This window comes from Micromonospora sp. NPDC018662 (assembly GCF_044391475.1).
GTDB lineage: Bacteria > Actinomycetota > Actinomycetes > Mycobacteriales > Micromonosporaceae > Micromonospora.
In genome coordinates this window covers 1-55,379 of sequence record NZ_JBISAC010000014.1, presented here as the reverse complement: position 1 = coordinate 55,379, position 55,379 = coordinate 1, and the positions used below count along the sequence as shown (strand labels likewise).

General features: G+C 73.6%; 56 protein-coding genes and 2 pseudogenes (1 of these 58 running past the window's edge). 31 read left to right on the top strand and 27 right to left on the bottom strand.

What is annotated here, in order from left to right:
* The 4 genes from ACH495_RS28685 to ACH495_RS28670 form a co-directional block, all read left to right on the top strand.
* Positions 1–174: the final stretch of a sensor histidine kinase gene (locus tag ACH495_RS28685; protein ID WP_396860831.1), read on the top strand. It extends 1,005 nt beyond the left edge of the window; only the last 174 of its 1,179 coding nucleotides appear in the window; its start codon lies beyond the left edge, outside the window; its stop codon occupies positions 172–174.
* A complete protein-coding gene (locus ACH495_RS28680) occupies positions 164–1,408 on the top strand; it encodes a hypothetical protein (protein ID WP_396860830.1) in 1,245 nt (414 codons plus the stop codon). Before ACH495_RS28685 ends, ACH495_RS28680 begins: the two co-directional genes overlap by 11 nt.
* On the top strand, positions 1,378–2,094 hold the full coding sequence (locus tag ACH495_RS28675) for a response regulator transcription factor (protein ID WP_396860829.1): 717 nt from the start codon (positions 1,378–1,380) through the stop codon (positions 2,092–2,094). Before ACH495_RS28680 ends, ACH495_RS28675 begins: the two co-directional genes overlap by 31 nt.
* A 73-nt stretch (positions 2,095–2,167) precedes the next feature.
* Positions 2,168–2,911, top strand: a complete 744-nt coding sequence (locus ACH495_RS28670; protein WP_396860828.1) for a hypothetical protein — start codon at positions 2,168–2,170, stop codon at positions 2,909–2,911.
* Positions 2,912–2,942: 31 nt separating this feature from the next.
* Here the strand turns inward: ACH495_RS28670 and ACH495_RS28665 are convergent, their stop codons facing one another.
* On the bottom strand, positions 2,943–3,695 hold the full coding sequence (locus ACH495_RS28665; protein WP_396860827.1) for a lysophospholipid acyltransferase family protein: 753 nt from the start codon (positions 3,693–3,695) through the stop codon (positions 2,943–2,945).
* A gap of 118 nt (positions 3,696–3,813) precedes the next feature.
* Here ACH495_RS28665 and ACH495_RS28660 point away from each other — a divergent pair, with 118 nt between their 5' ends.
* Positions 3,814–4,206: a VOC family protein gene (locus ACH495_RS28660; protein WP_396860826.1), complete on the top strand. Its 393-nt coding sequence runs from the start codon at positions 3,814–3,816 to the stop codon at positions 4,204–4,206.
* Between the two features lie 7 nt (positions 4,207–4,213).
* Here the strand turns inward: ACH495_RS28660 and ACH495_RS28655 are convergent, their stop codons facing one another.
* The 7 genes from ACH495_RS28655 to ACH495_RS28625 form a co-directional block, all read right to left on the bottom strand.
* Entirely contained in the window at positions 4,214–6,274 is a 2,061-nt protein-coding gene (locus tag ACH495_RS28655) for a glycogen debranching N-terminal domain-containing protein (RefSeq protein WP_396860825.1), read from the bottom strand.
* Positions 6,274–6,645, bottom strand: a complete 372-nt coding sequence (locus tag ACH495_RS28650; protein ID WP_396860824.1) for an SCP2 sterol-binding domain-containing protein — start codon at positions 6,643–6,645, stop codon at positions 6,274–6,276. The genes ACH495_RS28655 and ACH495_RS28650 overlap by 1 nt, the downstream gene beginning before the upstream one ends.
* A 160-nt stretch (positions 6,646–6,805) precedes the next feature.
* On the bottom strand, positions 6,806–7,222 hold the full coding sequence (locus ACH495_RS28645; RefSeq protein WP_396860823.1) for a CBS domain-containing protein: 417 nt from the start codon (positions 7,220–7,222) through the stop codon (positions 6,806–6,808).
* 83 nt (positions 7,223–7,305) lie between these two features.
* Positions 7,306–8,328, bottom strand: coding sequence for an aspartate-semialdehyde dehydrogenase (locus tag ACH495_RS28640; protein ID WP_396860822.1), 1,023 nt, complete (start codon positions 8,326–8,328; stop codon positions 7,306–7,308).
* 101 nt (positions 8,329–8,429) lie between these two features.
* On the bottom strand, positions 8,430–9,773 hold the full coding sequence (locus ACH495_RS28635; protein WP_396860821.1) for a M16 family metallopeptidase: 1,344 nt from the start codon (positions 9,771–9,773) through the stop codon (positions 8,430–8,432).
* Positions 9,770–11,062, bottom strand: coding sequence for a M16 family metallopeptidase (locus tag ACH495_RS28630; RefSeq protein WP_396860820.1), 1,293 nt, complete (start codon positions 11,060–11,062; stop codon positions 9,770–9,772). Before ACH495_RS28630 ends, ACH495_RS28635 begins: the two co-directional genes overlap by 4 nt.
* A gap of 171 nt (positions 11,063–11,233) precedes the next feature.
* Entirely contained in the window at positions 11,234–11,449 is a 216-nt protein-coding gene (locus ACH495_RS28625) for a hypothetical protein (RefSeq protein WP_396860819.1), read from the bottom strand.
* A 252-nt stretch (positions 11,450–11,701) separates the two neighbouring features.
* Between ACH495_RS28625 and ACH495_RS28620 the strand changes: the two genes are divergently transcribed.
* Genes ACH495_RS28620 through ACH495_RS28610 form a run of 3 tightly spaced genes read left to right on the top strand, consistent with a single transcriptional unit; the run spans position 11,702 to position 13,301 of the window.
* On the top strand, positions 11,702–12,799 hold the full coding sequence (locus ACH495_RS28620; RefSeq protein ID WP_396860910.1) for a 3-deoxy-7-phosphoheptulonate synthase: 1,098 nt from the start codon (positions 11,702–11,704) through the stop codon (positions 12,797–12,799).
* Between the two features lie 39 nt (positions 12,800–12,838).
* Entirely contained in the window at positions 12,839–13,072 is a 234-nt protein-coding gene (locus ACH495_RS28615) for a hypothetical protein (RefSeq protein ID WP_396860818.1), read from the top strand.
* 25 nt (positions 13,073–13,097) lie between these two features.
* Entirely contained in the window at positions 13,098–13,301 is a 204-nt protein-coding gene (locus ACH495_RS28610) for a hypothetical protein (RefSeq protein ID WP_396860817.1), read from the top strand.
* A 56-nt stretch (positions 13,302–13,357) separates the two neighbouring features.
* Here ACH495_RS28610 and ACH495_RS28605 read toward each other — a convergent pair whose 3' ends face one another.
* From ACH495_RS28605 to ACH495_RS28595, 3 genes are read right to left on the bottom strand one after another with little or no spacing between them, the layout of a single operon-like run.
* Positions 13,358–13,897 carry a DUF1360 domain-containing protein gene (locus ACH495_RS28605; protein ID WP_396860816.1) on the bottom strand — a complete coding sequence of 180 codons (540 nt, stop codon included), beginning with the start codon at positions 13,895–13,897 and terminating at the stop codon, positions 13,358–13,360.
* A gap of 32 nt (positions 13,898–13,929) precedes the next feature.
* The gene (locus ACH495_RS28600) at positions 13,930–14,247 is read right to left on the bottom strand and encodes an SRPBCC family protein (protein ID WP_396860815.1); all 318 of its coding nucleotides are present in this window, start codon (positions 14,245–14,247) and stop codon (positions 13,930–13,932) included.
* Positions 14,247–14,546: a DUF6158 family protein gene (locus ACH495_RS28595; protein WP_396860814.1), complete on the bottom strand. Its 300-nt coding sequence runs from the start codon at positions 14,544–14,546 to the stop codon at positions 14,247–14,249. Before ACH495_RS28595 ends, ACH495_RS28600 begins: the two co-directional genes overlap by 1 nt.
* Before the next feature lie 122 nt (positions 14,547–14,668).
* Between ACH495_RS28595 and ACH495_RS28590 the strand changes: the two genes are divergently transcribed.
* The 3 genes from ACH495_RS28590 to ACH495_RS28580 all read left to right on the top strand — a co-directional run bounded on the left by ACH495_RS28590 (position 14,669) and on the right by ACH495_RS28580 (position 16,586).
* Complete coding sequence (locus tag ACH495_RS28590) at positions 14,669–15,088, top strand: hypothetical protein (protein ID WP_396860813.1); 420 nt, start codon at positions 14,669–14,671, stop codon at positions 15,086–15,088.
* A 25-nt stretch (positions 15,089–15,113) separates the two neighbouring features.
* Positions 15,114–15,443 (top strand): DUF3817 domain-containing protein, encoded by a 330-nt coding sequence (locus tag ACH495_RS28585; protein WP_396860812.1) that lies wholly within the window; start codon positions 15,114–15,116, stop codon positions 15,441–15,443.
* Positions 15,444–15,620: 177 nt separating this feature from the next.
* Entirely contained in the window at positions 15,621–16,586 is a 966-nt protein-coding gene (locus ACH495_RS28580; RefSeq protein WP_396860811.1) for an NlpC/P60 family protein, read from the top strand.
* A 70-nt stretch (positions 16,587–16,656) separates the two neighbouring features.
* Here the strand turns inward: ACH495_RS28580 and ACH495_RS28575 are convergent, their stop codons facing one another.
* The 3 genes from ACH495_RS28575 to ACH495_RS28565 all read right to left on the bottom strand — a co-directional run bounded on the left by ACH495_RS28575 (position 16,657) and on the right by ACH495_RS28565 (position 19,958).
* Positions 16,657–17,646, bottom strand: a complete 990-nt coding sequence (locus ACH495_RS28575; RefSeq protein WP_396860909.1) for an RNA polymerase sigma factor RpoD/SigA — start codon at positions 17,644–17,646, stop codon at positions 16,657–16,659.
* Positions 17,647–18,099: 453 nt separating this feature from the next.
* The gene (gene murQ, locus ACH495_RS28570; protein WP_396860810.1) at positions 18,100–19,047 is read right to left on the bottom strand and encodes an N-acetylmuramic acid 6-phosphate etherase; all 948 of its coding nucleotides are present in this window, start codon (positions 19,045–19,047) and stop codon (positions 18,100–18,102) included.
* Positions 19,044–19,958 carry a MurR/RpiR family transcriptional regulator gene (locus ACH495_RS28565; RefSeq protein WP_396860809.1) on the bottom strand — a complete coding sequence of 305 codons (915 nt, stop codon included), beginning with the start codon at positions 19,956–19,958 and terminating at the stop codon, positions 19,044–19,046. The genes murQ and ACH495_RS28565 overlap by 4 nt, the downstream gene beginning before the upstream one ends.
* A gap of 574 nt (positions 19,959–20,532) precedes the next feature.
* Here ACH495_RS28565 and ACH495_RS28560 point away from each other — a divergent pair.
* Positions 20,533–21,219, top strand: a complete 687-nt coding sequence (locus ACH495_RS28560) for an SDR family NAD(P)-dependent oxidoreductase (protein WP_396860808.1) — start codon at positions 20,533–20,535, stop codon at positions 21,217–21,219.
* Here the strand turns inward: ACH495_RS28560 and ACH495_RS28555 are convergent.
* Complete coding sequence (locus ACH495_RS28555) at positions 21,204–21,932, bottom strand: dTMP kinase (RefSeq protein WP_396860807.1); 729 nt, start codon at positions 21,930–21,932, stop codon at positions 21,204–21,206. The genes ACH495_RS28560 and ACH495_RS28555 overlap by 16 nt on opposite strands.
* 135 nt (positions 21,933–22,067) lie before the next feature.
* On the opposite strand from ACH495_RS28555, the pseudogene ACH495_RS28550 reads away from it, so the two are divergent.
* From ACH495_RS28550 to ACH495_RS28530, 5 genes and pseudogenes are all read left to right on the top strand, one after another.
* Positions 22,068–22,652, top strand: a pseudogene (locus ACH495_RS28550) (nucleotidyltransferase); the annotation flags it as partial.
* A 56-nt stretch (positions 22,653–22,708) separates the two neighbouring features.
* A complete protein-coding gene (locus ACH495_RS28545) occupies positions 22,709–22,918 on the top strand; it encodes a hypothetical protein (RefSeq protein WP_396860908.1) in 210 nt (69 codons plus the stop codon).
* A gap of 10 nt (positions 22,919–22,928) precedes the next feature.
* Positions 22,929–23,706: pseudogene (locus ACH495_RS28540) on the top strand (metallophosphoesterase).
* Entirely contained in the window at positions 23,697–23,843 is a 147-nt protein-coding gene (locus tag ACH495_RS28535) for a GPGG-motif small membrane protein (RefSeq protein ID WP_013288160.1), read from the top strand. Before ACH495_RS28540 ends, ACH495_RS28535 begins: the two are co-directional and overlap by 10 nt.
* Positions 23,844–23,987: 144 nt before the next feature.
* Entirely contained in the window at positions 23,988–24,485 is a 498-nt protein-coding gene (locus ACH495_RS28530) for a TspO/MBR family protein (RefSeq protein ID WP_396860806.1), read from the top strand.
* A 42-nt stretch (positions 24,486–24,527) separates the two neighbouring features.
* Here the strand turns inward: ACH495_RS28530 and ACH495_RS28525 are convergent, their stop codons facing one another.
* Positions 24,528–25,304 (bottom strand): peptidoglycan DD-metalloendopeptidase family protein, encoded by a 777-nt coding sequence (locus ACH495_RS28525; protein WP_396860805.1) that lies wholly within the window; start codon positions 25,302–25,304, stop codon positions 24,528–24,530.
* A 239-nt stretch (positions 25,305–25,543) separates the two neighbouring features.
* Here ACH495_RS28525 and ACH495_RS28520 point away from each other — a divergent pair, with 239 nt between their 5' ends.
* The 5 genes from ACH495_RS28520 (at position 25,544) to ACH495_RS28500 (ending at position 31,788) form a co-directional block, all read left to right on the top strand.
* Complete coding sequence (locus ACH495_RS28520; RefSeq protein ID WP_396860804.1) at positions 25,544–26,884, top strand: ABC transporter substrate-binding protein; 1,341 nt, start codon at positions 25,544–25,546, stop codon at positions 26,882–26,884.
* 73 nt (positions 26,885–26,957) lie between these two features.
* Positions 26,958–28,007, top strand: a complete 1,050-nt coding sequence (locus tag ACH495_RS28515) for a carbohydrate ABC transporter permease (RefSeq protein WP_396860803.1) — start codon at positions 26,958–26,960, stop codon at positions 28,005–28,007.
* A gap of 1 nt (position 28,008) precedes the next feature.
* Positions 28,009–28,968: a carbohydrate ABC transporter permease gene (locus ACH495_RS28510; protein WP_396860802.1), complete on the top strand. Its 960-nt coding sequence runs from the start codon at positions 28,009–28,011 to the stop codon at positions 28,966–28,968.
* A 65-nt stretch (positions 28,969–29,033) separates the two neighbouring features.
* Positions 29,034–30,104: a LacI family DNA-binding transcriptional regulator gene (locus ACH495_RS28505; protein WP_396860801.1), complete on the top strand. Its 1,071-nt coding sequence runs from the start codon at positions 29,034–29,036 to the stop codon at positions 30,102–30,104.
* Between the two features lie 40 nt (positions 30,105–30,144).
* The gene (locus ACH495_RS28500; protein WP_396860907.1) at positions 30,145–31,788 is read left to right on the top strand and encodes an alpha-amylase family glycosyl hydrolase; all 1,644 of its coding nucleotides are present in this window, start codon (positions 30,145–30,147) and stop codon (positions 31,786–31,788) included.
* 59 nt (positions 31,789–31,847) lie between these two features.
* Here ACH495_RS28500 and ACH495_RS28495 read toward each other — a convergent pair whose 3' ends face one another.
* The 3 genes from ACH495_RS28495 to xylA form a co-directional block, all read right to left on the bottom strand.
* A complete protein-coding gene (locus tag ACH495_RS28495) occupies positions 31,848–33,278 on the bottom strand; it encodes an MFS transporter (protein WP_396860800.1) in 1,431 nt (476 codons plus the stop codon).
* Between the two features lie 108 nt (positions 33,279–33,386).
* Complete coding sequence (gene xylB / locus ACH495_RS28490) at positions 33,387–34,853, bottom strand: xylulokinase (protein WP_396860799.1); 1,467 nt, start codon at positions 34,851–34,853, stop codon at positions 33,387–33,389.
* An 11-nt stretch (positions 34,854–34,864) separates the two neighbouring features.
* Complete coding sequence (gene xylA / locus ACH495_RS28485; RefSeq protein ID WP_396860798.1) at positions 34,865–36,052, bottom strand: xylose isomerase; 1,188 nt, start codon at positions 36,050–36,052, stop codon at positions 34,865–34,867.
* A 52-nt stretch (positions 36,053–36,104) separates the two neighbouring features.
* Between xylA and ACH495_RS28480 the strand changes: the two genes are divergently transcribed.
* The 3 genes from ACH495_RS28480 (at position 36,105) to ACH495_RS28470 (ending at position 40,203) form a co-directional block, all read left to right on the top strand.
* Positions 36,105–37,370: an ROK family protein gene (locus ACH495_RS28480; RefSeq protein WP_396860797.1), complete on the top strand. Its 1,266-nt coding sequence runs from the start codon at positions 36,105–36,107 to the stop codon at positions 37,368–37,370.
* Between the two features lie 251 nt (positions 37,371–37,621).
* The gene (locus ACH495_RS28475; RefSeq protein WP_396860796.1) at positions 37,622–39,211 is read left to right on the top strand and encodes a SpoIIE family protein phosphatase; all 1,590 of its coding nucleotides are present in this window, start codon (positions 37,622–37,624) and stop codon (positions 39,209–39,211) included.
* Complete coding sequence (locus tag ACH495_RS28470) at positions 39,208–40,203, top strand: B12-binding domain-containing protein (RefSeq protein ID WP_396860795.1); 996 nt, start codon at positions 39,208–39,210, stop codon at positions 40,201–40,203. Before ACH495_RS28475 ends, ACH495_RS28470 begins: the two co-directional genes overlap by 4 nt.
* Positions 40,204–40,225: 22 nt before the next feature.
* Here ACH495_RS28470 and ACH495_RS28465 read toward each other — a convergent pair whose 3' ends face one another.
* Entirely contained in the window at positions 40,226–40,804 is a 579-nt protein-coding gene (locus ACH495_RS28465; RefSeq protein WP_396860794.1) for a MarR family winged helix-turn-helix transcriptional regulator, read from the bottom strand.
* 95 nt (positions 40,805–40,899) lie between these two features.
* On the opposite strand from ACH495_RS28465, the gene ACH495_RS28460 reads away from it, so the two are divergent.
* Entirely contained in the window at positions 40,900–42,033 is a 1,134-nt protein-coding gene (locus tag ACH495_RS28460) for a PP2C family protein-serine/threonine phosphatase (protein WP_396860793.1), read from the top strand.
* On the opposite strand, the gene ACH495_RS28455 is transcribed toward ACH495_RS28460, so the two are convergent.
* From ACH495_RS28455 to ACH495_RS28425, 7 genes are all read right to left on the bottom strand, one after another.
* Positions 42,027–43,508, bottom strand: a complete 1,482-nt coding sequence (locus ACH495_RS28455; protein WP_396860792.1) for a sugar transferase — start codon at positions 43,506–43,508, stop codon at positions 42,027–42,029. The genes ACH495_RS28460 and ACH495_RS28455 overlap by 7 nt on opposite strands.
* A gap of 211 nt (positions 43,509–43,719) precedes the next feature.
* Positions 43,720–45,474: a VWA domain-containing protein gene (locus ACH495_RS28450; RefSeq protein WP_396860791.1), complete on the bottom strand. Its 1,755-nt coding sequence runs from the start codon at positions 45,472–45,474 to the stop codon at positions 43,720–43,722.
* 177 nt (positions 45,475–45,651) lie between these two features.
* A complete protein-coding gene (locus ACH495_RS28445; RefSeq protein WP_396860790.1) occupies positions 45,652–46,686 on the bottom strand; it encodes a lactonase family protein in 1,035 nt (344 codons plus the stop codon).
* A gap of 96 nt (positions 46,687–46,782) precedes the next feature.
* Entirely contained in the window at positions 46,783–47,385 is a 603-nt protein-coding gene (locus tag ACH495_RS28440; RefSeq protein ID WP_396860789.1) for a GTP-binding protein, read from the bottom strand.
* Entirely contained in the window at positions 47,366–47,755 is a 390-nt protein-coding gene (locus ACH495_RS28435) for a DUF742 domain-containing protein (protein WP_396860788.1), read from the bottom strand. The genes ACH495_RS28440 and ACH495_RS28435 overlap by 20 nt, the downstream gene beginning before the upstream one ends.
* On the bottom strand, positions 47,745–48,167 hold the full coding sequence (locus ACH495_RS28430) for a roadblock/LC7 domain-containing protein (RefSeq protein ID WP_396860787.1): 423 nt from the start codon (positions 48,165–48,167) through the stop codon (positions 47,745–47,747). The genes ACH495_RS28435 and ACH495_RS28430 overlap by 11 nt, the downstream gene beginning before the upstream one ends.
* Positions 48,167–50,533, bottom strand: a complete 2,367-nt coding sequence (locus ACH495_RS28425) for a nitrate- and nitrite sensing domain-containing protein (protein ID WP_396860786.1) — start codon at positions 50,531–50,533, stop codon at positions 48,167–48,169. The genes ACH495_RS28430 and ACH495_RS28425 overlap by 1 nt, the downstream gene beginning before the upstream one ends.
* Before the next feature lie 306 nt (positions 50,534–50,839).
* On the opposite strand from ACH495_RS28425, the gene ACH495_RS28420 reads away from it, so the two are divergent.
* The 5 genes from ACH495_RS28420 (at position 50,840) to ACH495_RS28400 (ending at position 55,180) form a co-directional block, all read left to right on the top strand.
* Complete coding sequence (locus ACH495_RS28420) at positions 50,840–51,433, top strand: hypothetical protein (protein WP_396860785.1); 594 nt, start codon at positions 50,840–50,842, stop codon at positions 51,431–51,433.
* An 11-nt stretch (positions 51,434–51,444) separates the two neighbouring features.
* Positions 51,445–52,569, top strand: a complete 1,125-nt coding sequence (locus tag ACH495_RS28415; RefSeq protein WP_396860784.1) for a hypothetical protein — start codon at positions 51,445–51,447, stop codon at positions 52,567–52,569.
* A 141-nt stretch (positions 52,570–52,710) separates the two neighbouring features.
* Positions 52,711–54,366 (top strand): sodium:solute symporter family protein, encoded by a 1,656-nt coding sequence (locus ACH495_RS28410; protein WP_396860783.1) that lies wholly within the window; start codon positions 52,711–52,713, stop codon positions 54,364–54,366.
* Positions 54,367–54,382: 16 nt separating this feature from the next.
* Positions 54,383–54,703, top strand: coding sequence for a hypothetical protein (locus ACH495_RS28405; protein ID WP_396860782.1), 321 nt, complete (start codon positions 54,383–54,385; stop codon positions 54,701–54,703).
* 93 nt (positions 54,704–54,796) lie between these two features.
* Positions 54,797–55,180, top strand: a complete 384-nt coding sequence (locus ACH495_RS28400) for a hypothetical protein (RefSeq protein WP_396860781.1) — start codon at positions 54,797–54,799, stop codon at positions 55,178–55,180.
* The last annotated feature ends 199 nt before the right edge of the window (positions 55,181–55,379 follow it).

Sequence of the window (55,379 nt, the reverse complement as noted above, 5' to 3'; positions counted from 1 at the left end):
GTCGAGGTGGTCGACGACGGTCCCGGCTTCGACCCGGCCACGGTCCCGGCCCACCGGTACGGGCTGCGCGAGTCGATCCATGGGCGGATGGCCACTGTGGACGGCCGGGCGGTGGTGACTTCCGCCCCTGGCGCCGGCACGCAGGTACGGCTGGAGTGGTCCGATGGCGACTGATTCGGGTACGACGCTGACGAGCGCGACCGCGGTACCGGCCGGCCCGGCGGCGCCCACCGGCACGACCGTGGGCACCGGCACGGCGGCCCGGGCCCGGCCGGTGGCGCGCGCCGGGTCGGCCGGGGCGCCGCCCCACGCGCACGCCGTGGCGGACGCGTCGGACCGGGGTGCCCGGCTCGTGGCGGTCGGCATCGCGTTGGCCTGGCACCTGGCGATCGGCCTGCCTGCGGTGCTGGCGGCGGGGCCCGGCATGGCCGCCCCGGCGGTGGTCGCCATCGGTTGGCTGGTCACCGCGTTGGTCGGCGTCGCCACCGGCGTACGCCTGCTGGGTGGCGGGCTGCCCCCGGCCCGGCGGTTGGCCGCGGCGCTGCTGGTGGTCGACGCGGCGGTCTTCGCGGCGGCCGGCGAACGGTTCCTGTTCACCACCGCGAACTGGGTGTGGGGCGGGCTGGCCTGGTTCTTCCTGCTGGTGCTCTGGCAGCGGCCGGTGCGCTGGCTGCTGGCGCTGCTCGCCGCGCACGCGACGATCGCGCTGGTGGCGGTGGTGCTGCACGGCGCGACCACGCCGGCCGACCTGAGCCGCTTCGCGATGTACGTCTATGGCACCTCCACGCTGCCGGTGGCGGTCTTCGCCGGCGCGGCGGCCCTCACCGCGCTGGCCCGGGCCCGGGCCGGTGCCGCGGCGGCGGCGTCGGCCGTGGCCGCCGAACGGGAGGCCGCCGAACGGGCGCAGGGCGAGCGGCAGGCCCGGCTCGCCCTGGTCAGCGGCACGGCCGAGGAGGTGCTGGCGGCGCTGGCGGCCGGCGACGCCGACCCGGCCGACCCGGCGGTACGCCGCCGCGCGGTGCTGGCCGCGGCCCGGCTGCGCCGGCTGATCGCCGAGTCCGACGACGTGCCCGACCCGCTGCTGCACGAGCTGCGGGCCGCCGCCGACCTGGCCGAGCGGAACGGTCTGCCGATCGAGCTGGTGGCGGTCGGTACGCCGCCGGAACTGCCGGTCGACGTGCGCCGGGGCCTGGCCGAGCCGCTCACGGCGGCGCTCACCGGGACCCGCGGCTGGGCCCGGCTGACGGTGGTCGCCGGCCCCGACGAGGTGGTGGTCAGCCTGGTGACCCCGGATCACGACGGCCCGGACGATCCGGTGCCACCGCAGGACGGGCACCGGTCGGTGGAGCACCTGCACGAGCGGGACGGGGAGATCAGATGGACGCAGACCCGCTGGCGGCAGGCGTGAACGCCGGGCGGCCGGTCGGGGTGGCGATCGTCGACGACCATCCCGTGGTGATCGACGGCGTACGCGCCTGGCTGTCCACCGAGCCGCGGTTGCGGGTGCTGGCGACCGGCGACGACCCCGACACGGTGCTGCGGGCCGCGCCGGAGGCCGAGGTGGTGCTGCTCGACCTGCGGCTGCACGGGCGGATGGTGCTCGACAAGCTGGCCGAGCTGAGCGCCGCCGGGCGGCGGGTGGTGGTCTACTCCGAGCACACCGACCCGCAGACCATGCTGGCCGCGCTGGACGCGGGCGCGGCCGCGTTCCTGGCCAAGCACGAGGGGCGGGAACACTGCGTGGCCACCGTGCTGGCGGCGGCGAGCGACCGCCCGTACGTGCCGCCGGCGCTGGCCGGCGCGATGGTCGGCGACGCCCGTCCGGACCGGCCGTCCCTGTCGGACAAGGAGCGTGAGGCGCTGCTGCTGTGGTTCCAGTCGATGTCGAAGGCGTCGGTGGCCCGCCGGATGCAGATCAGCGAGCACACCGTGAAGCAGTACGTGGACCGGGCGCGGATCAAGTACACCCGGGCGGGGCGTCCGGCGGCCACCAAGGCGGCCCTACTCGCCCGCGCGATCGAGGACGGCCTCGTCCGACCGGAAGAGATCGGCATCTACCGGTCGCAGGCGTCGGCCGACCGGCCGACCCCCTAACGGGCGTCATGACAGTGGACCGGGGATCGGTCAGGCTCACCGGTACCGCCAACCGTCACCGGGAGGTCGTACCGTGCCGGAGGACGCCGCACCCTTCTTCATCGGGCCACACCGGTTCGACGCCGACGACGACCCCACCCGCCCCCTGCTCGACCGGCGCTACGCGCTGGTGCTCGAACCGGGTGAGCGGCTGCTCGCCCAGCACCGCCTGCCGGTCACCGGCCACCTGCTCGGCCCCACCGAGGACGTCCGCTGCTGGGCGCTGCCCGACCCGGCGTCGGTCACCGTGACCGACCGGCGGCTGGCGTACCTCTCCACCGGCTCCGAGCTGTCCCTGGTTCCCGGGCGGGACGGCCCGACCGGCGCCCGGCACCGGCGCCCGGTCCGGCTGTCCCGCCTGGTCAGCGGTCAGATTCGCTGGCAGTGGCCGTCCCGGCTGGAGGTGGCCGAGACCGACCGTGACACGGCGGAGCTACGGGTGGTCTGCGACGCGCTGCGCACCATCCGGCAACCGGCGCTGGGGCTGAGCGGTCCGGTCGACCTGGTCACCGCGCTGGCCCGGCAGGTCCGCCGCGCGGTCGCCGGGTTCCGGCTGGCCCACCCCGACCTGGTCGACCTGTCCCCACCGGAGCGGGACGCGCTCGCCACCCGGGTCGCCGCGTCCCCCGGCCCGACGGTCGGGGTGGTGACGCTGCCCGGCTCGCTTCCGGTGGAGTTCCTGACCCGGGACGACTACTACCGCCAGCCGGTGGCGGAGGAGTCGTCGTGGCCGTTGTTCGACTTCCCGGCCCGGGACCGGCCCGGCTCCGCCTGCTGACCGCTCCGCCCACCGGCGGCGGGTGGGGCGGTCAGGAGGTGCTGCGGGAGCGGCGCTCGGACCGGTCCAGCTCGACGGCCTGCTCCGGGGTGGGCGCGGCACCGCCCAGGTGGGCCGGCTGCCACCAGGCGTCGTCCGGGCCGGCCGGCTGGTCCGGGTAGTCCCGCTGGGCGCGGTCGACCAGCGCCGACAGCCGGGTCCGCAGGTCGGCGGTCATGGCGGTGGCGTCCGGGTAGGCGGCCGGGTCCATCGGCTCGCCGACCAGGATGGTGATCGGGGTGTGCCGGCGGGTCAGGGTGCGCGGGCGACCCTTGGTCCAGAGCCGCTGGGTGCCCCAGAGCGCGACCGGCAGCAGCGGCACGCCGGCCTCCTGCGCCATCCGGGCCGCACCGTTCTTGAGGTCCTTGACGGTGAAGGACCGGCTGATCGTCGCCTCCGGGAAGACGCCTACCACCTCGCCCCGGCGCAGCGCGCCGACCGCGGCGGCGTACGACCCGGCGCCGGCGGCGCGGTTGACCGGGATGTGCTTCATGCCGCGCATCAGCGGGCCGGAGACGCGGTGCCGGAAGACGCTCTCCTTGGCCATGAACCGAACCAGCCGACGGGACTCGTGCGCGCCGTAGCCGCAGAAGATGAAGTCGAGGTAGCTCACGTGGTTGGACGCGAGCACCGCCCCGCCGGCTTGCGGCACGTGCTCGCTGCCGGTCACGTCCAGGCGCAGGTCGAGAGCGCGGAACATCGTCTTGGCGGCGGTGATCACGGGCGGGTACACGAGTTCCGGCATCCGATAACTTTACCCCGCGTAGGTTACCGGACCGTAGTGCCGCTCTGCCCTGCGCGCGGTCGCCGCCGCGTTCCTGGACAACGTCCTGCCGGCCGGCCCGGCCGGCTAGGTTCGAGGCATGCCCGATCTCGCCGCGATCGTCATCCACTGCCGCGATCCCTACCTGCTCGCCCCGTTCTGGAGCGCGGTCAGCGGGCTGCCCGTGGCGGAGGCGGACCGGGTGAGGCTCGCCGACCGTACGCTCGGGCCGGCCGAGGCGGTGCTGCTGCGCGACCCGCACGGACGGCGGCCGGACGTGTGGATCAGCCCGGCCGGCGAGCTGCCCGCCCCCGGCCGGATCCACCTCGACCTGGTCGGCGACGCCGAGGAGCGCGCCGCCGTGCTGGAGGCCGGCGCGACGGTGGTCCGCGAGCTGCCCCGGTGGACCGTGCTGGCCGACCCGGAGGGCAACGAGTTCTGCCTGCTGCCGCCGAACGAGGCGCACGCCGACGCACCGCCGGCCGGCCACTGAGCCGGGGTCAACCGGCCGGGTTGTGCAGGTCCAGCCGGCCCCGGGCGAACGCGTCCACCCGGCCCCACCGGCCCGGGATGTCCAGCACCTCGATCCGCCCCATGCCGACCGGCAGCCGCGGGTCCACCGCCAGGTGTCCCTCGTGCGGCTCCAACCCCAGCATGGTCCGGATCAGCAGCAGCGGCGCGCCGGTCGACCACGCCTGGGGGCTGCACGCGGTCGGGTACTCCACCGGGAACTTGGTCAGCTCCCGCTGGTAGCCGCCGAACGCCTCCGGCAGCCGGCCGTCGAAGTAGGTGGCCGCGTCCAGGATGCCGTTGGCCACCGTGGCCGCCTCGTCGGCGAAGCCGTACCGGCGCAGGCCCCAGGCGACGAACGAGTTGTCGAACGGCCAGATCGTGCCGTTGTGGTAGCCGATCGGGTTGTAGCGGACCTCGCCCTCGGCCAGCGTCCGCACCCCCCAGCCGGACCAGAGCCGCGGCCCGAGCAGGTGCTCGGCGATCTGCGGTGCCCGCTCGTCGTCGACGATGCCGCTCCACAGCAGATGGCCGATGTTGGAGCTGAGCACGTCGCACTGCCGTCCGTCCGGGTCCAGGGCGAGCGCGTAGAAGCCACCGTCGGCGACCCACCAGTCGCGGTTGAACCGTGCCTTCAGCTCCGCCGCCTCGCGTTCCAACTGATCGGCGTACGCGGGGTCGCCCCAGAACTCCCGCGCCAGCCGGGCGGCCCGCATCTTCGCGTCGTAGGCGTACCCCTGCACCTCGCAGCTCGCCCGCGGGAACGGCGGCAGCGAACCGTCGGCGTACGAGATGGAGTCCCAGGAGTCCTTCCAGCACTGGTTCTCCAGGCCGTGTTCGGTGTTGCGCCGCTCGTACCAGACGTAGCCGTTGCCGGCCAGGTCGGCGTAGTCGTCGATCCACTTCAACGCGGCGCGACACTCCCGTTCCAGCTCCTTGACCAGCGCGACGTCCCCGCTCCACCGCTCGTACTCGTCGAGCAGCACCACGAACAGCGGGGTCGCGTCCACCGAGCCGTAGTAGGGCGAGTGCGGCTGCTCCTCGAACGCGGCGGTCTCGCCGTACCGCATCTCGTGCAGGATCCGGCCCGGGTCCTCGTCCCGGAAGTCGTCGAACCGCGTCCCCTGGAGGGCGCCGAGGATGCGCAGCGTGGTCTTGGACATCTCGGGCGCGAACGGCAGCACCTGGAGGCAGGTGAGGATGCTGTCCCGGCCGAACATGGTCATGAACCAGGGCAGGCCGGCGGCGGGCAGCGTCTGCCCGCCGAGCGACAGCGGTGAGAAGCGCAGCGCGGCGAGGTCGACCAGGCTCCGCCGGTAGGTCGCGGAGACCCGGCCGTGCTCACTGTTGACCTTGGGGGCCTGGTCGATCCACTCCTCCAGGTCGTGCTGGAGCGCGAGCCGCTCGGTGCCGTGCGCCCGCAGCCCGATCCGCAGGTCCCGGCCACCCGGGCCGATGGCGAACGTCTGCACGTCGATGAGGACGTCCCACTGCTCGTTGGGCTCCAGGTGGATGCTCCAGGAGACGCCCCGGTTGTCGTACCGGGCCGGCTGGTTCGCGGAGACGACCGTCTCCCGCTTGAAGTTCCCCCGCCGGTAGCCCAGCCGCAGCCGGTCCGGCTCCGCCTCGGCGTACAGTTCGCCCTTCTTGTTGAGGATCTCGTCCTTGACCTGGAAGAGGTCGGCGAAGTCGGCGCCGGCGTCCATCCGGATCTCCAGGTCGACCGCGTTCTCGTCGTGGTTCAGGACGCTGAGGGTCTCCCGGAAGCTGCCGCCGACCACCCGTTCCCGGATGACCGACAGCTTCGCGTCGACGTAGTGCGTGGCCATGCCGGGCACCAGGAAGAAACGCGCCTCGTAGTACTGGAGGTCGTCGTAGGAGAGCGCGTTGAGCCGCTCACCGTCGACCGTGAGCACCCATTTCGACAGGTAACGCGTGTCGAGGGAGAACAGGCCGGTCGGCTCCGTCGGCGTGGCCTCGATGTCGCCGGTGTCCTCGGAGACCACGAACGTGTTGCCGTCCAGGATCCGGACGGAGTTGTTCCCGGCCATCAGGCGGCCCTCCTGGAGAATGCGTGGCGCGGCCCGCGGGAGTCCGGCGGGCCGGGGAAGACGCGTTCGATCTGCAACACGAGCCGCAGGTCACCGACGACCGTCATGTCGCCGCGCAGCAGCGCCGCGATGGCGTTCTCCTCGCCGTCGACGAGCGCGGAGAAGAGCCGGGGCTCGGTGCCGACCACGGTGTCCGCCTCACCGTCCTCCTGGCGGACCCGCAGGTTGCCCCGGTCGATCTCCAGCAGCCAGTGCGTGGTCTGGGCGCCCTCGTGCAGGTCGAACCGGAGCGTGCCGGACGTCTTGACCAGCAGGGGCTCGAACCCCCGCCGGTCCAGGTCCTCGAAGAATCTCGTGGTCGTGTCCACCATCGCCGGGTGACTCCTCCCGCGCCTCAGCGGTCCCCTCGTCGCCAGGACGGGTCCCCGCCGGGCCCCGGCTCAACCTCGCCCGATTCGGGTGAGGCGACGGGACGGGTACGCGAAACGCCGGCCCCCGAACCGGGGGCCGGCGTCCACCGCGTCGGACAGGTCAGTTGTTGGGGTCGTCGGCGCTGATGTCCGCGAGCACCGACTGGGGTTCCCGCTCGACCGCCAGGTCACCCATGGACACCAGCCCGACCAGCTTCCCGTCCTCGATGACCGGGAGCCGGCGGACGGCGTACGTGCGCATCAGGTCGGCGGCGGCCACCGCGTCGTCGTACTGGCTCACCGTCACCACGTCCTTGCTGGTGATCTCGTTGAGCCGGGTGGTGGCGGGGTTCCGGTCCTCGGCCACGCCGCGGACCGCGATGTCCCGGTCCGTGACGATGCCGACCACGTTGTCGCCGTCGGTCACCACCACGTCGCCGATGGCGCTGTCGCGCATCTCCTGCGCCGCCGCGGTGAGCGTGTCGTTGCCGTCCATCGTCACCAACCGGGTCGTCATGAACTCTCCGACCGTTGTCATGGTGCTCCCCTCTCGGTGTCGGCACCGCGGTCTACCCGCCGCCGCAGGCGGGGTAACCCGGGCCGGACAGCCCCCGAGCGGGGTCAGCGCTCGGCGGCGACCAGCTCGGCGAGCTGCACGGCGTTGAGCGCCGCGCCCTTGCGCAGGTTGTCGTTGGAGCAGAACAGCGCCAGGCCGTGCGCGACCGTCTCGTCCACCCGGATCCGCCCGACGAACGTCGGGTCCTGGCCGGCCGCCTCCAGCGGGGTGGGCACGTCGCGCAGCGCCACCCCGGGTGCGCCGTCGAGCAGCTCGCGGGCGCGGGCCGGGTCGATCGGCCGGGCGAACCGGGCGTTGATCTGCAACGAGTGACCGGTGAACACGGGCACCCGTACGCAGGTGCCGGAGACCTTCAGCCCGGGGATCTCCAGGATCTTGCGGCTCTCGTTGCGCAGCTTCTGCTCCTCGTCGGTCTCGTTCGAGCCGTCGTCGACGATCGAGCCGGCCAGCGGCAGCACGTTGAACGCGATCGGCGCGGCGAACGAGCGCGGCGCGGGGAACTCGACGGCCGCGCCGTCGAAGGCGAGCGCGCTCGCGCCCTCGGCCACCTTGCGGACCTGGTCGTCCAGCTCGGCCACCCCGGCCAGGCCGGCGCCGGAGACCGCCTGGTAGGTGGCGACGACCAGGCTGACCAGCTCGGCCTCGGCGTGCAGCGGGCGCAGCACCGGCATGGCCGCCATCGTGGTGCAGTTCGGGTTGGCCACGATGCCCTTGGGCCGGTCGGCGAGGGCGTGCGGGTTGACCTCGGCGACCACCAGCGGCACCGCCGGGTCCATCCGGTAGGCCGACGAGTTATCGATCACCACGGCGCCGGCCTCGGCGACCCGGGGGGCCAGTTCCTTCGCGGTGGCCTTGCCGGCCGAGAAGAGCACGATGTCCAGGCCGCGGTAGTCCGCGGTGGCCGCGTCCTCGACCGTGACCTCGCCGTCGCGCCACGGCAGGGCACGCCCGGCCGACCGCGCCGAGGCGAACAACCGCACCTGCTCCGCCGGGAACTCGCGTTCCGCCAGCACCTGCCGCATAACGCCACCGACCTGGCCGGTGGCACCCACAATGCCGATCCTCATGCCCGCGAGGCTACCCAGCCGGGCCGGCCGGACGGGAAGCGTTTCCCAGCGCGCGGGCCGGGGCGACGGGAATCACACAGCGATCCCGCCGCCCCGCCGGGTCACCCGTGGTCGACCACCTCGCCGAGACCGGCGGCCACCAACTCGTCCCGGATCACCGCCGCGTCGCCCTCGACCACCAGCGTCAGCGCCTCCGGGCGCAGGTGCGTCGCGGCCGCCGCGGAGACCTCCTCGACGGTGGCCGCGAGCAGCGCCTCGCGCAGCCGGGCGTGGTAGTCGTCCGGCAGGTCGTGCACCACCAGCGTGGTCAGCGCCGACGCGATGGCCCGCGGGCTCTGCAGCTCGACCGAGAGCTGCCCGGCCCGCCAGGAACGGGCCACCTCCAGCTCCTCCTCGGTCACCCCGGCATCCCGGGTACGCGACACCTCCCCCACGGACTCCACCAGCGCCGGCGCGGTCACCGCGGTCTGCACGCCGGAGCTGACCGCGAACCGGCCGAACCGCCGCGACGAGGCGAAGTCGCCCCGGATCCCGTACGTGTAGCCCCGCACCTCGCGGATCAGGTGGTTGAGGCGGGAGGTGAACGCGCCGCCGAGCACGGTGCCGGCGAGCGTCATCGGCACGTGGTCGGGGTGCCCGCGGTGCGGGGACGGGTGGCCGAGCCGCAGCGTGGACTGCACCGAGCCGGGCCGGTCGACCAGGATGATCCGCCGCCGTTCGGCCAGCGGCACGTCGATCGGGCCGCCCCGGTCGACCGGGCCGCCACCGGTGCCGACGAACGCCGCCGCGCCGAGCGCGTCCAGGTCGATCCGCTCCAGGTCCCCGGCGACGATCAGCGTGCCGGGGCGGATGAACCACTCGGAGTGGAAGACCGTGACGTCGTCCGCCTCCAGCGCGGCCACGCTGTCCGGGTCGCCGTAGAGCGGGCGGCCCCACCTGTGCTCGGCGCCGAACAGGTCGGCGCGCAGCACGGCGTCGGCGCGCGGGCCCGGGTTGGCCCAGTCCATCCGCAGCGCGGTCGCCTCGTCGTCGCGGACCCGCAGCACGTCGGCCGGGTCGAGCCGCGGGGTGCGGACCGCCTCGGCCATCAGCTCCACCGCCGCGCTCAGCCGGTCGACCGGGACCTGCACGCTGACCTGGAACGAGTCCCAGTCGAGCCCGGTGACCAGCTCGGTGCCGAGCGCCTCGATGGCCAGCGCGTACGCGGTGGCGTCCCGGTGCGCGGTGCCCTCCTCCAGCGCCTTGGCCAGCACCGCGCCGAGGCCCTCCTTGCCGACCGGCTCCCGGCCGGCGCCGCCGTCGAGCAGCAGCAACGCGACGGCCAGGTTCTGCCCGGGCAGGTGCGCGGCGACCACCTGACCGCCGGCCACCGTCCGCCGGACCACCTGGGGGAACCGGTAGGCACGGGCGGCGCCCGGACCGGGACGGGTGGCGATCAGCGTCATGAGGTCTCCTCGGGCAGGTAGGTCAGGATCACCCGGTCGGCGGCGCCGAGCAGCTCGGTGGCCTGCTCGGCGATCTGCTCGGCGGTGACGGCGAGCCAGCCGGGCAGCCGGTCGGCGGCCCGGGCCGGATCGCCGAACTGGGTGGCGTAGCGGCCGAGCGTGTCCGCACGGCCGTCCACGGTGGACATCTGCCGCCACCACGACGTGCTCAGCAACGCCTTGGCCCGGTCCAGCTCGGCGGCCGTCACCGGCACGGTGGCCAGCTCGTCGACCACCTCGGCCAGCCCGTCGCGCAGCCGCTCGGCGGTCACGCCGGGGCGGGCGGTGGCGGTGGCGATCAGCGGGGCCGGCGCGTGCGCCAGGTCGACCCCGTACGCCCCGACCAGGTCCGGCTGGGCGATCCGCTCACCGTCGGCGAGCCGCTGGTAGAGCCGGCTGCCCCGGCCGCTGCCCAGCACGGTGGCGAGGACCGTGGTCACGTCGTACCCGGGGGCGCCGAACGGCTGGGTGCGGTGCGCCAGGTAGACGCGGGGGGCGGGCACGTCGGCGGTGACCGTCTCCACCGCCGGCCGGCCGGTCGCCGGCACCGTGCGGCCGTCCGGGGCGGCCGGGATGTCCGGACGCGGCGTCAGGCCGCCGAAGTACTTGTCGGCCAGTGCGAACACCTCCGCGGCGGTGGTGTCGCCGACCACGGTGAGCACCGCGTTGTTGGGCGCGTAGTAGGTGGTGTGGAACGCCTGGAAGGTGGCCAGGTCGGCGGCGTTCAGGTCGGCCATCGACCCGATCGTGGCGTGGTGGTAGGGGTGGCCGGGCGGATAGAGCAACGGCAGCAGCCGCAGCCAGGCGTCGCCGTAGGGGACGTTCTCGTAGCGCTGCCGCCGCTCGTTCTTCACCACGTCGCGCTGGTTGTCGAGCGTCTCCTGGGTGAGCGCCGGCACCAGGCCGCCCATCCGGTCGGCCTCCAGCCAGAGCGCCAGCTCCAGGTGCTCGGCCGGGACGGTCTCGAAGTAGTTGGTCCGGTCCGGGTTGGTGGTCGCGTTGAGCGAGCCGCCCGCGCCCTGGATCAGCTTCATGTGCTCGGTCTTCGCCACGTTCACCGAGCCCTCGAACATCAGGTGCTCGAAGAGGTGAGCGAAGCCGGTCTGGCCCGCCGGTTCGTGGCGGGACCCCACGTCGTACCAGAGGTTGACCGCCACGGCCGGGGCGGTGCGGTCCTCGCTCACCACCACTCGCAGGCCGTTGTCCAGTCGGGTCGTCTCGATCGGCCAGGGGAAACCGCTGTCGGGCATGGCACGACGCTATCCGATCCCGTAGGCGGAAAGGCGACACCACGGGAGCGTCTTCCGCGCGCCACGGGGTGTCCGGGCGAGCTGCGCCTGGGTGGCCGGCACGGCGACCCGGAGGACGCCGTGCCGGCCTTCGACCCGATCGGCAACGTGCCGCCGGGGCCGGCGCGGTGCTCAGTCGGGAGGCTCGACGGGGGTGACGGTGTCGGCGGACGTGCGGTGCTCCAGCACCGTGTCCGGGGCGGCGTTCTGGTCCTCCTCCCGGAGATCCGATTCGGCGAGGATCGCGTCGGCCTGGGCCTGGGGGTCGTCGCTGCCCGCCGCCGCCTCCTCGGGCAGCAGGTGCGCGCGGGACTCGATCCGGTCCTGGTCGCTCTGATGGTGGCTCATGGGTTCCCCCATACCCCGCGTCCCGCTTGGCGGAACGGCGCGGGCATTCCCGGGCGCGTCGGGTACGCTGGCTGACGTGACGCGGTCGTATCGATGGTTTAGGCAGCCGGCTGGAGGAGCCGGTGACTCGACCGTGAGCTGACGTCACCACCTCTTCGAGCCGGCCGGGCAGGGATGATTCCCTGCCCTTTCGCATGCGAGCAGCCGGCTCGACACCCTGGGCGCCGGCCCCGGGGCGCAGTCGGCGGAAGGATTCCCACCGTGACCACGTCCCCGGACGCCCGCCGGGTCATCGACCAGCGGATCGACCGCGTCGTGCCGTTGACCACCCCGGCCCTGCTCCACCACCACCTGCCGCTCGACGCGCCCCTCGCCGAGGCCGTCATCGCCGGCCGGCGCGCGGTCGCCCGGGTGCTGGACCGCGCCGACGACCGGCTGCTGGTGGTGGTCGGCCCGTGCTCGGTGCACGACCCGGCCGCCGCGCTGGAGTACGCGGGACGGCTGCGCGAGGCGGCCGACCGGGTCGCCGACGACCTGCTGGTGGTGATGCGGGTCTACTTCGAGAAGCCGCGCTCGACGGTGGGCTGGAAGGGCCTGATCAACGACCCGGCGCTGGACGGTTCGGGTGACGTGAACACCGGTCTGCGGACCGCGCGGACGCTGCTGCTCGACGTGCTGCGGCTGGGCCTGCCGGTGGGCTGCGAGTTCCTCGACCCGATCACCCCGCAGTACATCGCCGACACGGTGGCCTGGGGCGCGATCGGCGCCCGGACCGTGGAGAGCCAGGTGCACCGGCAGCTCGCCTCCGGCCTGTCCATGCCGATCGGCATGAAGAACCGTCCCGACGGCAGCATCGGCACGGCTGTCGACGCGATCCGGGCGGCCGGCGTCCCACACGTCTTCCCCGGCATCGACGTCTCCGGCATCCCGGCGATCATGCACACCCGGGGCAACGCCGACGGGCACCTGGTGCTGCGCGGCGGGGGCGGCCGGCCCAACTACGACGCGGAGTCGGTGGCCGGGGCGCTGGACCTGCTGCGCGCCGCCGGCCTGCCCGAGCGCGTGGTGATCGACGCCAGCCACGCCAACAGCGGCAAGGACCACCGTAACCAGCCGCTGGTCGCCGCCGACGTGGCCGGGCAGCTCGCCGCCGGTCAGCGCGGCATCGTGGGGATCATGCTGGAGAGCTTCCTGCGCGCCGGCCGGCAGGACCTGGACCCGACCCGGGAGCTGGAGTACGGCCGGTCGATCACCGACGCCTGCATCGGCTGGGACACCACCGCCGAGGTGCTCGACCACCTGGCCGCCGCCGTCCGCGCCCGTCGCGCCGCGCTGCCCACCCCCGCCTGAGCGGGTTGGGGAGCGTTTGACCGGTTCGGGGCCGGGTAGGTGGTCGGCGTGACCGATGACGCGCCAGTGACCGAGCAGCCGGACACCAGGCCGCTCGACGACCTGCTCGACGACCTCTACCACGGCCAGGAGCGGATCAGTCAGACCGACATCTACCGCCGGGCGGTGACCGCCGAGCTGCCGGCGGAGCTGCTCACCCGGATCGCCGCGCTCCCGCAGGGCGAGTACGCGGTGGACGAGGTGGCCGACCTGCTGGGCGGCACGGTCGCCTGAGCCCCCGCCGACGAGAGGACGCGACATGACCGACCGCGAACCCGAGCACGAGCACCTGGCGGCGCTCGGCCAGCCCCCGGAGGGCGTGGACACGCTGCCGGAGCCGGACTTCGCCAACGAGCACGACCGCACCGCGGTGGACCGGGACATCGTCACCGGCGAGGACGACCGGGAGCCGGAGACGTCGCGCGGCTGGGCCGGCGAGGACCACGGCACCACCCCCACCTGAGCCCGCGGGTACGACGACGGGGCCGGCGCAGTCGCGCCGGCCCCGTTCCGTCGTGCTCACTTCCCGTGGTGCTCGCCCTCGGCGGCCCGCTGGGCCACCGCGTAGCCCATCTGGAGGAAGTCGGAGGCGGCGACCGCGGTCAGCGCGGTGGCCACCAGCCGGGTCAGCCGGGGAGCCAGCACCAGGCCGCCGGTGAGCCCGGTGGCCACCCACACCGCCAGGCAGAACGGGCAGCTGACCAGTTCGCCGAGCGCGTGCCGGGTGGGGCTGCCCTCGTCCCGGACCTGCTCCATCACCTCGCCGCTGCCGATCGGGTGGTCGTAGCGGGTGAACGGCGCCCGCAGCGGGCTGGTGATGGCGTCCTTGGACAGCAGCCGGCTCAGCTTGTGCGTGGCGATCGAGAGCAGCACCACGTCGCCGGGTGTGGGCCGCTCCGGCACCGGTCGACCGGTCGCCCGGACCAGCCCGACCAGCGCCGCGGTCACCCCGGCGTAGGTGCCCATCGCCTTGAGGTAGCCCTCCAGCGGTCGGTGCTCGTGCGGCGCGTACGCCTGGCGCAGGCGCGCCACCTTCTGCTTCAGGCCACTCCCGGTCAACCCGGCCTCCCTCGTCGTCATGGCGGCCGGGTTCAACCGGCGGTCAGGTTGTCGGCCACCTCGCGGTCGAGGTTGACCAGGATCTCGTCGGCCAGTCCGTGGTCCGGGCCGGCCAGGTCGAGCCGGACCCGGGCGCCGCCCGCGTCGGCCGGTTCCACGTCGATCTCCGCGGACCAGTCGGCGCTGCTCCACCGGGCCCGCATGTCGTCGGCGTCGAGCACCTCCACCCGGCAGGCGCCGGAGCCGCGCAGCTCCTCGGGCAGCCAGGCGGCGGACCGGTCCGGGTCGGTGGCGGTGTTGAACACCACCTCGGGCGGCGCGGACATGCCGCGCTCGGCGTGGCTGGCCATCAGGCGTCCCGCAGCCGGTGCGGGTCGACCTCCCGGCCGGGGTGCCGGGCCAGGTACTCGGTCTCCAGCTCGGCGGTGCGGCGCAGGTGGTTGGCGAGCGCGGAGTCGGTGGCGTGCCGCAGCGTGTCCAGCCGGGTCCGGTGCAGGCTCCGCACCTCGCGGATCAGGTCCTCGTCGCTCAGCTCGGTGGGGTCCACGCCGGGCAGTTCGCCGTCGGTGTCCCCGGTGCGGGCGTGGTCACCGTCCCACTCGGTGACGCGCTGTTCCGGGCTGGTGTCCCGGCGTACCGATTCGGTCATCGTCGCCCCCTCGTCTCGTTCGGGCTGGCGACTAGACGGATGCCCAGCCGCTGTGTCACCAAACCCACGCCACCTACGACGCCGCGTCGGAGACGGCCGCCGGCCCCGGTACCCTCGATGGCATGCATCGGCTCTGGACACCGGCGTGGATCGCCCGCCACGTGGCCATGGTCGTGCTGGTGGTGGGTTTCCTCGGGCTGGGCTGGTGGCAGGTCACCCGCGCCGCCGGGGGCAACGCGCTGAGCTTCGGGTACGCGATCGAGTGGCCGGTCTTCGCCGGCTTCGTGGTCTTCGTCTGGTGGCGCGAGGTGCGGCAGGCGCGGCGGGCCGCGCCGGGCCCGTCGGCGGAGGACGCGCCGTCGGCGACCGACGGCGGCGAGCCGGTCGCGCCGACCCCGGCGGTACGCCGGCCGGTGCGCGTCGCCCGGGTGCCGTCGATCCCGGCGGACGGCGCGGACGACGGCGAGCTGGCCGCGTACAACCGCTACCTTTCCTGGTTGAACGCCAATCCGGGCGCCCGGCCCGGCGACTATCCCGGCTGAGGCCGGTGCGGAAGGACGGACGACGGTGGGCGGAGCCCTTACCCGGTACCGCGTGATCGCCTGGATCGTGGGCGTGGCGCTGGTGGTGCTGGTCCTGATCGGCATGCCGCTGAAGTACGGCTTCGACAACCCGAGCGTGGTGGCCGTGGTGGGTGTCGCGCACGGCTGGCTCTACATGCTCTACCTGGCGCTGACGTTCGACCTGTCCCGCCGCGCCGACTGGCCGTTGAAGCGGATGCTGCTGGTGATGCTGGCCGGCACCGTGCCGTTCGTCTCGTTCTACGCGGAGCGGCGGGTGAGCCACTGGGTGGCCGCCGAGCGCCGGTCACCGGCTCCGGAGCCGGTCGCGAGCTGACCGTCACTTTCTGACACTTTGCCAACTTTCGCCCCTGCTTGAACTCCCGTTCGCTCCGATCACGGGTTAGGTTGTCCAGGTCGGTCCGGTCGACCGCCATCCGCCCGGATGGCGCCGGGCCGGTGTCGACGGGTCGCGAGACGCGTCCCGCCGACCCTGGAGAGGAGCTTTCCGCTCTTGTCGTCCTTACGGATGCTGCTCCGCTCGCTGGCGGTGGCCGGCCTCTCGGCCGCGCTGCTCGCCCCGGCGTCGGTGGCTCGGGCCGAGCCCACCCCCGCCGAACTGACGAAGCAGATCGAGAAGTCCTCGACTGAGCTGGAGCGAATCGTCGAGTCCTACAACAAGCTCAACGAGGACATCAAGGCCAACAAGGCCACCGCGGCCTCGTTGGAGGCGAAGATCGGCCCGTTGCAGGAACAGGCCGAGCGGAGCCGCGCCGACGTGGGCGTGCTGGCCGCCACGGCGTACAAGACCGGTGGCATGCGCACCGCGGCCGCGCTGCTGGAGCCGGGCGGCACCGCCGCACTGCCGGAGCGGTTGGGCACGCTGGACCAGCTCACCCGCCAGCGGCAGCGCACCATCACCGGCTTCACCGCCGACCAGCGCCGGCTGATCGACCAGAAGACCCAGCTGGACGTCACGCTGGCTCGGGAGGCGGCGCAGGCCAAGCAGCTCGCCGCCGGGAAGAAGCGGATCGAGGCGGACCTGTCCCGCCTCTACGAGATGCGCCGGCAGGCGTACGGGCGGGCCACCGAGGCGCCGGCCAAGGCGAGTTCGGCGGGCAAGCCGCCGGCCGTCTCCGGCGACGCCGGGGTGGCGGTGCGGTACGCGTACGGCGCGGTCGGCAAGCCCTACGGGTGGGGCGCCGAGGGCCCCGGCAGCTACGACTGCTCGGGTCTGACGCTGGCCGCCTGGCGGGCCGCCAAGAAGTCGCTGCCGCACAACGCGGCGGCCCAGTGGAGAGCCACCACCCGGATCAGCCGCAGCCAGCTGCAACCGGGTGACCTGGTGTTCTACTCCGGGCTCGGGCACGTCGCCATCTACGTCGGCGGCGGCCAGATCATCGACGCGCCGAGCGCGGGCCGCAACGTCAGCAAACGCGGCATGAACATCATGTCGATCGCCGGCTACGGCCGGGTCTGATCGGCGACAGCGAAACGGCCGGCGTCCCCCTGTCGGACGCCGGCCGTTTCGTCGTTTCATTACTACCAGGTCAGGCCGCCTGCAGCCCCTCGGCGCGGGCCAGCTCACGGAGCCGGCCGAGGGCCTGGATCTCGAGCTGGCGGATCCGCTCCCGGGAGAGCGAGAACCGGGAGGCGACCTCGGTCAGCGAGTGCTCCCGCCCGTCCTCCAGGCCGTAGCGGGCCCGCATGATGCCGGCCGACCGGTCGTCGAGGTGGTTGAGCAGCCCCTCGATCCGCTGCCGCTCCAGGCCGGTGAGCACGATCTCCTCCGGCGACGGGGCGTCGCTGTCGGCGACCAGGTCACCGAGGTTGGTGTCGCCGTCGTCGCCCACCGGGGTGTCCAGCGAGACGGTGTCCTGCGACCAGCGGACCAGCTCGTTGACCCGCTCGACGGTGACGCCGAGCGAGGCCGCGATCTGCTCCGGCTCCGGGTCGGCGCCCAGCTCGCGGGTGAGCTGCCGGGCCACGTTGCGCATCCGGTTGACGTCCTCGACCAGGTGCACGGGCAGCCGTACGGTCCGCTCCTGCTGGGCGATCGCGCGGCTGATGGCCTGCCGGATCCACCACGTCGCGTAGGTGGAGAACTTGAAGCCCCGCTCGTAGTCGAACTTCTCGACCGCCCGGACCAGGCCGGTGTTGCCCTCCTGGATCAGGTCCAGCATGGGCATGCCGGAGCGCACGTAGCGTCGGGCGATGGAGACGACCAGCCGCAGGTTCGCGCGGATGAACAGGTCCTTCGCCCGCTCACCGTCGGCGACCACGCGCTCCAGCTCCTCCCGGGTGGCCCCGTCGGGGATCCGGTCGGAGTCGAGCAGGTGCTCGGCGTAGAGGCCGGCCTCGATCGACTTGGAGAGGTCCACCTCCCGGGCGGCGTCCAGCAGCGGCGTCCGGGAGATCTCGTGCAGGTAGACGCCGACCAGGTCCCGCTCCTCGGCGACCTCGTCGGTACGCATGCCGATGTTCTTGTCCACGATTGCCACGGTCCCCTCGCTCGCGCCGGTTGCCCGGTTCCTTGCCATCCCCACGTTCATCAGCCCTCCCCGTGACTCCCGCTGTGCCCGTAGGTGCTGACACCTACACAACAGATGTGACGTGTCGGGGATTCCATGTCGTGGTTCGAAACTGTCACGAATGTCTGAGTGCTAGCTGAGAGCCCGGTCCATGTTTCCTGTCAGGACCCCTGCTCGGCGGCCCTGCGGACCCCCTGGTGAACACGGTCCGGAGCAGCGGAATCGCCGTCACCCATGGAATGGCACCATTGCGCTTTCCATGAACACAGCGAGCCGCGTCACCACCGCTCTGGGATCCTGGTCACTGCGTGATACGCGCCCGTGGACCGGTGGGTTCAGCCACGGGAAGGATTACCCTCCGCCTCGTTGAACAATCCGCACCTCCAGAGCCGTCCCCTCCTGCCCCGTGATACGCGTCGCACCCGCCGGGCGGATGCGCCCGGCGGGTGGGATCGGAACGGCTCAGGAGGCGAGCAGGGCCAGGGCGCCGCGTACCTGGTCGGCGGCGCGGGCCAGGGCGGCCCGGGCGGCGGGCACCTCGGCGCCGGAGACCAGCGAGACGAGGGCGGTCTTGAGGTCGCCGTCGGCCTCCCGCAGGGCGATCGCGCAGACCTCCTCGGCGCAGCCGGTGGCCTCCATCAGGATCGAGATCATCCGGCCGCGCAGCTTGGCGTTGGTGGCGACCATGTCGATCATCAGGTTCGAGTAGACCCGGCCGAGACGCACCATCACGGCCGTGGAGAACGTGTTGAGCACCAGCTTCTGCGCGGTGCCGGCCTTCATCCGGGTCGACCCGGTGACCACCTCGGGTCCGGTGTCCACCCCGATGAACACGTCCACCGACGCGGCGGCCTCGGCCTCCGGATTCGCGCAGAGCAGCACCGTCCCGGCGCCGGAGGACCGGGACGCGGCGAGCGCACCGAGGACGTACGGGGTGCGCCCGCTGGCCGCCAGGCCGACCACCAGGTCCCCGGCGCGTACGCACTCGGCGGCCTCGGCGGCGCCGCCACGATCGTCGTCCTCGGCGTCCTCGACGGCCCGCCACATGGCCTCCGGGCCGCCCGCCAGGTGGGCGCAGAACCAGTGCCGTGGCGAGTTGAAGGTGGGGGCCAGCTCGGCCGCGTCCAGCACGCCGAGGCGGCCGGAGGTGCCGGCGCCGAAGTAGTGCACCCGGCGCCCGCCGCGCAGTGCGGCCACGGCCAGGTCGACCGTCTCGGCGATCTCGTCCAGCACGGCGGCCACCGCGGCCGGCACCCGCCGGTCGGCCTCGTTGATCACGGTGAGCACGTCCCGGGTCGACATCAGGTCGAGGTCGACGCTCTGCGGGTTACGCCGTTCGGTCGGCGCACCGACCCGCACCACCGGGCGCACCGCGGCGACCTCGTCCGGCTCCACCCGGCCCGCCGTCATGCCCGCCTCCGACCCGGGCCCACCCGGCGCGACTGGACCGCCTCGGCGGTGGCCTCGAGGGCCTTCTTGGTGCGGGCCCGGCTGCGGGCGGCCACCCCGACGAAGAGGCAGTCGACCACGGTGAGCTGGGCCAGCCGACTGGCCGTCGCGCCGGACCGGTAGGTCGTCTCCCGGGCGGCGGTGGTGAGGACGTGGTCCGCGACCTCGGTGATCGGTGAGCGGGGGAAGTTGGTCAGCGCCACCGTGGTGGCCCCGCGCGCCCGGGCCTGCTCCAGGACCTCGATCACGTCGGACGTGGTGCCGGTGTGGGAGATGCCGACCGCGACGTCGCCGCGGCCCAGCAGCGCGGCGGAGGTGAGTGCGGTGTGCACGTCCGGGAAGTAGAACGCGATGCGGCCGATGCGGTGCAGCTTCTGCTGGAAGTCGGAGGCGACGAAGCCGCTGGCGCCCGCGCCGTACACGTCGATCCGGCCGGCCGCGCCGATCGCCTCGACCACCCGCTCGCAGACCGCCGGGTCGAGCTGCTCGGCGGTCTCCTCGACGGCCCGTGCGTCGTTGAACGCGATGGTGGCGATGATCTGGGCCAGGTCGGCGCCGGGCGGGATGTCCCCGCCGACCACCCGGGCGTCCGGCGGCTCGACGCGGCGGGCGGCCTCGGCGGCGAGCCGGATCCGCAGTTGCGGGTAGCCGTCCATGCCGACCGACCGGCAGAAGCGGATGACGGTGGCCTCGGATGTCTCGGCGGCGGTGGCGAGGTCGGTGATGGTGCGTCGGGCCGCGTCCGCGGGGTCGGCGACGACCAGCCGGGCCACCCGCTGCTCGGCCGGGGACAGCGAGGGCAGGAGGCCGCTGATGTGGACGATCAGTCCACCGGGCTCGTGACTCGCAGAAATCTTCGGACTCTTCACCACGGATGAAACTTACTTTCAGAGGGCGTAAGCGTCAACCATGACGCCGCGTATCGGGAAATTTACCGCCTTCCGCGCGCGGTCCCCGCGCCCAGGGTCCCATCACCGCAGCCCGACCACCTCCTCCGGTCCGGTCGATTCACGCCCGCCGGAGGTTCGGCCGACCGACCGACGAGCCCCTGACCCCTCGTCCGCGGTCACTGCCACCGGTTGGTGACGTCACGATGAGTGACGGAGCGTGCGATTGCGCAGCGTGACCGCAGGGCCAGGGCGCCTGGATGCCCCTCCGCCGCCTTTGCTCTGCAGCCACATCCGCACCAGCGTGTCCACCTGGGCATTCGAGGAAGACATCGACGTGGGATACCGGTGCGGGGCATTACTCTCGGTCCCTGCTGCGGTGATGGCTGCAGAGCAAAGGCGGCTACCGCCCATTCGGTTGGCCAGCCTCCGCATCGCTTTCCGTGACCGGCGAGTGATGCCGCTGGCGGGCCGCCGGAGGACCGGTCGACCGGTGGTGGTCGGGCGCGGGGGCGGCCTGATCGGCGCCTCGTCACCCCCGGGCGGCTAGCGTGTCCCCATGGCGGATCGCACGGTGCTGGTGACCGGGGGCACGGGCGGGCTGGGCGGCGCGGTCACCGCCGCCTTCCTGCGCGACGGCTGGCGGGTCGTCGTACCCGGCCGGGAGGGCGGGGCGGCGGCGCCACCACCCGGACCGGTCCGGGTGGTGGCGGACCTGCTCACCCCCGAGGGAGCGACGCGGGCGGTGACGGCGGCCACCGCCGAGCCCGCGGCGCCGCTGCGCGCCGTGGTCAACCTCGTCGGTGGGTACGCCAGCGGCGGGCTGGTGCACGAGACCCCGATCGAGGAGTTCGAGCGGATGCTGCGGATCAACCTGCGTCCCACCTACCTGGTCACCCAGGCGGCGCTGCCGCACCTGGTCGCGGCCGGCGGTGGCGCGGTGGTCTGCGTGTCGGCGCGGGCGGCGGTCGCGCCGTTCCCCGGCGCGGCCGGCTACGCCACCGCCAAGGCCGCGGTGCAGGCGTTCGCCAACGCGGTCGCGGTGGAGTACCGACCGCGCGGGGTGCGCTGCAACACGGTGCTGCCCAGCGTCATCGACACCCCCGCCAACCGGGCCGCCCAGCCGGAGGCCGACCACCGCCGGTGGGTGCCGCCGGCCGAGATCGCCGCGGTGGTCCGCTTCCTGGCCGGCGAGGAGTCCGCACCGACCAGCGGCGCGAGCGTCCCGGTCTACGGACGGGCCTGAGCCGCCACCGGACCGTCCCGCCCGCCGCCCGACGGGCGCGGGGTGCCGTCCGACGGTGGGCGGGCCACCGCCGGCGGGTCGTCCGGCAGCCACTCGCTCAGGTGCGCCCGGATCCGGCGGGACACCTCCTCCGGCGTGCCGTTGCCGTCCACCACCACGAAGCCGGCAAATTCCGGCAGCGCCCGGTAGGCCGCGTCGGCTGCGGTGAGCCACCGCATGCTCTCGTGGTCGGTGCCGCGCCGTTCGATCCGCTGGTACGCCTCCGCCGGGTCCACGGTCAGCAGGATGGTGACCGCGGGCGGCGGGAAGATCCGGTAGCCGGCCCGGGCCAGCCGCTCCCAGCGCTGCCCACCGTGCGCCCGGATGCTGGCGTACTGGCAGGCGGACCAGCGGTCCATCACCGCCGTGCGGCCGGTCACCAGGCAGCTCAGCAACGCGAGCGCGATGGCCAGCCAGCGCAGCACCGACTCGACCGCGAGCAGGCCGTCCCGCCCGACCAGGCGTTGCGCGTCCGGCCGGCCGACCCGCTGGGCGAGCCGGCCCAGCCAGCGCCGGCCGCCGGCGTTGCGGTGGTAGGTGGCCGGATGGCCGGCGGCGGTCAGCGCCTCGGCGAGCCGGTGGGCCTGGGTGGTCTTGCCCGAACCGTCGATTCCGATCAGGGCGACGGCGCGCAGTCGGGCCCCGCCGCGCCGCGTCCGCAGTGAGCTGGCCACCTCCCCGAGGTTATCCGACGGGTGCTCGTGACCTCCGTTCGTCACATTCCTCCCGGGGTGGACGGGGAAGGTGTGACCGGAGCGTCCGCCGGGTACGCCACTTAATCTCACCGCCCACGACGACGACGGGAGACCCAGATGGCCGAGCGCGGGGACGAGACCCTGGTGCACACGCTGAAGAAGGTCGCCGCCGTGCTCAAGCAGTCCGAGATCCCGTTCGCGCTGGGCGGCAGCTTCGCGGTGTACGCCCACGGCGGCCACTCCAGCGACCACGACGTCGACTTCCTGCTCCGCGAGACCGACGTCGACCGGGCGCTGGAGGCGCTGGTCGAGGCCGGCTTCACCGCCGAGCGGCCGCCGGAGGACTGGCTGGTCAAGGTCTACGACGAGGGCCGGATGGTGGACCTGATCCACCGACCGATCGAGACGCCGGTGACCGAGGAGACGTTCGCCGACACCATCGTGCGTCCGGTCGACGCGATCCACATGCCGGTGCTCTCGGCCAGCCAGCTCATGGTGCACAAGCTGCTCAGCTTCTCCCAGCACTACTGCGACTTCGCCCGCGCCCTGCCGCTCGCCCGCTCGCTGCGGGAACAGATCGACTGGGACCGGGTACGCAAGGAAACGCAGCACTCGCCGTACGCGGAGGCGTTCCTGGTGCTGCTCGACCGGCTGGACGTGCTGCCCGGCGGCGTGCCCGGCGGAAGGGAGATCCCGTGACCGGACAGCCCGGCGCCGTGCCGCCCGACGAGTACGTCGAGGCCGAGATCCAGAACATGCTGGCGGAGGACCCGTCCGTGGCCGAGCAGGGCATCACGGTGACGCGCAGCGAGCGCGGGCTGGTGCTCTCCGGCGAGGTGGAGAGCCCGCACCGACGCGAGGAGATCCTGCGGCGGGTGGCCGAGCGCTTCCCGGACACGTCGGTGACCAGCGACATCGGTGTGATCCGTACGCAGGCGCCCACCCAGGTGGAGGAGCTGCCGTGAGGGAGGTTCAATGGTGATCCGGATCGCCGCCGTCGGCGACGTGCACGTGGACGAGGACGTGGTGGGCCGGTTCCGTCCGGCGCTGGAGGAGTTGCCGGACTGCGCCGACGTGCTGCTGCTCGCCGGCGACCTGACCCGGCACGGGACCGAGGCCGAGGCGCGCTGCGTGGCGCGGGAGTTCGGCGATCTCGGCGTGCCGGTGATCACCGTGCTCGGCAACCACGACCACCAGTGCGACCAGGTGCCGCAGGTGGTCAAGGTGCTGGAGGACGCCGGGATCACCGTGCTGGAGGGCACCGGCACGGTGCTGGAGTGCGCCGGAGGGCGGCTCGGCGTGGCCGGCGTGAAGGGTTTCGGCGGTGGGTTCGCCGGGCGGTGCGCCAGCGACTTCGGCGAGCCGGAGATGAAGTCGTTCGTCCGGACCACCCGGGAGAGCGCCGACGCGCTGGCGTCCGCGCTGCTCGCCCTGGACTGCGACGCGCTGGTCGCGCTCACCCACTACTCCCCCGTGCCGGACACGCTCGCCGGCGAGCCGCTGGAGATCTACCCGTTCCTCGGCTGCTACCAGCTCGGGCAGGCGATCGACTCGGCGCCCACCGCGCTGGCGCTGCACGGGCACGCCCACCACGGCACCGAGCGTGGCACCACGCCGGGCGGGGTGCGGGTCCGCAACGTCGCGCACCCCGTGATCAAGCAGGCGTACAGCGTCTTCCACCTCGGTGACCAGGTCGACTGAGAGGGAGGTTTCCGGGATCGGGCACCCGGGTATCCAGCCGCCATGGAGCTGATTCTCTGGATTCTCGCAGTCGTACTCGTGGTCGCCGGAATTCTTGCCCTCTTCCGTCGGCAGATCCTCTGGGGCATCGTCCTCATCGTGGTGGGCCTGTTGGTCGGCCCGGGCGGCGTCAGCATCTTCAACACGTAACCGCCCGCCCGCACCACCCGAGACCCGCCGGGGTCGTCGGGCCCGGCGCTCTGTCCTCCCAGACCGGAGCGTCCGGACCCGACGATCCCGGCGTTTTCGCGTCCGGCGGGTTTGCCTCCCCCGGCGAGCGGCAATATCTCGACCATGGAGATGTCGCAGCGTGCCGGCCGGCGTACCGCCGGGGTCCGGAAGTGGTGGGCACTGCTCGGCTTCGGGGCCGCCACGTTCGCCGCCGCCGCCATCGGCGGGCTGGGCGTCCGGGGCACCTCCGCGGAATACCAGAGCCTGGAGCAACCCGCCTGGGCGCCGCCGTCGTGGCTGTTCGGCCCGGTCTGGACCGTGCTCTACGCGCTGATCGCGATCGCCGGCTGGCTGGTCTGGCAGCGGGTCGGGTTCGGCCCCGCGCTCTGGGCGTGGTGCGTCCAACTGGTGCTCAACGCCATCTGGACGCCGCTCTTCTTCGGCGCCGGCCGCTACGGGTTGGCGTTCGCCGAGATCGTGCTGATGTGGCTGGCGATCGGCGTGACAGTGGCCCTGTTCCGGCGGGTGTCCCGGCCGGCGACGCTGCTGATGCTGCCGTACTGGGCGTGGGTCACGTTCGCGGCCGCGCTCAACCTGGCCATCTGGCGGCTGAACGCCTGACCGCTGTGGGCGCGGGAGCCGGCGCCCCCGCGCCCGTCGAGGTCAGCAGCGGGGCACGCCGGGGATGTACCCGTCGTAGCCGGTGTAGACGTACGCGTCGGAGATGAACCGGCCGGAGCCGATCCGGTCCCAGATCGAGCTGGTGCCGTAGGTGCCGGTCACGCTGGTGCCGCTGGTCTGGCAGTAGATCGTCACCCGGGTCCCGTCGGCCACCGTGCCGACCGCGCTGTAGCCGGTGCCCGGCCCGGAGCGGACCGTCAGCGCGGTGCCGGAGGTGTTCACCGTGCCCGCGCCGGTGTCCGCGCCGGCGCAGCCGTTGTCGCTGGTGTAGGTCTTCGTGCCCCAGTAGAGGGCCGCCGCGCCGTTGAAATTGATCTTCACGGCGCTACCGTTCGAGCGCTGCTCGTAGTGCAGGTGCGGGCCGGTGGAGCCGCCGGTGGTGCCGACGTATCCGATCACCCGGCCGTAGCCGACGGTCTGCCCGACCGAGACGTTGAACGCGTTGAGGTGGGCGTAGTAGGTCGTCCAGCCGCCGCCGTGGTTGATCCGGACGTACTTGCCGTAGCTGGTGTCACCGAGGTTCGTCACCACGTCGACGGTGCCGGGCGCGCTGGCCACCACCGGGTCGCCCAGATCGTCGGTGCGGTTGAAGTCGATCGCGTTGGCCGGGCTGTGGTTGGTCCGCGTCTGGCCGGACCAGGACTGGTTGCACGGGAACGGGACCTTGAACGTCGGCGCGGCCATCGCCGGCGCCGCCGGGACCACTGTCGCGGTCAGGACCGCCGCGCCCGCCGCGAGACTGAGCCACCGCTTACGCATCCACTGCCTCCTATGTTGAAAGTCTTCAATCAGATACGGACAGCGTGGCAGAAAGCTCCGTCCGACGGAAGATCCGTGGGAGCGCGCCCAGGCGCGGTGTCCGGATTTCGGGATTGTTACCGGGCCGTGTCCGGCCGGGGGGTGGACCGGACGGGATGCAAGCGCTTACATGTGTGGCACGACCATCGGACCGGCGCGCATTCGTTTTCCCCCACGCGCCGGCAAGGAAGGAGATCGGCATGGCGTTTGCCAGATCGCGCCAGGCTCTCGCGGTCACCGGCGTGCTGGGGCTGGCGCTCGGCGTCGCCGCCTGCGGGACCGGCAACGACAAGAAGAGCGACAAGGCGGGCTCGGCCGAGTGCGCCGCATACGAGAAGTACCAGGGCCACGACGGCAAGAAGGTCTCGATCTACTCGTCGATCCGGGACATCGAGGACGAGCGCCTCCAGCAGTCCTGGAAGGAGTTCGAGGACTGCACCGGCATCGAGATCGACCACGAGGGCTCCGGCGAGTTCGAGGCCCAGCTCCCCGTCCGGGTGGACGGCGGCAACGCCCCCGACATCGCCTTCATCCCGCAGCCGGGCCTGCTCAAGCGGTTCGTCGACTCCGGCAAGCTCAAGCCGGCCAGCGCCGACACCAAGGCCATGGCCGAGCAGAACTACTCCCCCGACTGGCTGAAGTACAGCACCGTCAACGGGCAGTTCTACGGCGCCCCGCTCGGCTCCAACGTGAAGTCCTTCGTGTGGTACTCGCCGAAGACCTTCAAGGAGAAGGGCTGGTCGGTCCCGACCACCTGGCAGGAGCTGATCGACCTCAGCGACAAGATCGCGGCGAGCGGCACCAAGCCGTGGTGCGCCGGCATCGAGTCCGGTGACGCCACCGGCTGGCCGGCCACCGACTGGATCGAGGACGTCCTGCTCCGTACCGGCGGGCCCGAGGTCTACGACAAGTGGACCACCCACGGCATCCCGTTCAACGACCCGCAGGTCGCCACCGCCGTCAACCAGGCGGGCACCATCCTGAAGAACGAGAAGTACGTCAACGGTGGCTTCGGCGGCGTGAAGAGCATCGCCACCACCTCGTTCCAGGAGGCCGGCGCGCCGGTCCTCACCGGCAAGTGCGCGCTGCACCGCCAGGCGTCCTTCTACGCCAACCAGTGGGCGAAGGGCACCAAGGTGGCCGAGGACGGCGACGTCTTCGCGTTCTACTTCCCGGCCATCGACCCGGCCAAGGGCAAGCCGGTGCTGGGCGGCGGCGAGTTCGTCGCGGCCTTCGCCGACCGGCCCGAGATCCAGGCGGTGCAGACCTACCTGGCCTCCGGCGAGTACGCCAACAGCCGCGCCAAGATCGGTGACTGGGTGTCCGCGAACAAGAAGCTGGACATCAACAACGTCCCGAACCCGGTGGACAAGCTCTCCGTGGGCATCCTCCAGGACCCGAAGACCGTCTTCCGTTTCGACGGCTCGGACCTGATGCCGGCCGCGGTCGGCGCCGGCACGTTCTGGAAGGGCATGGTGGCCTGGATCAACGGCAAGGACACCACCACCGTCCTGAACGACATCGAGGGCAGCTGGAAGTGATCCGCGTGGGTGGCCCGGTCCGTGTGCTCGGGCCGGGCCACCCGCCCGCATCCGAACCCTTGAGGGAGGGTTGATGGAGTTCGACTTCGCGGCGGAACAGCCGAAGTTCCTCATGCTGATGTACGGGCTGATCGCTTTCGTCGCGGTGGTGGGCGGGCTGCTCCTGCTCCTCGACGTGGTGCCGACCTGGTTCGCCCGGCGCCGGGAGGCGCAACTGGTAGCGGTCTCGGCGAGCGGCGGACCGGCGCCCCGGCGACGCAAGCCGCGCGAGGGCGCCTTCGCGTTCTTCTTCCTGCTGCCGACGCTGCTGCTGCTGACCGTCGGGCTGGTGATCCCGGCCGTCCGCACCACGCTGCTCTCGTTCATGGACTCGGGCAGCACCGACTGGGTGGGGCTGGACAACTACGCCTGGATGTTCGCCGAGGACTCGATCGTCCGGGTGCTGCTCAACACCCTGGTCTGGGTGCTCCTGGTGCCGCTGCTGGCCAGCGCGTTCGGCCTGATCTACGCGGTCCTGGTGGACAAGGCCCGGTTCGAGTCGGCGGCCAAGTCGCTGATCTTCCTGCCGATGGCGATCTCGTTCGTCGGCGCCGCCATCATCTGGAAGTTCGTCTACGCCTACCGGGGCGACGGGCAGGAGCAGATCGGCCTGCTCAACCAGATCGTGGTCAGCCTGGGCGGCGAGCCGAAGCAGTGGCTGCTGGACTCGCCGCTGAACACGCTCCTGCTCATCGTGATCATGATCTGGATCCAGGCCGGCTTCGCCATGGTGGTGCTCTCCGCGGCCATCAAGGCCATCCCGGCGGACATCATCGAGGCGGCCCGACTGGACGGGACCACCGCGTGGCAGATGTTCTGGCGGATCACCATGCCGAGCATCCGGCCGGCGCTGATCGTGGTGGTGGTGACGATCTCCATCGCCACGCTCAAGGTCTTCGACATCGTCCGCACCGCCACCAACGGCAACTACGACACCAGCGTGATCGCGAACGAGATGTACAACCAGGCGTTCCGATACGGCGAGAACGGCCAGGGCTCGGCGCTCGCGGTCTTCCTGTTCGTCCTGGTCCTGCCGCTCGTGATCTACCAGATCCGCAACCTGCGCAAGCAGCGGGAGGGCTGAGATGACCACCGCCACGCCCACCGTCGGAGCCGGCGTCCAGGCGACCGGGCCGACCACCCGGGCCGCCCGGGTCCGCAAGCGGCTGAACAGCCGCACCGCCACGCTGGTCTCGATCGTGCTCGCGCTGCTCTGGACGGTCCCGACCTTCGGCCTGTTCGTCTCCTCGTTCCGGCCCGAGGACCAGATCAAGACCACCGGCTGGTGGACGTTCTTCCGCGACCCCCAGTTCACTTTCCAGAACTACCAGGACGTGCTGTTCAGCAGCGGATCGTCGGGGCAGCTCGCCAGCTACTTCATCAACTCGCTGGCGATCACCATCCCGTCGGTGCTGTTCCCGATCGCGTTCGCCTCGCTGGCCGCGTACGCGCTGGCCTGGATCAACTTCAAGGGGCGGGACTGGCTCTACATCGCGATCTTCGCGTTGCAGATCGTGCCGCTCCAGATGGCCCTGGTGCCGCTGCTGCGGTTCTTCTCCACCGGCGTCACCGTCGCCGGGGTCCAGATCCTCCCCGCGTGGGACCTGGTCGACGAGCAGAAGTTCGCGCAGGTGTGGTTCGCGCACACCTGCTTCGCGCTTCCGTTCGCCGTCTACCTGCTGCACAACTTCATCTCGCAGCTCCCCGGCGACCTGATGGAGGCGGCCCGGGTCGACGGCGCCACCCACCCGAAGATCTTCCGCACCATCGTGCTGCCGCTGATCACCCCGGCGCTGGCGGCGATCGGCATCTTCCAGTTCCTCTGGGTCTGGAACGACCTGCTGGTCGCGCTGATCTTCGCCGGCGGCGGCGACGAGACCGCCCCGCTGACCGTCCGGCTCGCCGAACTGGCCGGCACCCGGGGCAACGAGTGGCAGCGGCTGACGGCCGGCGCGTTCGTGTCGATCGTCGTACCGCTGATCGTGTTCCTGTCCCTCCAGCGCTACTTCGTGCGGGGCCTGCTCGCCGGCAGCGTCAAGGGTTGATCCGCCACCCCGCCGCCGCCGGCCGACCGGCGGCGGCGGGGAACGGGTCGCAGCGGGGAGCCACGATGACCAAGATTGACGACGTCGCCCGCCTGGCCGGGGTCTCCACGGCCACCGTGTCCCGCGCGCTGCGCGGCCTGCCGACGGTCTCCGCCGCCACCCGTCGCCGGGTGCTCGCCGCCGCCGAGCAGCTCCAGTACGCGGTCTCGCCCAGCGCCTCCCGGCTCGCCGGCGGGCGGACCGGCACCGTCGCGGTGGTGGTCCCCCGGATCACCAGGTGGTTCTTCGGCACCGTGGTGGAGGCGGTCGAGGACTTCCTCCAGCAGCACGGCTACGACACCCTGCTCTACAACCTGGGCGGCCGGGAGCAGACCCGGCAACGGGTGCTGCGCACGGCCAGCCTGCACAAGCGGGTCGACGCGATCATCCTGGTCGCCACCCCGCTGCGCGCGGCCGACGTGCACGCGCTGACCAAACTCGACCTGCCCGGTGTGACGATCAGCTCCGGCAGCGGCGTACCCGGCTGGCCCTGCGTCCGGATCGACGACGTGGCCGCCGCCCGCACCGCCACCCGCCACCTGCTCGACCTCGGGCACACCCGGATCGCGCACATCTCCGGCGACCCGGACGACGAGCTGGCGTTCACCACCCACCTGGACCGGCGACGCGGCTACCAGGAGGCGCTGCGCGCCGCCGGCCTCCGCCCCGACCCGAGCCTCGACGTCGAGTCCCGGTTCACCATCGACGGCGGCACCCACGCCACCGCCGAGCTGCTCGCCCGCGGCGAACCACCGACCGCCATCTTCGCCGCCTGCGACGAGATGGCGATGGGGGCGGTCACCGCGCTGCGCGACGCCGGGCTGCGGGTGCCGCAGGACGTCAGCGTGATCGGCATCGACGACCACGACCTGGCCGGCGTGCTCGGGCTGAGCACCATCGCGCAACCCGCCGCCGACCAGGGCCGCCTCGCCGCGCGCATCCTGCTCGACCCGCTCGGCGCGGGCGTCGCCGACCCGTACCCCGGCCTGGTGCCGGTGCCGCGCGGGGCCGCCGGCGACGGGCGGACGCCGGCCTCGGTGATCCTCCCCACTCGGCTGGTCGTGCGGGACTCGACCGCGCCGCCCCGGGCACACTGAACGGACCCGTTCGTCCCGCAACCACGACAGGGAGAAGGCGCTGAACACCGACGCGACGCAGCAGGCCCCGGCCACCGGCTGGTGGACCGAGGCGGTCATCTACCAGGTCTACCCGCGCTCGTTCGCCGACTCCGACGGTGACGGCATCGGCGACCTCCCGGGCATCACCGCCCGCCTCGACCACCTCGCCGAACTGGGGGTCGACGCGGTCTGGCTGTCCCCGTTCTATCCGTCCCCGCAGGCCGACGCCGGCTACGACGTGGCCGACTACCGCGACGTCGACCCGCTCTTCGGCACGCTCGCCGACGCCGACACGCTGATCACCGAGGCCAAGGCGCGCGACCTGCGGGTGATCGTGGACCTGGTGCCCAACCACACCTCGTCCGCGCACCGCTGGTTCGCCGCCGCGGTGGCCGCCGCACCGGGCAGCCCCGAGCGGCAGCGGTACGTCATCCGCGACGGCCAGGGCCCGGACGGCGCCGAGCCGCCGAACGACTGGGAGAGCGTGTTCGGCGGGCCGGCCTGGACCCGGCTGCCGGACGGGCAGTGGTACCTCCACTTGTTCGACCCCGGCCAGCCGGACCTCAACTGGGACAACCCGGAGGTCCGCGAGGAGTTCCTCGGGGTGCTGCGCTTCTGGCTGGACCGTGGCGTCGACGGGTTCCGGGTGGACGTGGCGCACGGCCTGATCAAGCAGGCCGACCTGGCCGACTGGCAGGAGCCGCAGGAGATCCTCTCCGGCAACGAGGCGGACAAGCCGCGCCCGCCGATGTGGGACCAGGACGGCGTGCACGAGATCTACCGGGAGTGGCGGCGGCTGCTCGACTCGTACGCCGGGGAGCGGGTCCTGGTCGCCGAGGCGTGGGTCGAGCCGGCCGAGCGGCTGGCCCGCTACGTCCGGCCGGACGAGATGCACCAGGCGTTCAACTTCGAGTACCTGATGGCCGCCTGGACGGCACCGGCCCAGTACGCGGTGATCACCCGCTCGCTGGAGGCCACCGACGCGGTCGGCGCGCCCACGACCTGGGTGCTGTCCAACCACGACGTGGTCCGGCACGCCTCCCGGCTCGGGCTGACCACCGGCGGCGGTCGGATGAACGGGGTCGGCGTCGACGACCCGCAGCCGGACGTGGCGCTCGGCCTGCGCCGGGCCCGCGCGGCCAGCCTGCTGATGCTCGCGCTGCCCGGCTCGGCCTACCTCTACCAGGGTGAGGAGCTGGGGCTGCCGGAGCACACCACGCTGCCCGACGAGGCCCGGCAGGACCCGACCTGGGCCCGTAGCGGGCACACCCAGCGCGGCCGGGACGGCTGCCGGGTGCCGATCCCGTGGGAGGCCGACGCCCCCTCGTACGGCTTCGGCCCGACCGACGCGAGCTGGCTGCCCCAGCCGCCGGTGTGGGCGGAGTACGCGCTGGACCGCCAGCGCGGGGTGCCCGGCTCGACCTACGAGCTGTACCGCACCGCGCTGCGGCTGCGCCGGGAACACGCGCTGGCCCGGGGCCCGATGCGGTTCCTCTCCTCCGGCGACGAGGTGCTCACGTTCACCAACGGTGACCTCACCGTGCTGACCAACTTCGGCGCCGAGCCGGCGCCGCTGCCGGACGGGGCGCAGGTGCTGGTTTCCAGCGCCCCGCTGGACGGCGCCGCGGTGCCCACCGACGTCACGGTGTGGTTCCGGGTGTAAGGCGGGGCCCCCGCTTAACGCCTCCGGTATAGGCGGGGCCCCCTCTTAACACCCACCGGTCAAGAGGGGGCCCCGCCTTCGAGGCGGTCGGCGCGGGCGTGCAGCAGCGTGTGCACCTGCGCGATGTCGCGGGGGGACGTACGGGCCGCCAGCCAGTACATGATCCCGGTCGGCACGAAGAAGAGCTGGAACGCGGCCAGCCCGACCGCGTAGTTCAACGGCGGCGGGAACGCCACCCGCAGCGCGGCGAACGCCACCCCGACCAGCCCGTTGCCGGCCGCCCGCCCGACGCCGTTGACCAGGTTGCCGAGGCTGTAGACCGTGCCCCGGTGCTCGGGCGGGTTGACGTCGGCGATCAGCGCGAACCAGTTGGGCGAGTTGGCCGAGGTGAGCGCCAGTGCGACCACGGCGGTGAGCAGGCTCAGCCCGATCGTCGGCTCGGTCAGCACGCTGGACAGCACCGCCGCCACCACCGCGCCGGAACTGCCGCCGTCGGGCACGTCGATGCGCAGCGGCACGAAGAACAGGACCAGGTAGAACGGCACGGCCGCGAGGACGCCCACGGCCGCGACCAGGGCCCGGCCGCTCGGCGTACGCCGTTGCAGCGCGTCGCCGACCAGCCCACCCACGATGGAGAGCACGCCGCCGAGCTGGAACAGGGTGGCGAAGACGCTGCCCACCACCACGGCGGTGGCCGCCGAGTAGCCCTGCGCCTCGGCCCGCTGGCTGAACAGCACCGGCAGCCAGACCAGCGAGCCGAACGCGGCCTGCGCGGTGAGCCCCTGCAGGATCAGCCAGCGGTTGGTCCGCCGGGCCAGGATCCGGGGCAGGTCGGCGCGGCTGATCCGGTAGTCGTACTCGCCACCGGCGTCCAACACCTCGGCCAGCTCCGGCTCGCTCTGCCCGCGCCGGATGTCGAAGGTGAACAGGTACGCCATGGTGGCGGCCAGGCCGACGCCAGTCAGCAGCAGGAACGGCCGCCGCCAGTCGGTCGCGCCGAGCAGGCCGCCGGCCAGCGTGCCGGCCAGCGTCCCGACGCCCTGGGACAGGCCCCAGAAGCTCATCACCAGGCCGCGGCGGCGCGGCGAGATCAGGTCGGTGACCACGGAGAAGCCCACCGAGCCGACCGCGCCCAGCCCGACCGCGGCGACGAGTTGGGCGGCCAGGAACGTCGGATAGTGCTCGGCCAGCGCGCTGCCACCGGTGCCGGCCGCCCAGATCAGCGTGCCGACCATCAGCAGCGGCTTGCGGTTGGTGCGGTCGCCGACGTACGCCCAGCCCACCGCCGCCACCGCGCTGACCAGGAAGCTGACGGCGGTGACCAGGCCGAGCAGCCGTTGGGGTACGCCGAGCGCACCGGAGATCGGCCCGTACAGCGGAGGCACCAGGCCGATCGCCACGTTGTCCAGCGAGGCGAGCACGACGAAGACCACGACGCTGTAGAACCGGTGCGCCGCGTTCCCGCGTCGGGAGACCCTCGTGCCGCTCATCCCGGCAGCCAACCAGGCTCGCGCCCGGCGCGCAGCACGACCCCCCGCAGCGCCGCCCGTTAAAAGGGGGCCCCGCCTATACCTGAGGCGTTAACCGGGGCCCCCTCCTTACCCCCGGGCGTGCGAGTAGCGGTTGCGGATGGTGGGGACGGGGGCGGCGGTGTACTCCTCGGTGTCGCCGATGGACCAGGTGGGCGGGGCGTCGCCGCCCAGCGCCACCCAGGCGGCCTGCCGGGCCGCGCCGTCCGCGACGTACTCGCCGGGCGGCGGGACCACCACCGGGCGGCCGAAGACCTGCGGCGCGATCCGCCGCACCGCGGCGGATCGGGCGCCGCCGCCGACCAGGATGATCCGGTCCGCGCGGGCGCCCTGCGCGAGCAGCGCGTCGAGGCCGTCGGCCAGCCCGCAGAGCAGCCCCTCGACGGCGGCCCGGGCCAGGTGCGCCGGGGTCGACGTGCCGAGCGTGAGGCCGTGCAGGCTGCCGGTGGCGTGCGGCCGATCAGGCGTCCGCTCCCCCTCCAGGTAGGGCACCAGGACCAGCCCGTCCGCGCCGGGCGGGGCGGACAGCGCCAGCTCGCCGAGCGTGTCCAGGTCGACGCCGAGCAGCGTCGCGGCGGCATCCAGCACCCGGGCCGCGTTCAGCGTGCAGACCAGCGGCAGGAACCGGCCGGTGGCGTCCGCGAAGCCGGCGACCGCGCCGGTCGCGTCGGCGGCCGGGGTGTCGGCGACCGCGAAGACGGTGCCGGAGGTGCCGATCGAGACGACCACGTCGCCCGGACCGGCGCCGACGCCGAGCGCCGCCGCCGCGTTGTCCCCCGTGCCGGGGCCGAGCAGCACCGGGCCGGTGCCGCCGGACGCCCCGGAGCCGGCTCCACCGGCCGGACCGGCGGTGCCCGTCCCACCGCCGAGCATCGCCGGGTCGAGGTGCCCGGCCGCCTCGGCCGGGCCCAGTACGACCGGCACCCGGACACGCCGGCCGAACGCCTGCTCCAGCAGGTCCAGGCGGTATTCCCCGGTCCTCGGTGACCAGTAGCCGGTGCCGCTGGCGTCGCCCCGGTCGGTGCGCAGCGCGTCCAGGCCGGGCGCACCGGCCAGTTTCCAGGTCAGCCAGTCGTGGGGCAGGCAGACCGCGGCCACCCGGTCGGCGTTCGCCGGCTCGTGCCGGGCCAGCCAGCGCAGCTTGGTGGCGGTGAAGCTGGCCACCGGCACCGCGCCGGTCGCGTCGGCCCAGAACCGGCGGCCGGTCTCCCCGCCGCCGGCCTCGGCGACCAGCTCCCCGGCGGCGTCGGCGGAGCGCGTGTCGTTCCAGAGCAGTGCCGGTCGGACCACCTCCCCCGCCTCATCCAGGCAGACCATGCCGTGCTGCTGGCCGCCGACCGAGACGGCGGCCACGTCGGCCAGCCCGCCGGCCTCGGCGACCGCCGCGCGGAGCGCGTCCCACCAGGCGTACGGGTCGACCTCGGTGCCGGCCGGATGCGGCGCGCGGCCCTGCCGGACCAGCGCGCCGGTCTCCGCGTCCCGGACCACCACCTTGCAGGACTGGGTCGACGAGTCGACCCCGGCGACGAGCGGCATGGCGGCCCGCCTCAGCGCGCGCCGAGCAGGTGCTCGACGGCGAGCTGGTTGAGCCGGACGAAGCCGAAGCCCTTCGCCCCGGCGGCCTCCGGGTCGAACTCCTCGAACGCGGTGCGGTCGGCGAGCAGCTCGGCGTAGCCCTCGCCGGGGTTCAGCGTCGGCGTGGACAGCTCGGCCACCCGGCTGGCGGCGAGCGCCTCGGCCACCTCCGGGTCGGCGCGGAACGCCTTGGCCCGCTCCTTGAGCAGCAGGTAGGTGCTCATGTTCGCGGCCGCCGAGGCCCACACGCCGGCGATGTCCTCGGTGCGGGAGGGCTTGTAGTCGAAGTGCCGCGGGCCGTCGTACGCGGGACCGCCGTCCGGGCCGCCGTGCTCCAGCAGGTCGACCAGGGCGAACGCGTTGAGCAGGTCGCCGTGGCCGAAGACCAGGTCCTGGTCGTACTTGATGCCGCGCTGGCCGTTGAGGTCGATGTGGAACAGCTTGCCCTGCCAGAGCGCCTGGGCGATGCCGTGGGCGAAGTTGAGCCCGGCCATCTGCTCGTGGCCGACCTCCGGGTTGAGCCCGACCATCTCCGGGCGGGCCAGGGTGGAGATGAACGCGATCGCGTGGCCGACGGTGGGCAGCAGGATGTCGCCGCGGGGCTCGTTCGGCTTCGGCTCGATGGCGAAGCGCAGGTCGTAACCCTGGTCGACCACGTACTGGCAGAGCAGGTCGACGGCCTCGCGGTAGCGGTCCAGCGCGGCGCCGACGTTCTTGGACAGGTCGTACTCGGCGCCTTCCCGGCCGCCCCACATGACGAACGTCTTGGCGCCCAGCTCGGCGGCGAGGTCGACGTTGCGCAGCACCTTGCGCAGCGCGTAGCGGCGCACGTCGCGGTCGTTGCTGGTGAAGCCGCCGTCCTTGAACACCGGGTGGGTGAAGAGGTTGGTGGTGACCATCGGCACCACCAGGCCGGTCTCGTCGAGGGCCTTGCGGAACCGGGCCAGCCGGGCGTCCCGGGTGGTCGCGTCCGCGCCGAACGGGACCAGGTCGTCGTCGTGGAACGTGATCCCGTACGCGCCCAGCTCGGCCAGGCGGTGCACCGCCTCGACGGCGTCGAGCTCGGGCCGGGTGGCGTCGCCGAACGGGTCGCGGGCGGTCCAGCCCACCGTCCAGAGACCGAAGGAGAACTTGTCCGCGGGGGTGGGACGGGGTGCCATGGGGACCTCCGGGTGGTGGTGTCGTCCGCGATTTGTTCAGCGGTTGAATTAAATGGCGGGGATGTGGCATTGTCAAGTGGTGACCAGCGCCAGCACCGCCGGAGCGGTCCGGCAGGGCAGCCTGCGCGAGTTGAACCTCGCGGTGGTGCTCGGCCGGATCGCCGCCGCCGACCGACCGCCGTCGCGGGCCGGGCTCGCCGCCGGGACCGGGCTGACCCGGGCCACCGTCTCCGCCGTCGTCGACGACCTGATCGCCGGACGACTGGTCGCCGAGGCGGAGCCGGCCCCGCGCACCGGAGCGGGACGGCCGGCGCGCGGCCTGGTGCTCGCCGCGGACGGCCCGGCCGGACTGGGCCTGGAGGTGAACGTCGACTACCTGGCGGCCTGCGTGGTCGACCTGAGCGGCACGGTCCGGCACCACCTGGTCCGCCGCGCCGACCTGCGCCCGGTCTCCCCCGCCGACGCGCTCGCCCGGCTGGCCGCGCTGGCCGTCGAGGCGCGCGCCGCCGCCGTACGCGACGGGCTGACGCTGGCCGGCGCGACGCTGGCCGTGCCCGGCCTGGTGGGCGACGGCGGCCTGGTCCGTCTGGCCCCGAACCTCGGCTGGCGGGACGTGGACGTGCCGGCGCTGCTCGCCGGGCGCCCGCTCGTCGAGCCGGTCGACGGCGTGCCGCCGCTGGTGGTGGAGAACGAGGCAAACCTGGCGGCGCTCGGCGAGCTGTACGCCGGACCGGCCGGCCCGCGCAGCTTCCTGCACATCACCGGCGAGATCGGCATCGGCGCCGGGATCGTGCTGGACGGCGCGCTCTACCGGGGCGCGCGCGGCTGGAGCGGGGAGATCGGCCACTTCCCGGTCCAGCCGCAGGGGCGACCCTGCCGGTGCGGTGGCCGGGGCTGCCTGGAGCGGTACGCCGGCCAGGAGGCCATCCTGGCCGCCGCCGGACTGCCCGGCGCGGAGCTGCCCGCCGACACCGCCGCCACCCGGCTCGCCGACCTGGCCGGGGCCGGCGACCGGGCCACCCTGGCCGCCCTGGCCGACGCCGGCGTCGCCCTGGGCGTGGCGGTGGCGGGCGTGGTGAACCTGCTGGACCTGGACACCGTGGTGCTCGGCGGCGGATACGCCCCGCTCGCGCCGTGGTTGTGCCCGCCGGTGGTGGCGGAGATCTCCCAGCGGGTGCTCACCGCCGCCTGGTCGCCGGTCACGGTGCGGCCCGCCGCGCTCGGCGCCCAGTCGGCCGCGGTCGGCGGCGCCACCTCGGTGGTCCGCCGGATCGTCGACCGCCCGGTCGGTTGGCTCACCCGCGGCGTCACCGGTTAGGCGGGGGCCCCGCTTATGCAGAATGCGTTAAGCGGGGCCCCCGCCTTGCATTCCTCGACGGGCATTCGTCGCCCCCGCTCGGTACGCTTGCCGGGAGGCAACCTGTTCACGGACGAGGAGCGCACCGACAGCATGCACACGGGTCGACCGACCGAAGCGCCCGGCCAGCGGCGGTGACGGCCGCGCGCCGGGGCGGTGTCGCCGGGCCGGTCAGCGGCGGTGGACACGGCTGGAGGAAACGACCCCGGCGGGTGGCCGGGGTCGCGCTGCCGGCCGACGACCGGCTCGCCCGCGAGCTGCTGGACGGGCTGGCCGAGGCCGTCGTGACGATCGACCCGGCCGGCGTGGTGACCCTGGTGAACGCCATGGCGGCGGAGCTTCTCCCCGAGCTGGCGCCCGGTGTCGGCCTGGCCGGTTGCCGGGTGCCCGCGCTGGCCGAGGCGGTCCGCGACGGCGCCGACACGTTCGAGACCGAGCACCACGGCCGGCGGCTGCGCGGCCTGCGGCGTGGGCTGGCCGGGGAACGCGGCGCCTGGTATGTGCGAGACGTCACCGAGGAGCAGGCGCGCACCGACGCGCTGCTCACCGAACGGTCCCGGACCGCGTTCCTGGCCCAGGCCGGCAGCCGGCTCGGGCTCTCCCTGCACCGGGACCAGACGCTGCGTGCCACCGTCGCCCTGCCGGTGCCCTACCTGGCCGACGTCGCCGTGGTGGTGCACCGACCGCCGCCGCCGGCCGAGGACGAGCCACACTGGATCCGGTACGCCGCCGGCGACCCCGGCCCGGCCACCGGCGTGGCGGGCTGGCGGACCGTGGAGTCCGTCCCCGGCCTGATCGAGGCGCTCGACGGCGACCTCACCGCGCCCAGCCCCTGGCTCGACGCTGAGCTGGCCGACCTGGCCGAGGTGCTCCCCACCGACTTCGGCCGGCCGGGCACCGTGCTGATCAGCCCGATGCCCAGCCCCGGTGGGCCGGCCGGGGCGCTGATCCTGGCCCGCCGTCCCGACCGGGCCGGCTTCGACCAGCGGGAGATCGCGCTGGCCCGGGAGTTCGCCGGCCGGGCCGGCGCCGCGCTGGCCGCCGCCGAGCTGTACGGCGAGCAGACCCACCTGGCCCGGGTGCTGCAGAACAGCCTGCTCCCGCCGGAGCTGCCCCGGCTGCCCGGGATGACGCTGGCCGGTGGCTACCGCGCCGCCGGGGACAGCCTGCGCATCGGCGGCGACTTCTACGACCTGTTCCCCACCCGCGACGGCGGCCTGTTCGCGCTCGGCGACGTCTGCGGCAAGGGCGTCGGCGCGGCCGTGCTGACCGGGCGGGTACGCCAGTCGTTGCAGACCCTGCGCCTGGTCGAGCAGCGCCCCCGGGAGCTGATGGAGCTGCTCAACCGCGCGCTGCTGGACGCGCCGGGCGCGGCCTCGCGGGCCCAGTTCACCACGCTCCTGCTCGGCACGCTGAGCCGGCAACCCGACGGCGGGCTGCTGGTGCGGGTGGCCGGCGGCGGGCATCCGGCGCCGCTGGTGGTGCGCGCCGGTGGCGGGATCGACGCGGTCCGGGTAGGTGGCATGCCGGTGGGCGCGCTGACCGGGGCCCGGTTCGCCGAGGTCGAGGTGCGGCTGGCCCCCGGTGACCTGCTGCTGGCCTACACCGACGGGGTGACCGAGGCCCGGGGTGGCCCCACCGAGCCGGCCATGTTCGGCGACGACCGGCTGCGGCAGGCGCTCGCCTCCGGGGTCGGGTTGCCGCCGGCCGCGCTGGTCGACCGGGTGCTCCAACTCGTCGACGAGTGGCTCGACGGGCAGCCGCACGACGACATCGCCATGCTGGCCGTGGCCGCCGGGTGAGCCCGTCCTGCCGGATCGGGCCGGAGACGCTCGCCGCGTACCTCGACCACCTGGACCGGGCCGACCGGGCCGGCGCCGTCGCGCTCGCCCGCGACCTGGTGGACGGCGGCTGCTCGGTCGCGGACGTCCTGGTCGAGGTGGTCGCGGTGGCGCAGCGGGAGATCGGCCGGCGCTGGCTCACCGGCTCGTGGAGCGTCGCCCAGGAGCATGCCGCCACCCACGTCAGCGAGCTGGTGGTGGACGCGCTCGGCGCGACCGCCGGCGCGCCCCGGCGCGGCCACGTGGTGGTGGCCTGCGTGGAGGGCGAGTGGCACGCGCTGGCCGCCCGGATCGTCAGCGAGGTGGTCCGCGCGAACGGCTGGCGGGTGACCTTCCTGGGGGCCAGCGTGCCGGCCCGGCACCTGGTCTCCTACCTGCACCAGACCGGCCCGGACGCGGTGCTGCTCAGTTGCGTGCAGCCGAACCGGCTGGTGCGGGCCGCGCGGATGGTGGAGGCCAGTCGGGCCGCCGGGGTGCCGGTGCTGGCCGGCGGTCCCGGTTTCGGCCCCGAGGGTCGGTGGGCGACGGCGATCGGCGCGGCGGCGTGGGGCGCCAGCGCGCGGGACGCGGTGCGGTTGCTGGCCGGGCCGCTGCCCGCCGGCTCGCACACCGGCCCGCCGCCGCCCCCGCCGGACGACGCGTACGTGGCGGTGCTGCACCGCCGGCGCGAGCTGGTCCGGCTCGCGCTGGGCGCGGTGGCCCCGCCAGAGGAGACCGCCGAGGATGTCGCCTCCGGCATCGCGCACCTGGTCGACGCGCTGGTGGCGGCGGTCCGGGTGGACGACGACCGACTGTTGCTGGACTTCGTCGAGTGGCAGGAGGAGGCGCTCACCGTACGAGGCGGCCGGCGCCTGCTGGACGACGTGCTCGCCACGCTGGAAGGGGCCCTGACCGAGTATCCCGGGGTGGCCGCGCGGCTGCGCGCCGCGCGGGCCGCGATCACGGCCGACTGATCGAGAGGGCCGGCCGGCGGTGTCAGGCGGTGCGGACCACCGGGGGTTCGTCGGGCGGGGCCGGCTCGGCGGGCGAGCGGGGAGCGACCGGCCGGGCGGGCGGGGACGACGCGCCCAGACCGGCCAGCGGGTCGCCGATCCGCTGGCCGGAGGGGCGCAGCACCGGCCAGTCCTCGGCCACTGTCGCCTCGCCGCGGCGGCCGACCTCGTCGAACTCCCGCATGCCGCGCAGCAGCGCCACCCGACCCTCGGGGCTCATCCCGGCCAGGATCAGCTCCAGCCGGCGTCGCCGGTCGGCGCGCAGCTCGGCCAGGAGCCGGTTGGCCGCCGGGGTGAGGTGCAGCGAGATCTCCCGGCGGTCGTGGCGGCCCGGCTCCCGCTCCAGCATGCCGGCCGCCACCAGCCGGTCGCAGAGCCGGCTGGCGGAGGAGAGCAGCATGTCGGTCAGCGTGGCGAGCCGACGGAGGTTGATGCCGTCGTACTGCTCGACGAACATCACCGCGCGCAACTGGGCGCTGGAGAGCCGGCTGGTGGTCCGCTCGCGGGCCGCCTCCCAGACGGCGAGCAGGGTGCCCGCCGCCTCGTCCAGGGCGGCGGACATACTCGTTTCGGGTCCCACGGGACCGGGCTCCTCGGTCATGGTGGGCCCGAGACTACTCCCCGGACCAGGCCGGCGACCTGTGCAAAGGAGCAAAGATGAGCGACGCGGAGGCGCGCGCCCGCCGAAACGTGACGGACGCGCCGACGGATCTCATCGTGGAGCGCCTCGCCGCCGAGCTGCGGCGGACGTACGGGATCACCCGGACCGAGCTCTACCAGGTCGACTACCGGCTCGCCGAGCTGCTGCCGCTGGGCGGCGGCGAGACGCTGACCGGCCCCGGCCACCCGGCCTGGTACGCGTTCGACCACCAGGAGCCGGTGGTCGCCGACGGCACCGGCTGGTTCCCGGTGGGGATGCGGGGCGAACGACGGGGCGTGCTCCGGGTCTCACCCGCGCCCGCCGACCCGGCCGCCCGCCGCGAGCTGGACACCATCGCCACCGTGCTCGGGCACGAGCTGGCCGCCGTCACGTCGACCACCGACATCTACCTGACCACCCGGCGCAGCCGGCGCCTCACGCTGGCCGCCGAGATGCAGTGGGAGCTGCTGCCCGGCCGCAGCCGCATCCGCCCGTCGTTCAGCCTGGCCGGTCAGTTGGAGCCGGCGTACGCGGTGCGCGGCGACAGCTTCGACTGGTCCGACGACGGCCACCGGCTCTGGCTCGCGGTGCTCAACGGCTTCGGTGAGGGGGTGACCGCGTCGCTGCTCACCTCGCTGGCCACCTACGCGTTGCGCAACGCGCGCCGGGCCGGGCTAGCCCTCGCCGACCAGGCCGCGCTGGCCGACGAGGCGATCTTTGCGCAGCACCGGGGCGCGCAGCACCTCTCCGTGCTCCTGATGGAGCTGGATCTGGCCACCGGGGCGCTGGTCGCGGTGGACGCCGGTTCCCCGCACCTGATCCGGCTACGCGCCGGCGAGGTGACCTCGCAGGCGTTGGAGAAGCAGTTCCCGCTCGGCATGTTCGAGGGCACCGACTACCGCGAGCAGCGGTTCCAGCTGGAGCGCGGGGACCGGCTCTTCGTGGTGAGCGACGGCGTGATCGACGCCACCGGGGACCAGATCCGCTACGGCGAGTCGGCCCTGGACCGGTTCCTGCGCCGCACCGGCCCGATGGAACCGCTGGACGCCGTCCGGTCGCTGATCGGTGACCTGCGGGCCTTCGTCGCCGGTGACCTGGTGGACGACGCGGTGGTGGTCTGCCTGGACTGGCTCGGCCCGCAGGATCAGTAGGCGCCGCGGCTGCCCAGCACCGCGCCGAACGTCTTCCAGAGGATGGTCAGGTCGGCCGCGAGCGACCAGTTCTCCACGTAGTAGAGGTCGAGCCGGATGCCGTCCTCCCAGCTCAGGTCGGACCGGCCGCTGACCTGCCAGAGGCCGGTCATGCCGGGCTTGACCAGCAGTCGACGCGCCACGTCGCCGTCGTAGCGGGCCACCTCGGAGGGCAGCGGCGGGCGCGGGCCGACCAGGCTCATCTGCCCGAGCAGCACGTTGGCGAGCTGGGGCAGCTCGTCCAGCGACCACCTGCGCAGCAGCCGGCCCGTCCGGGTCACCCGGGGGTCGTCGCGCATCTTGAACATCAGGCCGTCGGTCTCGTTGCGCGCGGCCAGCTCGGCGAGCAGGGCGTCCGCGTTGACCACCATGGTGCGGAACTTGAAGACGCCGAACTCCTCGCCGCCCTGCCCGACCCGGGTCTGGCGGAACAGCACCGGGCCACGGCTGTCCAGCTTGATGGCGAGCGCCAGCACCCCCAGCAGCGGCGACAGCAGGAGCAGGGCGATCAACGAGAGCGACCGGTCGACGAAGCCCTTGACCAGCTTGCGGGCGCCGCGGAACTCGGGCGCCTCGACGTGGATCAGCGGCAGGCCGGCCACCGGCCGGGTGTGGATGCGCGGGCCGGCCACGTCGGTCAGCGCCGGCGCCACCACCAGGTCGACGCCGGTGCCCTCCAGCTGCCAGCCGAGGCGGCGCAGCCGGGTCGCGGTCAGCTCGCCGGAGGCGGTGACCGCCACCGTGTCCGCGCCGATCGCGGTGGCCGCTTCCGGGATGCCCCGGAACGAACCGACCACCGGCACGTCGCCGAGGCGCTGCGGCACCGGGGCGAGCAGCGCGTCCGGGATGCAGGCGCCGACCACCTGGTAGCCGGCGTACGGCTCCCGGCGCAGCGTGTGCACCAGCTCCAGCACGTGCGCGGTGTCGCCGACCACCAGCACCTTGCGGGACCAGCCGGCACCCCGGTCGCGGGCGCGGTGCAGTCGCTTGCGGGCCGCGAACCGGGCCACCTCCAGACCGATCGTGCCGACCGCGAAGGAGATGGCCAGGAAGCCCCGGGAGACCCCGACGTCGGCGATGTAGCCAGCGATGGCGATGCCGCCGGCCAGCCGCAGGCTCGCGGAGCTGACCCGGCGGTACTCGTCCGCGCCGTAGCCGAGCACCTGGTCGTCATAGCAGCGCATGGCCTTCAGCGACACCAGCCAGACCAGCAGGAGCACCGGGGCGACCACCACGTAGGGGATCTCGGACCCGGTGGGCTGCTCGTCGCCGAACCGGGCCAGATAGCCGGCCAGGATGGCCACGGCCAGCACGGCGGTGTCGAGCACCACCAGGACCCGGATGTAGGCCCGTTCCGCGGCTCGCGTCGTCGCGCCGGGTCGATCGCCCCCGGGTCGCGACGTCCTGGCAGGGGTCAACAGCGTCGCCGAGGTCACCGGCCCTCCCCACTCCACTCAGGCCCGCCCCGTCCCCACCCGCCCCCGGTGGGGACCTGCGGTCGAGGCACCCGGACATCATGCCAGGACAATTATCGTCACCGATTGATTCGGACACATTACCGTCAGTTCACTTCCCGCGCCTTGACCCGGGTAGCCTTCCGTCGTACCGGATCGCCGGCACGGCGGAAGGTTACCGCTGAGCCGGCGGTCAGCGCGGCGCGGGCGGGCGCAGCGCGATCGCCTGGAGGAAGATCTCGCCGATCTTGCTGGGGTCGGTGGTCACGAACGCACCGCCCTTGGTCACGTCCGTGATCGACTTGAGCTCGGCGCGGCTGACCTCGGCGCCGATGCCGATGATGATCACCTGAACCGGCTGCTCGTCGTCCTGCAGCTTCTTTAGCTGGTCGAGCAGTGCCTTCTGCGAGATGCCGTTGCTGTCCTCGTTCTTGCCGTCGGTGAAGAGCACGATCGAGTTGACCTTGCCGGGCTCCCAGTCCTGCTGCACCGTCTTGTACGCCGCCAGCATCGTGTCGTAAAGACCGGTGTTGCCACTGGAGGGCCGGATCGAGGCCAGGCCGCGCTGGAGCGCGCCCCGGTTACTCGACAGCGGGCGGATGCCGACCAGTTCCTTCCAGTCCTGCGCGCCCTGGAGGTTGGTGGAGAAGGTCCACAGGCCGATCGACCAGGAGTCGTCGAAGAGCCCGAGGCCCTGACTCGCCGCCGCCACCGTGACCTGCTCGCGGCTGGCGCCGTTGGCGGTGGCCACCGGCTTCTTCATCGACCCGGAGACGTCGATGACGCAGAGCATGCGACCGGACTGGGTGGCCACCGACCAGGTGGTGGTCGCGGCCGAGATGGCGACCGGATCCAAGTCGGCCGCGCCGCCCTGACCGGACGGCGGCGCCTGCTTTTCGCCGCCGTTGGCCGGGCTCGGCGCGCCCGCCGGTGCCTGGAAGCCGCTCCCCCAGTTGCCGTCCGGCGCGCGCAGCGACTGCGCGGCGAGCCGGTCCTTGAAGCTGGCGGACCGCAACGCCTCGAAGAGCACCCGCGCGGCCGAGGCCTTGCTCGGCTCGATGCCGGGCAGCACCGCGAACGGGTAGTCCAGCGCGATCGGGTCCGGCTTGAGATAAAGCGCGGCCAGCGAGATCGGTGGCTTGGTGCTGTTGTAGGCGATGACGTCCTCCTCGGACAGCGCCGCCGCGCCAAGCCCATTGGCGATGGCCGTCGGGTCGGACGAGCGCGGGAAGCGCGCGAGGAGGTCCTGCCGCAGCGAGGAGCGGTTGGTGGCCAGTGCCCGCAGCGCACCGACCATCGCCTCCTGCGCCTTCGGGGACCCTGCGGTGCCGGTGGCGCTGGCCGCGGCGGTCAACGAGAGCAGCCCGGACAGGCCGGCGGCATCCTGGGTCGGCTCGACGATCCCGGCGCGTAACGGCTTGCCGCTGGTGACCTGGTTCAGCAGGTCGGTCCAGCGCAGTTCCTTGTCCGGCCAGCCGAGGCGCGAGGCCACCGGCTCGGGCAGCGCGACCACCACCGGGCTGCGGGCGATCGAGGCGCCGTTGCCCGGTGCAAACGCGGTGGCTCCGCCGCTCTTCAGGCGCAGCAGCCAGGTCGAGGAGTCGGGCACCCAGACGTCCGGGGTGACCGCGGTGCCGCTGGCCTGCCCCACGCCGGCCAGCGTGGCGCCATGCTTGCTCGCCACCGCGGCGGCCACGTCGACCGGCTCGGCCGAGGAGACGTTCACCGCGATGCACGTGCCGCCGACCGCCGCGCCGTTGGCCACCCACTCGTCGGCGGCGCCCTGCACCGCCGGGGCGATCTCCGGGGCGGCCGACACCGACAGCTCGATCCGGCCCGAGCAGTTCGGACCGGCCAGCTGCTGGTAACCGAACCAGGAACCGGCTACGACTGCGACGAGCGTGGTCGCCGCTGCGGCGGCGCCTGCTCCTCGGAGGTTGTGACGCATGCGATGGCGGCCAGACACGGTGACCATCTTGCGTATCTCGTGGGGTTACTGCCACAACCGTTCGGACGAAAGTTACGCAGGAGAAACAGTTGATCACTTAATCGGTACGTTGAGTTACGGATCAGTGACCCGGATGATCGTCATCCACTCCGGATCGCGCGTACGGTCACCAGTCCGTCACACCAGCACGCAGGTCGGGCTCGCCACCGGCACCGGCTCCCCGACCGGCTCCGGCACCCCGCTGCCCGGGTCCACCCGGAAGACCCGCACCAGGTCGGCCCGCTCGTCGGCGACGTACAGGTGCGACCCGGTCAAAGCGAAGTGCCGGGGCCAGCCACCGCCGGTGTCCACCTCGGCCACCAGCTCCGGCGCCACGCCGGCCAGCGCGAAGACGGCCACCGTGCCCACCCCACGGTTGCTGACGTAGAGGAAACGCCCGTCCGGCCCGACCGCCACCCCGGCCGGCTGCACGTGCCCGGTCCGGCCGCTGGCGTCGACGCGGACCCGCTGGTGCAGCCCGTCCGGCGTCAGGTCGTACCCGGTGACCGTGGCGTCCAGCTCACCGACCAGCCAGCAGCGCCGCCCGTCCGGATGCCGGGCCAGATGCCGGGGCCCGGTGCCGGCCGGCGTTCGCAGCCGGGGCCCGCGGGGCACCAGCCGCCCCGAGGCGGCGTCGAGGTCGTACCGGTAGACCGAGTCGGTGCCCAGGTCGACGGCGAGCAGCGGCCCGCCGGCCGGGTCGGGCGAGACCATGTGGCAGTGCGCCGCCTCCTGCCGCTCCGGATCGGCGCCGTGCCCCTCGTGCCGCACCAGGTCGGTGCGCTCCCCCGGCACACCGTCGGCATCCAGCGGGAACACCGCCAGGCTGCCGCCGCCGTAGTTCGCCACGAACACGTGCCGCCCGTCCGGCGCGACGGCCAGGTGGCACGGCTCGGCCCCACCGGTCGGGCGTACGCCCAGCGGGGTGAGCCCGCCGTCCGACGCCACCCGGAACGCGCTCAGCCCACCCTCGGGCAGCTCGTTGACCGCGTACAGCACCGGCCGCCCCGGGTGCCGGGCCAGGAACGACGGCGACGGGGTGACCGCCACGGTGCCGAGCGGGGTCAGCGCCCCGGTCGACGGGTCACGCCGGGCCGCCACGATCCCCTCGGCCCGCCCCTCCGACTCCGCCGTGTAGCCCCCGATGTGCACGACCTCGTGCTGCCCCGCCACCGTTTCCCACCTTCCGTCGATCCTGCTGCGATCCAACCAGGCTTCCCGGGCGACCGCCCGGTCAGTCGTCGAACGCCGACATGACCGGCGGGCGGGTCAGCCCACCGGGACCGGTTCGCCGCGCTGCCGGGCCACGTGCTCGACCAGCGTGATCAGCACCAGCTTGCCGGACTGCCGGTCCCGGGCGTCGCAGAGCACCAGCGGGACGTCCGGGTCGAGGTCCAGCGCGTCGCGGACCGCCTCCAGGCCGAACCGCCGGGAACCCTCGAAACAGTTCACCCCCACCACGAACGGAACGCCCCGCTGCTCGAAGTAGTCGATCGACGGGAAGCAGTCGGCCAGCCGGCGGGTGTCGGCCAGGACCACCGCGCCGAGCGCGCCGAACGCCAACTCGTCCCAGAGGAACCAGAAGCGGTCCTGGCCCGGGGTGCCGAACAGATAGACCTGGAGGTCGTCGTTGATGGTGATCCGGCCGAAGTCCATCGCCACCGTGGTGGTCGACTTCTGCTCCACCCCGGAGACGTCGTCGGTGCCCAGACCGGCCCCGGTCAGCACCTCCTCGGTCTGCAACGGGCGAACCTCGCTCAACGCGCTGACCAGCGTCGTCTTGCCGGCGCCGAAGCCCCCCGCGATGAGGATCTTCAGGGCCAGCGGCACCCGCGACGCGGCCGGCTCCGGGTCACAGCGCACGGAGTCCACTGACCACCGCCTTGAGGATGTTGTCGTCGGGCAGGTACGCGGTGGCCGGCGGCCGGTGCACCGCGACGAACCCATGGGCGATGAGGTCGCCGAGCAGCACCCGGACCACGCCGACGGCGAGGTCCAGGTCGGCGGCGAGGTCGGCCACGGCCTTCGGCCGCCGGGCCAGCTCGACCAGGCGGCGGTGCTCCGGCTGCAGACCGGGCACGCCGGCCGGCTCGGCCGCGGGCGTGGTCAGCACGAACGCCAGCAGGTCGAAGCCGTCGACCGGCGGGCGCACCCGGCCGCCGGTGAGCGTGTACGGGCGGACCACCGGGCCGGCGTCGGCGTCCAGCCACTCGTGCTGCGGGCCGGGCGACTCAGCTCGCATCGGTCGGCTCCCCCGGGGTCCGGGCCGGCGCGGCCAGGTTCTCCCCGACGCGGATCACCAGCATCGCCATCTCGTACGCCACCAGGCCGATGTCGGCGTCCGCGTCGCTGGCCACGGCCAGGCAGGCGCCCTGCCCGGCGGCCGTGACGAACAGGTACGCCGACTCCATCTCCACCACGGTCTGCCGGACCGCGCCGCCGTCCAGGTGCCGGGTGGCGCCCTTGGCGAGCCCGGAGAAGCCGGAGGCCAGCGCGCACAGGTGCTCCGCGTCGGTGCGGTCCTGGTCGGTGGAGGCGCCGAGCAGGAGCCCGTCCGCCGAGAGCACCACCGCCCGGCTGGCGGCCGGCACGCGCTCCACCAGGTCGTCGAGCAGCCAGTCGAGATCGGCGTTCTGCCGCGTCGTGTGCACCACTAGGCGTCCCTCTCAGTCGCGGTTCGTTGGTCCGACGCCGGCGGGGAGGGCTCCGGGGCCGGCTCCGGCGCGGTGGCCGGCGTACCGGTGTCCGCCGGCACGTCGGTGGACGGGTCGGGAACGGCGCCCCGGATCCGCGCGACCGCCGCGGTGCCGGTGGCACGCGTACCGTCCCGGCGCCCGCGCGCGGTGCCGGCCTGCAACGCGGACATGGTCCGGCGGGCCTCCTCCGGCGGGCGGCTGGCCGGGGTGTCGGTGACGACCGCCCGGGGACGCGCCGGGCCGCGCCGGCGCACCCGCCGGGGCAGGCCGTCGCCGTCGGCGGGCGGTTCCACCGCCGAGGCCCGGGCGGCCGGCAGCGGGATCACGGTGGACTCGGGGCGCTCGCGGCCCGGCCGGGTCGGCCGCCCGCGGGGCACCGTGGTCAGCCGGCTCACCTTCGCCATCCGCCGCCGCTCTGGGCCGGCGGCGTCCGGACCGACCGGGGGTTCGTCGGTGATCAGGTCCGACGGGACGAACACCGCCGCGGTCGTCCCGGCCGGCCGGCCCCGCCGGAGCTCGACGCGTACGCCGTGCCGCGCGGCCAACCGGGCCACCACGAACAGGCCCAGTCGGGCGCTGTCGGCCGGGTCGAACTCGGGCGGGGCGGCCAGCTTGCGGTTGGCCGCCGCCATGGCCGGCGGTGACATGCCGAGCCCCCGATCGGTGATCTCGATCGTGTAGCCGCCCGGCACGGTCCGGCCGGTGACGTCCACCCGGGTGCCCGGCGGGGAGAACACGGTCGCGTTCTCGATCAGCTCGGCGAGCAGGTGGATCACGTCGCCGACGGCCCGGCCGAGCACGCCGGCCGACTGCACCTCGCCCACGTCGACCCGGTCGTACGCCTCGACCTCGGAGATCGCCCCGCGCATCACGTCCACCGCGGCGACCGGCCGGCGCCAGCCGCGCCCGGGCGCGGCCCCGGCCAGGATGACCAGGTCCTCGGCGTGCCGGCGCAGCCGGGTGGCGAGGTGGTCGACCTGGAACAGGCCGGCCAGCTCGTCCGGGTCCTCGGTGCGCCGTTCCAGCCGGTCCAGCAGCGCCAACTGCCGATGGACCAGGCCCTGGCTGCGGCGGGCCAGGTTGAGGATGACCTCGTTGAAGCCGCGGCGCAGGGTGACCTCGTCGACGGCGGCCTGCACGGCGGTCCGGCGTACCTCGTTGAAGGCGCGCGCCACCTGGCCGATCTCGTCCCCGCCGTGGTCCAGTTCCGGCGCCTCGCGGGCGACGTCGACCTCCTCGCCCCGGCGCAGCCGGGCCACCACGTCGGGCAGCCGCTGCTCGGCCACCTCGGTCGCGGCGGTGCGGACGCCGGTCAGCCGGTGCGCCAGCGACCGGCCCACCCGCAGCGCCACCAGCACGCAGACCACGATGGCGACCAGGCCGAGCACGCCGGCGGCGGCGAGCTGCACCAGGATGCGTACCGCGATCGGCACCGACCGTTCGGCGAGGCTGTCCGCGCCGCGCAGCTCGAAGTCCCGCAGGCCCTGCCAGACCTCCGCGTGGCCGGCCTCCCAGGCCCGGACGTCGAAGCCGGCGGGCAGGTCGTCGGCGCGGATCAGCGCGTCCTGGAGCGCGCGCAGCCGGAGGAACGCGGCGCCCTCGGTGAGTCGTTGGTAGCCGGCCCGCTCGTCGGGCGGCAGGTCGGCGACCGCGTTCTCGGCCAGGAACCGCTGGTTCTCCACGGTGCGCACCAGTTGCTCGTGCTCGCCGTCGGCGTACCGGCCGGCGGTGACGGCGCCGGCCAGCAGCGCGTCGGCCTGACCGAGCAGCTCACGGGAACGGCCCAGCGCGGTGAGCGCCGACGCCTCCCGGTTGAGCTGCACGTCGGGCAGCATCGCCATGGCGGAGAACGCCTGGAACGCCGAACCGATCATCCCGCTGTAGAGCCCGACCGCGCCGGCCCGGTCGACCTTCCGGTCGTCGATGAAGACCCGCCCCGCGGGGAGCGCCTCGAGCGCCGAGCCCAGTTGGTCGAGGCGCGCGTCGAGCTGGTCGTCGGCCGCGTCGCGCAACGCCTCGCCGTCGATCCGACGGCGCAGCTCGGCGACGGCCCGGTCGGTGCGGTCGCGTTGCGCGGCCAGCTCCGGCAGGTAGGCGTCCCCGGCGAGCTGGACCACCGAGAGCCGCCGTTCCCGCTGCAGCTCGGCGACCACGCTCTCGCCCGGCCGACCCAGGTCGTACAGGAGGGTACGGGTGGCGAGCAGGTCGAGCGCCGGCCCGAACGTGAGCGTGGTGGCGAAGATCCACAGTGCCAGCAGCCCGGTCACCGGGCCGATGACCAGCGCGGTCAGCTTGGCGCGGATCGGCCAGTCGCGGGTGTTCAATCAGACCTCGCCCGGGAAGGTTCGCTGGGTGGCGCCGGCAGCGGCCGTCGGGTCGACGGCCACGACGCCGGGTTCCGGCCCGGACGCCTTGGGCAGGATACGTAATCCCCGACGGATGCACTACCGGCCGTCTCGCCGCTCACTACGGTCCGAGATGGTCTTGGCGGACCCCGTCGGACCCCCGCCCCATCGTCGGACCGGCGCTTCCGGCGCGGGCCCGGCTCCGGGTACCCGGTCGGGAAAGTGCCCCGGAACGGGATTGGCGATCACCCGGAGGAGGGAATACCAGCTGGCGAAGGAGGAGCCATGTCGCCCACGCAGGTAGTCGTCATAGTCATCGTCGTCGCCGTTGTCGCCGCGTTGGTCGCGTTCGCCGTGGTCGCGAACCGCCGACGGGCCCTGCGGCAGCGCTTCGGCCCGGAGTACGACCGGGTCGTCGCCGAGCAGGACAACCGTGGCGCCGCCGAGCGCGAGCTGCGGGAGCGGGAGCGCCGGCACGCCGAGCTGGAGCTGACCCCGCTCAGCCCGGAGTCCCGGGCCCGGTACGCCGCCGCCTGGGAGGAACTCCAGGTGCGTTTCGTGGACTCGCCGGCCGAAACCGTCGGCGACGCCGACGAGCTGGTCAGTCGCCTGATCGCCGAGCGCGGATACCCCACCGGGGACTTCTCCGACCAGATCGCCCATCTCTCCGTCGAGCACGCCCGCACGCTGACCCACTACCGCGACGCCCACGAGATCCGGCAGCGCAACGAACGCGGTGAGGCCGGCACCGAGGATCTCCGCCAGGCGCTGGTGCACTACCGGGCCCTCTTCGCCGACCTGCTCGGTGCGGATCCGGTCGGCCAGCGGTCCCCGGAGCAGCACCACCCCGACCCCGAGCACGACGCCACGAGCCGCTGAGGAGCCGCGCCATGCGCCACGAAGAGCACCAGGGCACGCCGGACCACCCCGAGACCGTACGGTCCTCGCCGGTGCCGGTCCCGCCGCCGGACGACCACGCCGACGCCGACCGGGCGGGGGCCGACCGCGCCGGCCGGGCCGAGGTGCCCGAGGACGCGCTGGACGACCGGGGCACGTTCGACGACCCGGCCGTGGACGACGGGCCGGGCGCGCGGTCCGACGAGACCCGGGCGTACGACGCCGGCGAGCTGCGCGACGCGGCCGACGGGTCGGACGACGTCGACGGGACGCGCGACGGCGAGCGGCCCGCCTTCCACGAGCCGGGGCCGCTGCCGACGGCGTTCGGCGCGACCACTGTCGGCGACGCGGTGGCCGCCTCGGCGCTGGCCGGCGGTCGTCCGCAGGACGAGCGGGACGCGCGCCGCGAGGACACCGCCGCGCCGGGCGACGGCGCGCCGGGCCGCACCGACCCGCTGGACGACGAGCGGGCCGACCCGACCGCCGGGGACCGGCTGCACGACCGGGACCGCTGGGCGGCCGGGCACGCCGACGCGGACCGGCCGGACACCATCGTCGACGACGCGGTGACCGACCGCCACGACGACGCGGTGCGCGCCGACCGGCACGACACGGTGGCCGCCGACCGCGACCGGGACGACGCGGTGGCCGCCGGCGCGGTCGGCTACGGCAGCCCGGAGCCGGGTCTGGTGGACCCGGACGCCGTGCCGGTTCCCGCCGACGCCGACGGGTCCGGGCGGCACCACGACACCGTCGACCCGGCCACCGCCGCGGCGGCGGCGGGCGCGGCAGCCGGCGGCGCGGCGCTGGCCGGCGCGGGCAGGGGCACGTCCGGCACGGTGCCGGCCGATGCGGCGACGCTGTTCGACTCCGACGCGGCGCAGGGCTTCCGGGACCGCTGGCGCGACGTCCAGCTGCGCTTCGTGGACGACCCGAGGGCCGCGGTCGGCGAGGCGGAGTCGCTCGTCGAGGAGGCGATCGAGGCGCTGTCCACGGCGCTGCGGGAACAGCGCACCCGGCTCGGCGCCTGGCAGGAGTCCGGCTCGTCGGACACCGAGCAGCTCCGGGTGGCCGTGCGCGGCTACCGCGACTTCCTGGACCGCGTCCTGGGCCGCTGACGCCCACCACCTGCGACGGAGCCCCGGCCGGTCACCCGGTCGGGGCTCCGTCGTGCGCGGCGGATCGAACAGTAGGCATGAAATTTCGCGATCGGGGTACCTGCCCGCGCAGCACGCACCCACACGAGGGGAGCAACGGGCATGGGCAGCGGCCTACGGTTGAACATGAACGCCCTGGACTACCTGATCCTGGCGCTCTACTTCGTCACGGTGCTGGGCGTCGGCTTCGCCGCCCGTCGCGCCATCAAGACCAGCGTCGACTTCTTCCTCTCCGGGCGGTCCCTGCCCGCCTGGGTCACCGGCCTGGCGTTCGTCTCGGCGAACCTCGGCGCGCTGGAGATCATCGGCATGGCCGCCAACGGCGCCCAGTACGGCATCATGACGGTGCACTACTACTGGATCGGCGCCGTGCCGGCGATGGTCTTCCTCGGCATCGTGATGATGCCGTTCTACTACGGCTCGAAGGTCCGCAGCGTCCCGGAATACCTGCGGCTGCGCTTCAACCGGCCCACCCACCTGCTCAACGCGATCAGCTTCGCGGTCGCGCAGGTGCTGATCGCCGGCGTCAACCTCTACGCACTCGCGCTGATCATGCAGGCGCTGCTGGGCTGGCCGCTCTGGGTCGCGATCGTGATCGGCGCGCTGATCGTGCTGGCGTACATCACCGTCGGCGGGCTCTCCGGCGCGATCTACAACGAGGTGCTCCAGTTCTTCGTGATCATCGCCGGCCTGGTGCCGATCACCGTGATCGGCCTGGTCAAGGTCGGTGGCGTGAGCGGCCTGATGGACGCGGTACGGGGCTCCAAGCTCGGCGAGGCCGGCCTGCACGCCTGGCAGGGCACCGGCAGCACCGACAACCCGCTCGGCGCGCACTGGCTCGGCATCGTCTTCGGCCTCGGTTTCGTGCTCTCCTTCGGCTACTGGACCACCAACTTCGCGGAGGTGCAGCGGGCCCTGTCGGCGCGGAACATGAGCGCCGCCCGGCGTACCCCGATCATCGGGGCGTACCCGAAGCTGCTCATCCCGCTGGTCACCGTGATCCCCGGCCTGATCGCCCTGATCACGGTCAAGGGCCTGGGCGCCGACCAGGGCGACCTGGTCTACAACAACGCCATCCCGCTGCTCATGCGCGACCTGCTCCCCAACGGCGTGCTCGGCATCGCGGTCACCGGCCTGGTGGCGTCGTTCATGGCCGGCATGGCGGCCAACGTCAGCGGTTTCAACACCGTCTTCACGTACGACATCTGGCAGGCGTACTTCCGGCGGGACCGCCCGGACGAGTACTACGTGCGGGTGGGCCGGATCGCCACCGTGATCGCGGTGGTGGTGGGCATCGGCACGGCGTTCATCGCGGCCGGCTTCAGCAACATCATGAACTACATCCAGGCGCTGTTCTCCGTCTTCAACGCGCCGCTGTTCGGCACGTTCATCATCGGCATGTTCTGGCGGCGGATGAGCGCGCTGGCCGGCTTCTGGTCGCTGCTGTCCGGCACCGTGGTGGCGATCGCCACCTACCTGCTCTACAAGACCGGTGTGATCAGCTTCAACTCGGACCTGGAGGAGAGCTTCTGGGGCGCGGGCCTGGCCTTCGTCACCGTAGCGGTGGTGGCCGCGATCATCACGCCGCTGACCCGGCCGAAGACCGACGACGAGCTGACCGGCCTGGTGTACGGCCTCAGCGACACCACGCTCGCCGACGACTCGCTGGCCGGCGACGCGGCCTGGTACCGCTCCCCGGTGCTGCTCGGCGTCGTCGCCGTGGTGCTCGCCGCCCTCTTCTACATCCCGGTCTTCTGAGGAAGGGACCCACGTCATGGCAGACAACGCGGACCGCTACCAGGACGGCGAGGCCCACGACCCGCTGGTCGACGAGACCGAGGACGCGCGGGAGGAGCGCTCCGCCGCGGCCCGGCTGTTCGACATCCGCCGGGTCATCGGTGGGCTGTTCGTCGCGTACGGGCTGATCGTCGGGCTGATGGGCCTCTTCGACTCGTCCGCCGAGATCGACAAGGCCCAGGGTCTCCGGATCAACCTGTGGGCCGGCGCGGTGATGCTGGTCTTCGGGCTGCTCATGCTGCTCTGGCAGCGGCTGCGCCCGACCGAGGCCCCACCGGCGCACTCCGACGACTCCTGAGCCGCGCCGGATCCCCCGCCCCGGCCCGCCGGCATGCCCGGCGTCGCACGGGGTAGGCCAGGGGGATCACGGATGGGGACAGGAGGCAGCAGCATGACCGATCGTGACCCCGGTGGCGAGCGACCGCTGGAGGAGACCCCCGAGGTGGCCGCCGCGGTGGACGACGACCGCACGGTGCCGCAGCTGCGCAGCGACGGCACCGACCCGGACAACCCCACGTTCACCGAGCCGGACGGCGCGGTGGCCGACACCGGCTCGCCGGACATCCTCGGCGACCCGTACGCGGCCGGGACCGGCGCGACCGGCACCGGCACCGGCGCGGGCGGGGACAACATCCGTACCGGTGCCGAGCAGCCCTGGGAGCCGGAGGACCTGGTGCGGGCCCGCGGTCAGGACGTGACCCCGGAGAACGTCGAGCGGGCCCGCCGTGACCTGGCCGAGCTGGGCCGGGCGGCGATCGAGAAGACGGTGCCCTGACCTGAGGACAGCCGGGGGGGGGGGGGGGGGGGGGGGGGGGGGGGGGGGGGGGGGGGGGGCGCCCCGCCGCGCGGGCCCCCCGCCGCCCCCCCCGCCCCGCCCCCCCCGCGACTCGGTGTGCCCGATCTGCCAGAGCCGGTAGAGGTCGGGGATGCTGACCACCAGCACCCGCGCCTTGGGCCGCCCCTTGCGCAGCACC

Excerpts from the sequence above, each read along its gene's own strand:
- ACH495_RS28680 (WP_396860830.1), top strand. The coding sequence starts at position 164 with ATGGCGACTGATTCGGGTACGACGCTGACGAGCGCGACCGCGGTACCG.
- ACH495_RS28675 (WP_396860829.1), top strand. The coding sequence starts at position 1,378 with ATGGACGCAGACCCGCTGGCGGCAGGCGTGAACGCCGGGCGGCCGGTC.
- ACH495_RS28665 (WP_396860827.1), bottom strand. The coding sequence starts at position 3,695 with ATGCCGGAACTCGTGTACCCGCCCGTGATCACCGCCGCCAAGACGATG.
- ACH495_RS28660 (WP_396860826.1), top strand. The coding sequence starts at position 3,814 with ATGCCCGATCTCGCCGCGATCGTCATCCACTGCCGCGATCCCTACCTG.
- ACH495_RS28655 (WP_396860825.1), bottom strand. The coding sequence starts at position 6,274 with ATGGCCGGGAACAACTCCGTCCGGATCCTGGACGGCAACACGTTCGTG.
- ACH495_RS28650 (WP_396860824.1), bottom strand. The coding sequence starts at position 6,645 with ATGGTGGACACGACCACGAGATTCTTCGAGGACCTGGACCGGCGGGGG.
- ACH495_RS28645 (WP_396860823.1), bottom strand. The coding sequence starts at position 7,222 with ATGACAACGGTCGGAGAGTTCATGACGACCCGGTTGGTGACGATGGAC.
- ACH495_RS28640 (WP_396860822.1), bottom strand. The coding sequence starts at position 8,328 with ATGAGGATCGGCATTGTGGGTGCCACCGGCCAGGTCGGTGGCGTTATG.
- ACH495_RS28635 (WP_396860821.1), bottom strand. The coding sequence starts at position 9,773 with ATGACGCTGATCGCCACCCGTCCCGGTCCGGGCGCCGCCCGTGCCTAC.
- ACH495_RS28630 (WP_396860820.1), bottom strand. The coding sequence starts at position 11,062 with ATGCCCGACAGCGGTTTCCCCTGGCCGATCGAGACGACCCGACTGGAC.
- ACH495_RS28625 (WP_396860819.1), bottom strand. The coding sequence starts at position 11,449 with ATGAGCCACCATCAGAGCGACCAGGACCGGATCGAGTCCCGCGCGCAC.
- ACH495_RS28610 (WP_396860817.1), top strand. The coding sequence starts at position 13,098 with ATGACCGACCGCGAACCCGAGCACGAGCACCTGGCGGCGCTCGGCCAG.
- ACH495_RS28600 (WP_396860815.1), bottom strand. The coding sequence starts at position 14,247 with ATGGCCAGCCACGCCGAGCGCGGCATGTCCGCGCCGCCCGAGGTGGTG.
- ACH495_RS28595 (WP_396860814.1), bottom strand. The coding sequence starts at position 14,546 with ATGACCGAATCGGTACGCCGGGACACCAGCCCGGAACAGCGCGTCACC.
- ACH495_RS28590 (WP_396860813.1), top strand. The coding sequence starts at position 14,669 with ATGCATCGGCTCTGGACACCGGCGTGGATCGCCCGCCACGTGGCCATG.
- ACH495_RS28575 (WP_396860909.1), bottom strand. The coding sequence starts at position 17,646 with ATGGCAAGGAACCGGGCAACCGGCGCGAGCGAGGGGACCGTGGCAATC.
- murQ (WP_396860810.1), bottom strand. The coding sequence starts at position 19,047 with ATGACGGCGGGCCGGGTGGAGCCGGACGAGGTCGCCGCGGTGCGCCCG.
- ACH495_RS28560 (WP_396860808.1), top strand. The coding sequence starts at position 20,533 with ATGGCGGATCGCACGGTGCTGGTGACCGGGGGCACGGGCGGGCTGGGC.
- ACH495_RS28545 (WP_396860908.1), top strand. The coding sequence starts at position 22,709 with ATGCTGGCGGAGGACCCGTCCGTGGCCGAGCAGGGCATCACGGTGACG.
- ACH495_RS28535 (WP_013288160.1), top strand. The coding sequence starts at position 23,697 with ATGGAGCTGATTCTCTGGATTCTCGCAGTCGTACTCGTGGTCGCCGGA.
- ACH495_RS28530 (WP_396860806.1), top strand. The coding sequence starts at position 23,988 with ATGGAGATGTCGCAGCGTGCCGGCCGGCGTACCGCCGGGGTCCGGAAG.
- ACH495_RS28525 (WP_396860805.1), bottom strand. The coding sequence starts at position 25,304 with ATGCGTAAGCGGTGGCTCAGTCTCGCGGCGGGCGCGGCGGTCCTGACC.
- ACH495_RS28520 (WP_396860804.1), top strand. The coding sequence starts at position 25,544 with ATGGCGTTTGCCAGATCGCGCCAGGCTCTCGCGGTCACCGGCGTGCTG.
- ACH495_RS28515 (WP_396860803.1), top strand. The coding sequence starts at position 26,958 with ATGGAGTTCGACTTCGCGGCGGAACAGCCGAAGTTCCTCATGCTGATG.
- ACH495_RS28510 (WP_396860802.1), top strand. The coding sequence starts at position 28,009 with ATGACCACCGCCACGCCCACCGTCGGAGCCGGCGTCCAGGCGACCGGG.
- ACH495_RS28505 (WP_396860801.1), top strand. The coding sequence starts at position 29,034 with ATGACCAAGATTGACGACGTCGCCCGCCTGGCCGGGGTCTCCACGGCC.
- ACH495_RS28495 (WP_396860800.1), bottom strand. The coding sequence starts at position 33,278 with ATGAGCGGCACGAGGGTCTCCCGACGCGGGAACGCGGCGCACCGGTTC.
- xylB (WP_396860799.1), bottom strand. The coding sequence starts at position 34,853 with ATGCCGCTCGTCGCCGGGGTCGACTCGTCGACCCAGTCCTGCAAGGTG.
- xylA (WP_396860798.1), bottom strand. The coding sequence starts at position 36,052 with ATGGCACCCCGTCCCACCCCCGCGGACAAGTTCTCCTTCGGTCTCTGG.
- ACH495_RS28480 (WP_396860797.1), top strand. The coding sequence starts at position 36,105 with ATGGCGGGGATGTGGCATTGTCAAGTGGTGACCAGCGCCAGCACCGCC.
- ACH495_RS28465 (WP_396860794.1), bottom strand. The coding sequence starts at position 40,804 with ATGTCCGCCGCCCTGGACGAGGCGGCGGGCACCCTGCTCGCCGTCTGG.
- ACH495_RS28460 (WP_396860793.1), top strand. The coding sequence starts at position 40,900 with ATGAGCGACGCGGAGGCGCGCGCCCGCCGAAACGTGACGGACGCGCCG.
- ACH495_RS28450 (WP_396860791.1), bottom strand. The coding sequence starts at position 45,474 with ATGCGTCACAACCTCCGAGGAGCAGGCGCCGCCGCAGCGGCGACCACG.
- ACH495_RS28435 (WP_396860788.1), bottom strand. The coding sequence starts at position 47,755 with ATGCGAGCTGAGTCGCCCGGCCCGCAGCACGAGTGGCTGGACGCCGAC.
- ACH495_RS28420 (WP_396860785.1), top strand. The coding sequence starts at position 50,840 with ATGTCGCCCACGCAGGTAGTCGTCATAGTCATCGTCGTCGCCGTTGTC.
- ACH495_RS28415 (WP_396860784.1), top strand. The coding sequence starts at position 51,445 with ATGCGCCACGAAGAGCACCAGGGCACGCCGGACCACCCCGAGACCGTA.
- ACH495_RS28410 (WP_396860783.1), top strand. The coding sequence starts at position 52,711 with ATGGGCAGCGGCCTACGGTTGAACATGAACGCCCTGGACTACCTGATC.
- ACH495_RS28405 (WP_396860782.1), top strand. The coding sequence starts at position 54,383 with ATGGCAGACAACGCGGACCGCTACCAGGACGGCGAGGCCCACGACCCG.
- ACH495_RS28400 (WP_396860781.1), top strand. The coding sequence starts at position 54,797 with ATGACCGATCGTGACCCCGGTGGCGAGCGACCGCTGGAGGAGACCCCC.